Source organism: Streptomyces sp. NPDC041122, from assembly GCF_055592445.1.
Genome location: NZ_JBVIYQ010000010.1, coordinates 1 through 55,990, shown reverse-complemented (window position 1 = coordinate 55,990; position 55,990 = coordinate 1). Strand labels below are relative to the sequence as shown.

48 protein-coding genes and 2 pseudogenes (1 of these 50 cut by a window edge) are annotated in these 55,990 nt (G+C 73.3%); 24 read left to right on the top strand and 26 right to left on the bottom strand.

Annotation, left to right across the window (positions count from 1 at the left end):
- Positions 1–247, bottom strand: partial view of an AfsK-binding protein KbpA gene (kbpA, locus tag ACZ6B8_RS31410; RefSeq protein WP_471090825.1) — the 5' portion only. Its footprint begins 554 nt before the window's first position; the window shows 247 of its 801 coding nt (coding positions 1–247); the start codon lies at positions 245–247; its stop codon lies beyond the left edge, outside the window.
- A gap of 156 nt (positions 248–403) precedes the next feature.
- Here kbpA and ACZ6B8_RS31405 point away from each other — a divergent pair, with 156 nt between their 5' ends.
- Positions 404–1,051, top strand: coding sequence for a TetR/AcrR family transcriptional regulator (locus tag ACZ6B8_RS31405; RefSeq protein WP_471090823.1), 648 nt, complete (start codon positions 404–406; stop codon positions 1,049–1,051).
- A gap of 114 nt (positions 1,052–1,165) precedes the next feature.
- Here the strand turns inward: ACZ6B8_RS31405 and ACZ6B8_RS31400 are convergent.
- A pseudogene (locus ACZ6B8_RS31400) lies at positions 1,166–1,636 on the bottom strand (nitroreductase family deazaflavin-dependent oxidoreductase); the annotation flags it as partial.
- On the bottom strand, positions 1,636–2,964 hold the full coding sequence (locus tag ACZ6B8_RS31395; protein ID WP_471609401.1) for an acyl-CoA dehydrogenase family protein: 1,329 nt from the start codon (positions 2,962–2,964) through the stop codon (positions 1,636–1,638). The pseudogene ACZ6B8_RS31400 and the gene ACZ6B8_RS31395, both read right to left, overlap by 1 nt.
- 170 nt (positions 2,965–3,134) lie before the next feature.
- Between ACZ6B8_RS31395 and ACZ6B8_RS31390 the strand changes: the two genes are divergently transcribed.
- Together ACZ6B8_RS31390 and ACZ6B8_RS31385 are read left to right on the top strand one after the other, a co-directional pair.
- Complete coding sequence (locus ACZ6B8_RS31390) at positions 3,135–4,316, top strand: thiolase C-terminal domain-containing protein (RefSeq protein ID WP_471609400.1); 1,182 nt, start codon at positions 3,135–3,137, stop codon at positions 4,314–4,316.
- Between the two features lie 31 nt (positions 4,317–4,347).
- Positions 4,348–5,043, top strand: a complete 696-nt coding sequence (locus ACZ6B8_RS31385) for a pyridoxine/pyridoxamine 5'-phosphate oxidase (protein WP_471609399.1) — start codon at positions 4,348–4,350, stop codon at positions 5,041–5,043.
- Here ACZ6B8_RS31385 and ACZ6B8_RS31380 read toward each other — a convergent pair.
- Together ACZ6B8_RS31380 and ACZ6B8_RS31375 are read right to left on the bottom strand one after the other, a co-directional pair.
- Positions 5,021–5,689, bottom strand: a complete 669-nt coding sequence (locus ACZ6B8_RS31380) for a GNAT family N-acetyltransferase (RefSeq protein ID WP_471609398.1) — start codon at positions 5,687–5,689, stop codon at positions 5,021–5,023. The two genes, ACZ6B8_RS31385 and ACZ6B8_RS31380, sit on opposite strands and share 23 nt — an antisense overlap.
- A 321-nt stretch (positions 5,690–6,010) precedes the next feature.
- Positions 6,011–7,165 (bottom strand): flavin-containing monooxygenase, encoded by a 1,155-nt coding sequence (locus ACZ6B8_RS31375; RefSeq protein WP_471609397.1) that lies wholly within the window; start codon positions 7,163–7,165, stop codon positions 6,011–6,013.
- A 150-nt stretch (positions 7,166–7,315) separates the two neighbouring features.
- Here ACZ6B8_RS31375 and ACZ6B8_RS31370 point away from each other — a divergent pair, with 150 nt between their 5' ends.
- From ACZ6B8_RS31370 to ACZ6B8_RS31360, 3 genes are all read left to right on the top strand, one after another.
- Positions 7,316–7,741, top strand: a complete 426-nt coding sequence (locus ACZ6B8_RS31370) for a Zn-ribbon domain-containing OB-fold protein (protein WP_471609396.1) — start codon at positions 7,316–7,318, stop codon at positions 7,739–7,741.
- A gap of 465 nt (positions 7,742–8,206) precedes the next feature.
- The gene (locus ACZ6B8_RS31365; RefSeq protein ID WP_471087721.1) at positions 8,207–10,426 is read left to right on the top strand and encodes an acetate--CoA ligase family protein; all 2,220 of its coding nucleotides are present in this window, start codon (positions 8,207–8,209) and stop codon (positions 10,424–10,426) included.
- Between the two features lie 112 nt (positions 10,427–10,538).
- Positions 10,539–11,372: an enoyl-CoA hydratase/isomerase family protein gene (locus tag ACZ6B8_RS31360; RefSeq protein ID WP_471609395.1), complete on the top strand. Its 834-nt coding sequence runs from the start codon at positions 10,539–10,541 to the stop codon at positions 11,370–11,372.
- Between the two features lie 98 nt (positions 11,373–11,470).
- On the opposite strand, the gene ACZ6B8_RS31355 is transcribed toward ACZ6B8_RS31360, so the two are convergent.
- A complete protein-coding gene (locus ACZ6B8_RS31355) occupies positions 11,471–12,391 on the bottom strand; it encodes a hypothetical protein (protein ID WP_471609394.1) in 921 nt (306 codons plus the stop codon).
- Positions 12,392–12,474: 83 nt separating this feature from the next.
- Here ACZ6B8_RS31355 and ACZ6B8_RS31350 point away from each other — a divergent pair, with 83 nt between their 5' ends.
- A complete protein-coding gene (locus tag ACZ6B8_RS31350) occupies positions 12,475–13,137 on the top strand; it encodes a flavin reductase family protein (protein WP_471609393.1) in 663 nt (220 codons plus the stop codon).
- 57 nt (positions 13,138–13,194) lie between these two features.
- Here the strand turns inward: ACZ6B8_RS31350 and ACZ6B8_RS31345 are convergent, their stop codons facing one another.
- Positions 13,195–14,550 carry an MFS transporter gene (locus ACZ6B8_RS31345; protein WP_471609392.1) on the bottom strand — a complete coding sequence of 452 codons (1,356 nt, stop codon included), beginning with the start codon at positions 14,548–14,550 and terminating at the stop codon, positions 13,195–13,197.
- Positions 14,551–14,609: 59 nt separating this feature from the next.
- Between ACZ6B8_RS31345 and ACZ6B8_RS31340 the strand changes: the two genes are divergently transcribed.
- Positions 14,610–15,629, top strand: coding sequence for a GlxA family transcriptional regulator (locus tag ACZ6B8_RS31340; RefSeq protein ID WP_471609391.1), 1,020 nt, complete (start codon positions 14,610–14,612; stop codon positions 15,627–15,629).
- Here ACZ6B8_RS31340 and ACZ6B8_RS31335 read toward each other — a convergent pair.
- From ACZ6B8_RS31335 to ACZ6B8_RS31320, 4 genes are all read right to left on the bottom strand, one after another.
- Positions 15,561–16,793 carry an MFS transporter gene (locus tag ACZ6B8_RS31335; RefSeq protein ID WP_471609390.1) on the bottom strand — a complete coding sequence of 411 codons (1,233 nt, stop codon included), beginning with the start codon at positions 16,791–16,793 and terminating at the stop codon, positions 15,561–15,563. The two genes, ACZ6B8_RS31340 and ACZ6B8_RS31335, sit on opposite strands and share 69 nt — an antisense overlap.
- A gap of 302 nt (positions 16,794–17,095) precedes the next feature.
- Positions 17,096–18,145: a Zn-dependent alcohol dehydrogenase gene (locus tag ACZ6B8_RS31330; protein ID WP_471609389.1), complete on the bottom strand. Its 1,050-nt coding sequence runs from the start codon at positions 18,143–18,145 to the stop codon at positions 17,096–17,098.
- A 13-nt stretch (positions 18,146–18,158) separates the two neighbouring features.
- A complete protein-coding gene (locus tag ACZ6B8_RS31325; RefSeq protein ID WP_471609388.1) occupies positions 18,159–19,475 on the bottom strand; it encodes an acyl-CoA dehydrogenase family protein in 1,317 nt (438 codons plus the stop codon).
- Positions 19,476–19,512: 37 nt separating this feature from the next.
- The gene (locus ACZ6B8_RS31320; protein ID WP_471609387.1) at positions 19,513–20,424 is read right to left on the bottom strand and encodes an SDR family oxidoreductase; all 912 of its coding nucleotides are present in this window, start codon (positions 20,422–20,424) and stop codon (positions 19,513–19,515) included.
- 84 nt (positions 20,425–20,508) lie between these two features.
- On the opposite strand from ACZ6B8_RS31320, the gene ACZ6B8_RS31315 reads away from it, so the two are divergent.
- Positions 20,509–21,447 carry a cyclase family protein gene (locus ACZ6B8_RS31315; protein ID WP_471609386.1) on the top strand — a complete coding sequence of 313 codons (939 nt, stop codon included), beginning with the start codon at positions 20,509–20,511 and terminating at the stop codon, positions 21,445–21,447.
- Between the two features lie 775 nt (positions 21,448–22,222).
- Here the strand turns inward: ACZ6B8_RS31315 and ACZ6B8_RS31310 are convergent.
- The 3 genes and pseudogenes from ACZ6B8_RS31310 to ACZ6B8_RS31300 all read right to left on the bottom strand — a co-directional run.
- A pseudogene (locus ACZ6B8_RS31310) lies at positions 22,223–22,621 on the bottom strand (ATP-binding protein); the annotation flags it as partial.
- Between the two features lie 466 nt (positions 22,622–23,087).
- On the bottom strand, positions 23,088–23,927 hold the full coding sequence (locus tag ACZ6B8_RS31305; RefSeq protein WP_471087756.1) for an acyl-CoA dehydrogenase family protein: 840 nt from the start codon (positions 23,925–23,927) through the stop codon (positions 23,088–23,090).
- Between the two features lie 8 nt (positions 23,928–23,935).
- Entirely contained in the window at positions 23,936–25,078 is a 1,143-nt protein-coding gene (locus ACZ6B8_RS31300; RefSeq protein WP_471087760.1) for an acyl-CoA dehydrogenase family protein, read from the bottom strand.
- A 178-nt stretch (positions 25,079–25,256) separates the two neighbouring features.
- Here ACZ6B8_RS31300 and ACZ6B8_RS31295 point away from each other — a divergent pair, with 178 nt between their 5' ends.
- Positions 25,257–26,831 (top strand): class I adenylate-forming enzyme family protein, encoded by a 1,575-nt coding sequence (locus tag ACZ6B8_RS31295; RefSeq protein WP_471609385.1) that lies wholly within the window; start codon positions 25,257–25,259, stop codon positions 26,829–26,831.
- 45 nt (positions 26,832–26,876) lie between these two features.
- Here the strand turns inward: ACZ6B8_RS31295 and ACZ6B8_RS31290 are convergent, their stop codons facing one another.
- A complete protein-coding gene (locus ACZ6B8_RS31290; protein ID WP_471087766.1) occupies positions 26,877–27,389 on the bottom strand; it encodes an EF-hand domain-containing protein in 513 nt (170 codons plus the stop codon).
- Between the two features lie 173 nt (positions 27,390–27,562).
- Here ACZ6B8_RS31290 and ACZ6B8_RS31285 point away from each other — a divergent pair, with 173 nt between their 5' ends.
- Positions 27,563–28,027: a hypothetical protein gene (locus ACZ6B8_RS31285; RefSeq protein WP_471087769.1), complete on the top strand. Its 465-nt coding sequence runs from the start codon at positions 27,563–27,565 to the stop codon at positions 28,025–28,027.
- Between the two features lie 118 nt (positions 28,028–28,145).
- Entirely contained in the window at positions 28,146–28,520 is a 375-nt protein-coding gene (locus tag ACZ6B8_RS31280) for a VOC family protein (protein WP_471609384.1), read from the top strand.
- A 14-nt stretch (positions 28,521–28,534) separates the two neighbouring features.
- On the opposite strand, the gene ACZ6B8_RS31275 is transcribed toward ACZ6B8_RS31280, so the two are convergent.
- The gene (locus ACZ6B8_RS31275; RefSeq protein ID WP_358775049.1) at positions 28,535–28,909 is read right to left on the bottom strand and encodes an STAS domain-containing protein; all 375 of its coding nucleotides are present in this window, start codon (positions 28,907–28,909) and stop codon (positions 28,535–28,537) included.
- 294 nt (positions 28,910–29,203) lie between these two features.
- Here ACZ6B8_RS31275 and ACZ6B8_RS31270 point away from each other — a divergent pair, with 294 nt between their 5' ends.
- Positions 29,204–29,815, top strand: a complete 612-nt coding sequence (locus tag ACZ6B8_RS31270; protein ID WP_471087775.1) for an RNA polymerase sigma factor — start codon at positions 29,204–29,206, stop codon at positions 29,813–29,815.
- Complete coding sequence (locus ACZ6B8_RS31265; RefSeq protein WP_471609383.1) at positions 29,812–31,104, top strand: zf-HC2 domain-containing protein; 1,293 nt, start codon at positions 29,812–29,814, stop codon at positions 31,102–31,104. The genes ACZ6B8_RS31270 and ACZ6B8_RS31265 overlap by 4 nt, the downstream gene beginning before the upstream one ends.
- Before the next feature lie 24 nt (positions 31,105–31,128).
- Here ACZ6B8_RS31265 and purU read toward each other — a convergent pair whose 3' ends face one another.
- Entirely contained in the window at positions 31,129–32,007 is an 879-nt protein-coding gene (gene purU / locus ACZ6B8_RS31260; RefSeq protein WP_471609382.1) for a formyltetrahydrofolate deformylase, read from the bottom strand.
- Between the two features lie 57 nt (positions 32,008–32,064).
- The gene (locus ACZ6B8_RS31255) at positions 32,065–32,565 is read right to left on the bottom strand and encodes an SCO4402 family protein (protein WP_471087780.1); all 501 of its coding nucleotides are present in this window, start codon (positions 32,563–32,565) and stop codon (positions 32,065–32,067) included.
- A 118-nt stretch (positions 32,566–32,683) separates the two neighbouring features.
- On the opposite strand from ACZ6B8_RS31255, the gene ACZ6B8_RS31250 reads away from it, so the two are divergent.
- On the top strand, positions 32,684–33,958 hold the full coding sequence (locus tag ACZ6B8_RS31250; RefSeq protein WP_471087783.1) for an ABC transporter substrate-binding protein: 1,275 nt from the start codon (positions 32,684–32,686) through the stop codon (positions 33,956–33,958).
- Positions 33,959–33,970: 12 nt separating this feature from the next.
- Here ACZ6B8_RS31250 and ACZ6B8_RS31245 read toward each other — a convergent pair whose 3' ends face one another.
- Positions 33,971–36,061: a hypothetical protein gene (locus ACZ6B8_RS31245; protein ID WP_471609381.1), complete on the bottom strand. Its 2,091-nt coding sequence runs from the start codon at positions 36,059–36,061 to the stop codon at positions 33,971–33,973.
- A 159-nt stretch (positions 36,062–36,220) separates the two neighbouring features.
- On the bottom strand, positions 36,221–37,609 hold the full coding sequence (locus ACZ6B8_RS31240; protein ID WP_471087788.1) for a transcriptional regulator: 1,389 nt from the start codon (positions 37,607–37,609) through the stop codon (positions 36,221–36,223).
- A gap of 337 nt (positions 37,610–37,946) precedes the next feature.
- On the opposite strand from ACZ6B8_RS31240, the gene ACZ6B8_RS31235 reads away from it, so the two are divergent.
- The 4 genes from ACZ6B8_RS31235 (at position 37,947) to ACZ6B8_RS31220 (ending at position 42,957) form a co-directional block, all read left to right on the top strand.
- Complete coding sequence (locus tag ACZ6B8_RS31235; RefSeq protein ID WP_471087790.1) at positions 37,947–38,606, top strand: bifunctional DNA primase/polymerase; 660 nt, start codon at positions 37,947–37,949, stop codon at positions 38,604–38,606.
- A gap of 103 nt (positions 38,607–38,709) precedes the next feature.
- Positions 38,710–39,486, top strand: a complete 777-nt coding sequence (locus tag ACZ6B8_RS31230) for an ABC transporter ATP-binding protein (RefSeq protein ID WP_471087793.1) — start codon at positions 38,710–38,712, stop codon at positions 39,484–39,486.
- Positions 39,483–41,123, top strand: coding sequence for a transporter (locus tag ACZ6B8_RS31225; protein ID WP_471609380.1), 1,641 nt, complete (start codon positions 39,483–39,485; stop codon positions 41,121–41,123). Before ACZ6B8_RS31230 ends, ACZ6B8_RS31225 begins: the two co-directional genes overlap by 4 nt.
- A 457-nt stretch (positions 41,124–41,580) precedes the next feature.
- The gene (locus tag ACZ6B8_RS31220) at positions 41,581–42,957 is read left to right on the top strand and encodes a PAS domain-containing protein (RefSeq protein WP_471609379.1); all 1,377 of its coding nucleotides are present in this window, start codon (positions 41,581–41,583) and stop codon (positions 42,955–42,957) included.
- Between the two features lie 1,826 nt (positions 42,958–44,783).
- On the opposite strand, the gene ACZ6B8_RS31215 is transcribed toward ACZ6B8_RS31220, so the two are convergent.
- Genes ACZ6B8_RS31215 through ACZ6B8_RS31200 form a run of 4 tightly spaced genes read right to left on the bottom strand, consistent with a single transcriptional unit; the run spans position 44,784 to position 48,290 of the window.
- Positions 44,784–46,007, bottom strand: a complete 1,224-nt coding sequence (locus tag ACZ6B8_RS31215; protein ID WP_471609378.1) for an ABC transporter permease — start codon at positions 46,005–46,007, stop codon at positions 44,784–44,786.
- Positions 46,004–46,711, bottom strand: a complete 708-nt coding sequence (locus ACZ6B8_RS31210; RefSeq protein ID WP_471609377.1) for an ABC transporter ATP-binding protein — start codon at positions 46,709–46,711, stop codon at positions 46,004–46,006. Before ACZ6B8_RS31210 ends, ACZ6B8_RS31215 begins: the two co-directional genes overlap by 4 nt.
- Positions 46,708–47,778 carry an efflux RND transporter periplasmic adaptor subunit gene (locus ACZ6B8_RS31205; RefSeq protein WP_471609376.1) on the bottom strand — a complete coding sequence of 357 codons (1,071 nt, stop codon included), beginning with the start codon at positions 47,776–47,778 and terminating at the stop codon, positions 46,708–46,710. The genes ACZ6B8_RS31210 and ACZ6B8_RS31205 overlap by 4 nt, the downstream gene beginning before the upstream one ends.
- Positions 47,775–48,290 carry a hypothetical protein gene (locus tag ACZ6B8_RS31200; RefSeq protein WP_471609375.1) on the bottom strand — a complete coding sequence of 172 codons (516 nt, stop codon included), beginning with the start codon at positions 48,288–48,290 and terminating at the stop codon, positions 47,775–47,777. Before ACZ6B8_RS31200 ends, ACZ6B8_RS31205 begins: the two co-directional genes overlap by 4 nt.
- A 120-nt stretch (positions 48,291–48,410) precedes the next feature.
- Between ACZ6B8_RS31200 and ACZ6B8_RS31195 the strand changes: the two genes are divergently transcribed.
- Together ACZ6B8_RS31195 and ACZ6B8_RS31190 are read left to right on the top strand one after the other, a co-directional pair.
- On the top strand, positions 48,411–49,079 hold the full coding sequence (locus tag ACZ6B8_RS31195; protein ID WP_471087815.1) for a response regulator transcription factor: 669 nt from the start codon (positions 48,411–48,413) through the stop codon (positions 49,077–49,079).
- A gap of 29 nt (positions 49,080–49,108) precedes the next feature.
- A complete protein-coding gene (locus ACZ6B8_RS31190) occupies positions 49,109–50,332 on the top strand; it encodes a sensor histidine kinase (RefSeq protein WP_471609374.1) in 1,224 nt (407 codons plus the stop codon).
- Between the two features lie 20 nt (positions 50,333–50,352).
- On the opposite strand, the gene ACZ6B8_RS31185 is transcribed toward ACZ6B8_RS31190, so the two are convergent.
- Positions 50,353–51,117, bottom strand: coding sequence for an SIS domain-containing protein (locus ACZ6B8_RS31185; protein WP_471087821.1), 765 nt, complete (start codon positions 51,115–51,117; stop codon positions 50,353–50,355).
- Between the two features lie 160 nt (positions 51,118–51,277).
- Here ACZ6B8_RS31185 and ACZ6B8_RS31180 point away from each other — a divergent pair, with 160 nt between their 5' ends.
- Together ACZ6B8_RS31180 and ACZ6B8_RS31175 are read left to right on the top strand one after the other, a co-directional pair.
- Positions 51,278–51,970 carry a metal-dependent transcriptional regulator gene (locus ACZ6B8_RS31180; RefSeq protein ID WP_355807864.1) on the top strand — a complete coding sequence of 231 codons (693 nt, stop codon included), beginning with the start codon at positions 51,278–51,280 and terminating at the stop codon, positions 51,968–51,970.
- A gap of 691 nt (positions 51,971–52,661) precedes the next feature.
- Positions 52,662–53,525 (top strand): alpha/beta fold hydrolase, encoded by an 864-nt coding sequence (locus ACZ6B8_RS31175; RefSeq protein ID WP_355808050.1) that lies wholly within the window; start codon positions 52,662–52,664, stop codon positions 53,523–53,525.
- 91 nt (positions 53,526–53,616) lie between these two features.
- On the opposite strand, the gene pdxH is transcribed toward ACZ6B8_RS31175, so the two are convergent.
- On the bottom strand, positions 53,617–54,321 hold the full coding sequence (gene pdxH, locus ACZ6B8_RS31170; RefSeq protein ID WP_471087824.1) for a pyridoxamine 5'-phosphate oxidase: 705 nt from the start codon (positions 54,319–54,321) through the stop codon (positions 53,617–53,619).
- A 316-nt stretch (positions 54,322–54,637) separates the two neighbouring features.
- Between pdxH and ACZ6B8_RS31165 the strand changes: the two genes are divergently transcribed.
- Entirely contained in the window at positions 54,638–55,738 is a 1,101-nt protein-coding gene (locus tag ACZ6B8_RS31165) for a citrate synthase 2 (protein WP_471087826.1), read from the top strand.
- The last annotated feature ends 252 nt before the right edge of the window (positions 55,739–55,990 follow it).

Below are 55,990 nucleotides of genomic sequence, written 5' to 3'. Positions count from 1 at the left end.
CCAGGTACACCGTCCACACGGTGGGCATGCGGCCGTCGGCCTTGGGGGCGAGGGCGGCGACGGGGGCCCCGTCGGCGTACGCCTGGGCGTAGTGCCCGTACTCCGGCCCCGCGCCCTCGTCGAAGGTCCACCCGAAGAGCTCACCGTAGAACCGCTTGCCGCCCGCGACGTCGGGGAGCATCGCGTCGACCCAGCAGGGCACGCCCTCCGCGTAGCCGTCCGCCGTGTCCTGCTCTGCGTAGTCCATGCGGTCAAGCTAACGGCCCGCTCCCGGCTCCGCAGCGCGTAGATTCGAACACTTGGCCAATTCCGCGAGGGTGCGCCTCCGGCCGCGCTCACGCGTCCCAACCCCATTTGCACTCGGCCGAATCGCGCTCCGATCACCCCTCGGTAAGCTGACGGCATGACAGGACAGGTACGTACCGTCGACGGCCGCGTGGCCGGTCGGCGCGGTCAGGCGACGCGTCAGAAGCTGCTCGACTGCCTCAGCGAGATGCTCAGCTCCTCGCCCTACCGGGACGTCAAAGTCATCGACGTCGCCCGGAAGGCGGGGACTTCACCCGCGACCTTCTACCAGTACTTCCCGGACGTCGAGGGCGCCGTCCTGGAAATCGCGGAGCAAATGGCCGCGGAGGGCGCCGAGTTGACCCAGTTGCTCGACGGGCGCTCCTGGGTCGGCAAGGCGGGCTGGCAGACCTCGCAGGATCTGGTCGACGGTTTCCTCGACTTCTGGCGCAAGAACGACGCGATCCTCCGGGTCGTCGACCTCGGCGCGGCCGAGGGCGACAAGCGCTTCTACAAGATCCGGATGAAGATCCTCAACTCGGTCAACAACTCCCTTACGGACTCCGTCAAGGAGCTCCAGGACAAGGGCAAGGTCGACAAGGACGTCAGCCCGGCGGCCATGGCGGGCTCCCTGGTCGCGATGCTCGCGGCGGTCGCCTCCCACCAGCGCGGCTTCCAGACGTGGGGCGTCAAGCAGGCCGAACTGAAGCCGAACCTGGCGCTGTTGGTGCATTTGGGCGTTACCGGCAAGAAGCCGACGAAGTAGCCCTGACGGGCACACCCCTCACCTCTTCCCCCCTCTCCCCCAAGTCCTGTCAGCCCGACGGCGGATCACCCCCGGTGATCCGCCGCTCTGGTCTGTGGCGCGTGCCTCCCGAACGCGCCGCTCCAGCCGGAACAGCCGTATCTCCCGGTCGACACGGGCCTGGTACGCGGCGTACGGCGGCCAGAACGCCAGCGCCGCCGCCCAGACCGCCTCCCGTTCCGCCCCGGCGAGCAGCCGCGCCCGCACCGGGACGTCGGCGCCCCGCCAGCTGACCTCCGCGTCCGGGTGGGCGAGCAGATTGGCGGTCCACGCGGGGTGGCCGGGCCGCCCGAAGTTGGACCCGACGAGCACCCAGGTCCCCGTCTCCTCCTCGGGCATGCACGCCAACGGCGTACGCCGCGGCAGCCCGCTCCTCGCACCCCGCGCGGTCAGGACGACCCCGGGCAGCATCCGCGCGCTCAGCAGCACCTTGCCGCGGGTGAGCCGGTGCACGGTGCGGTCCATGGCGGGGATGAAGTGCGGGGCGATCCTGGCGAAGGCGCGGGTGGCGGACACCTTCTGCACGAGCCGCAGTCCGGGCGGCATCAGACGGCCTTCCCGAGGGAGGCGGGGTCGGGGTCCGGCTCGGGATCGAGGCCGACGCCGGAGGGTACGGGGCCCGCGCCCGCACTCCCCGCCATCCCCTCCCCCTCACCGGAGCCCGCGCCCTTCCCGCCCTCCGCGAACAGACCGGCCCGTTCCGCGGCCCGCGCCCGCAGCCGGTGCGCCGGCCCGAAGAGCAGCTCGTCGCTCGACGCCCGCTTGAAGTACAGGTGGGCCTCGTGCTCCCAGGTGAAGCCGATCCCGCCGTGCAGCTGCACCCCCTCCGACGCGGCCGTCCGCAGCGCGTCGAGGGCCTGCGCGAGCGCGAGCCCCCCGGCCCGTTCGGCGCCCTGCCCCCCGAACCCGGCGGCCTCCGCGCCCGCGGCCCACGCCGCGTAGTAGGCGGCGGACCGCGCCGCCTGCACCTGGACGTACACGTCGGCGAGCCGGTGCTTCACCGCCTGGAAGGAGCCGATCGCGCGCCCGAACTGCTCGCGCTGCTGCACGTAGGCGACGGTGCGCTCCAGCGCCCGCTCGGCGGCGCCGACGGCCTCGGCGGCGACGACCGTGGCCGCGACGTCCCCCGCGGCGGCGAGCGCGGCGGCCACGTCGGCGTCGTCGTCGCCCAGCAGCTCCGCGTCGACGTCGCGAAGTTCGATCCTCGCCTGGGTACGGGTCTCGTCCAGCGCGGTCTGCCGGGTGCGCGTCATGCCGCGCGCACCTTCCCGTACGAGGAAGAGGAGCGTGCGCGACCGGGCGAAGCCGCCCGCGTGCGCGGCGACCACGAGCAGTCCGGCGCTGTGCCCGTCGATGACCTGCTCGGCCTGCCCGTACAGCCGCCACGCCCCGTCCGCGGAGCGGCGTGCCTGCACGCCGCCCGCGCGACCGCCGCCCGCCCAGTCGCCGCGGTTGTCCCCGACGAGGCCGAGCGCCGTGGCGAGCCCGGTGCCGGGGACGGCGAGGGCGGCGGTCAGCTCACCGGCGGCGACGCGGGGCAGCAGCTCGGCGCGCTGCCCTTCGGTGCCGAGGGCGAGGACGAGCGGGGCGGCGAGGACGGCGGTGGCGAAGAGCGGCGTAGGGGCGAGCTCACGGCCCAACTCCTCGCATCCGAGGGCAAGTTCCGCAGTCGTGCAGCCGACGCCCCCGTACGCCTCGGGGATCGCCAGGCCGGGCAGACCGAGCTGGTCGGCGAGGGCGGTCCACAGCCCGGCGTCGTGACCGGCGGGGGTGCGGACGGCCGCCTTGACCTCGTCGGGGCCGCACCGTTTGGTGATCACTTCGCGCAGGGTGCGGCGGATCTCGCCCTGTTCCGCACTGAAGGCGGCGTCCATCGGCAGGCTCCTCCCCCGGGCGCGACGGCCCGGACCCAGATCTGACGGGCCGTCATGTTAGAACCGCGCACTCCATAAGCACAGACCGGGGACACCACCCGCACACCCCGGAACCGAAGCGCGTACGGACACCCACCCGCACCCACAGAACCTGATGTACCGTCAGATCCATGTCCCCAGACACCCGTTCCACACCCCGCAAGGTCGCCGTCGTCGGTGTCGCCCTCTCGGACTGCGGCCGGGTCGACGAGGCCACGCCGTACGCCCTGCACGCCCAGGCGGCCCGGCGCGCGCTGGCCGACTCCGGGCTCGGGCGCGACGTCATCGACGGCATCGCGTCGGCCGGCCTCGGCACCCTGGCCCCGGTCGAGGTCGCCGAGTACCTCGGCCTCGCCCCGCGCTGGGTGGACTCCACGTCGGTCGGCGGCGCCACCTGGGAGGTCATGGCGGCGCACGCGGCGGACGCGATAGCGGCCGGGCGGGCCAACGCCGTGCTGCTCGTCTACGGCTCGACCGCCCGCGCGGACATCAAGGCGGGACGCCGCACCTCGAACCTCTCCTTCGGCGCGCGGGGCCCCCTCCAGTTCGAGGTCCCCTACGGCCACTCCCTGATCGCCAAGTACGCGATGGCGGCGCGCCGCCACATGCACGAGTACGGCACGACGCTGGAACAGCTCGCCTCGGTGGCCGTGCAGGCGCGCGCGAACGCCGCCACCAATCCGGACGCGATGTTCCGCACCCCCCTCACGGTCGACGAGGTCCTCGACGGACCGATGATCGCGGACCCGTTCACCAAGCTGCACTGCTGCATCCGCTCCGACGGCGGCTGCGCGGTGCTGCTCGCGGCCGAGGAGTACGTACGGGACTGCGCGGCCGATCCGGTGTGGGTGCTCGGCACGGGCGAGCACGTCTCGCACACCACGATGTCGCAGTGGGAGGACTTCACGGTCTCCCCGGCGGCGGTCAGCGGCCGCCTCGCCTTCGAGCGCGCGGGGGTGCGGCCCGCGGACATCGACGTCGCGGAGATCTACGACGCCTTCACGTACATGACGCTGGTGACCCTGGAGGACCTGGGCTTCTGCGCGAAGGGCGAGGGCGGCGCGTTCGTGGAGAAGGGCCGCCTGCTGCGGACGGGCGACCTGCCGACGAACACGGACGGCGGCGGCCTCTCCGCCCAACACCCGGGCATGCGCGGCCTGTTCCTCCTGGTGGAGGCGGTCCGCCAGCTCCGCGGCCAGGCGGGCGAGGGCCAGGTGCGCCGCCCCGACGGCTCCCTCCCCGAACTGGCGGTGGCCTCCGGGACGGGCGGCTGGTTCTGCTCGTCGGGGACGGTGGTGCTCGGACGGGGGTGAGGGGACGGGCGCCACCGGCCACAATCGCCGTATGACGACACCCGCACCGCTCCCCGAGCCGTCCGCGTTCCAGAAGCTGCTGAGGGCCCAGCGGGTCTGGGACGTGGAGCTGCCCGCCTTCGACCCGGCGGCGGCACCCGCGGCCCCGCTCCCCCTCTTCCACACCTGGTTCGCGGAGGCGGTGGCCGCCGGGCAGCCCGAACCGCACACCATGGGCCTGGCGACGGTGACGGAGGACGGCGGCCCCGACGTGCGGACCGTGATGCTGCACGACGCGGACGACCGCGGCTGGCACTTCGCCTCGCACGCGACCAGCGCGAAGGGCCGCCAGCTCGCCGCCCGCCCGGAGGCCGCCCTGCACTTCTACTGGCCGGCGCAGGGCCGCCAGATCCGGGTCAGGGGCCGGGTCACCACCGCCCCGCACCCCGAGAGCCTCGCCGACCTGCACGCGAGGTCGACCGGAGCGCTGGCGGCGGCGCTGGTCGGCCACCAGAGCGACGTACTGTCCGGCCAATGCGAGTTGGACGAGGCGTCGTCGGCGGCCTGGGCCCGCGCCCAGGCCGAGCCGGACGCCGACGCCCCCACCTGGACGCTGTACGTCCTGGACCCGGTCGAGGCGGAGTTCTTCCAGGGCGACGCACGCCGCCGCCATGTACGCCTGCGCTACCGCAAGGGCGACGGGCCCTCGTCCACCGCCGCCTGGGTCAGGGAGCTGCTGTGGCCGTGACGGCCGTGTCCCCACCGCGGAAGTCGTACTGCGCGAAGTCCTCCACGGGCCGGTACCCGATGCGCTGGTAGAGGCGGTTGCTCGTGGGGTTGGCCAGATCCGTGAAGAGCAGGACCTCGGCCACCCCCGCGTCGAGCGCGGCCCGGGTCACCGCGGCGGTCACCGCTCCGCCGTAGCCACGCCCCCGCAGCTCCGCCGGGGTGTACACGGGCGCCACCCGGACCTGCCCCGCGACCCGGGGAGTGACACCGGCCATGGCGACGGGGACGCCGTCGGGGGTCTCCCACAGGGTGACGCCCCCGTAAGCGAGCCGGGTGTCCGCCCAGACACCGGGATCCATGGCGGAACGCTCCCCAACGGCCTCCCCGAACTCGCCGTGCCAGCGCGCCAGGAGCGACCGGTCCGCTGCCGTGGCGACACGGGCTCGCCCCGCCGGCGCGGGGTCGGGCGGCGTGAGGGTGCCGAGCCGGTACAGGCGCTGACGGACGTCGGTCGAGACGGTGGCTCCGGTGTGCCTCCGCCAGGCCCGCGCGAACGACTCGGCGGCGGCGTGATGGGCGGCGACCCCGGGCACCTCCGGGCCGACGTCGGCGAACCGCCGGGCCAGCGCGTCGGCAGCCTCGGGGCCGACAGGACTGAGGGCCACCCGATGAGGCGGCGTCCACACGAACGCTCCCGTCACCGCACCGTCAGCACCGGCATACGTCCCAAAACGAGGCACCCCGCTCCCGTACGCATGAGGCCCCCGCGCCCGAAGGACCTCGGTGACGCTCAACAGGGCGGTGTGCAGAGCGGGTTCGGAGCGCAGGAACTCCTGGGCCCGCTCGAGAAACCCACCGAGATCAGAGGTCACCTCCCACCCGGGTCCCGTGGGCTGCTGCTGCGCATGCGCGTCCGCGGACGCGAAGATCTCTGAGGACATGACCCATTGTTCCCCCGAGGCACCACTCGCCGCCTCCGAATTACGTCACCGCCCGGCAATCGCCTTGGCGATCTTCTCGGCGTCGCGCGCGAGCTCGCGCAGCATGCCGCTGACGGGATTCGTGAAGCCGGTGAAATAGAGCCCGGGAACCCCCCGTGCCGTACGGCGGCCGTGCGGAACCGGCCGCCCGCGGGAGTCCAGCACCCCGAGGCCACCGACGAGGCCTTCGAGGGCGCGCCGGTACCCGGTGGCCGCGATGACGACGTCGGGCCCGATCCGGCTGCCGTCGGCGAGGACCACCTTGCCCTCCTCGAAGGACTCCACGGCGGCGACCGGCTCGACCCGCCCCTTCCGCACGGCGTCGATCAGACCGACGTCCTGCACCGGAATGGCGCCCTGCCGGGCCCGCGAGAACAAGCCGGTGTCGGGACGCGGCAGCCCCATGGCCGACAGATCCGGCACGCCCGCGCGGGTGACCGGCCGCGCAAGCCGGTCGGCGAGAGCGACGGGCAGCCGGCGGCAGAGGATCCCGGACATCTGCGCGGGCCACCCGGCCGTGGAGCGCCGGACGATGTGAGGCGCGGTGCGCACGGCGAGCCGCACCCGCCCGGCACCCCCCTCGGCGAGATCGACGGCGATCTCGGCACCGGTGTTCCCGACCCCCACGACCAGCACATCCCGGTCCGCGTAAGGACGAGGATTCCGGTACCCACCCGCGTGCAGAAGCTCACCGGTGTAGGTGCCGGCCCCGGGCCAGTCCGGCAGATACGGGGTGTGGTTGTACCCGGTGGCGACCACCACCGCGCTCCCCCTCAGCTCCCGCCCCCCGGTGGCCCGCAACAGCCAGCCGCTCCCGTCGGGTTCGAGCCCGGTCACCTCGACCCCGGTGACGATGTCGAGCTGGTGGTACTCGGCGTACTTCTCCAGATACCGCACGACGTCGTCGCGCGAGACCCACCGCCCGAACGCCCGCGGGATGGCGAGCCCCGGCAGCCCGGAGAGCCGGCGTGTGGTGTGCAGATGCAGCCGGTCGTAATGCGTCCGCCAGGAGGCCCCGAGGCGTTCGGCCTTCTCCAGGACGACGGCCCGGACGCCCCGTGCCCGCAGGGCCGCCGCGACGGCGAGACCGCCGGGACCACCGCCGATGACGTACACGGGACGGTCCTGCGGAAGCGAAAGCGGAGCGGTCGAGTCGGCCATGACTGGAGAGTAACCGCGCGACTACTTGATGGGTGACGGTCAAGTTCCAAAACCGATTGCGATCCCATCACGGGACCTTCCCCTTGCGCGCCCCGGGCGACTGCGCTGAACTGACGCCCCATCAGCTCCGACGTCACGATCGGACACACCATGAGCCCGAACCACCCCCCGGCACCACGCTTCGACGTGCCCGAGACCGACCCGTTCACACGCCCCTACTGGGAGGCCGCCGCCGAGGGCCGCTTACTGATCCGCCGCTGCGGAGCATGCGGGACGGCACACCACTACCCGCGCGAATTCTGCCCGCACTGCTGGAGCGAGAACGTCACCTGGGAACAGGCCGGCGGCCGGGCCACCCTCTACACCTGGTCGGTCATCCACAGAAACGACCTGCCCCCCTTCACCACCCGCACCCCCTACACAGCGGCAGTGGTCGACCTGGCCGAGGGCCCCCGCATGATGACGGAGCTGATCGACTGCCCCGAGAGCGACCTGCGCATCGGCATGCGGCTCGAGGCGACATTCCGAGCCGCGACAGAGGCGACCCCGGCCATCGCGGTGTTCCGCCCGGCCTGACCGACGGCCGAAAACGGCCGGGAGGGGACGTGGGGGTATGTGCGAACGGAGCACCGAGCCCACACTGGCACCGTTGTCCGTGCGGCGCGGCGCAGGGATGGCGAGTACGCACATACCCCCACGGCCCCGCCACCCCCACACCCCTGCCGTCCAGAACCGCCACCCGCCACACAACACCAGCCCACCCCCCCCTCCCTTCACCGCGCACACCCCAAAACGCACCCCACCCCGAAGCGCAGCCGCCCACGCCACGGCACGCCCACCCAAAGCGCCCCCACCCCAAGCGCAGCCGCCCACGCGAAGGCTGATTCGCGACCTTGGCAACCCCCCGGACCCTACGATTCCGTAGACCCCGCACCACCCCCACCGCCAGGCTTTGCGTGCAGCCCCATTCCTGACACAGCGTCAATTAAGTAATCTGACTGTGCGTCAGGTAAGTGCTGTCACACAGGAGCGGGCGGACCGATGCTTGGATCGACTCACGGCACCTTCACCACCGACCCCCGCCGCGCGCATGTTGTGGCCTGCGGCGAACTCCCCCCCAACACCGTCCACGGCAGAGCCCCGGACGACCTGGACGTCAGCGGCCGACCGCTGTACGCCGACGTACCCGACCTGGACCGCTTCTTCCGCCCCGCCTCCGTCGCCGTCATCGGCGCCTCGGACGCCGAGGGCCGCCCCAACACCGGCATCACCCGCCAACTCCTCACCTGGGCCACCCGCGTCGGCGCCCGCATCCACCCCGTACACCCCACCCGCCGAACCGTCTTCGGCCTCCCCTGCCACCCCTCCGTCGCGGACCTCCCGGAACAGGTCGACCTCGCCGTACTCCTCGTCGCCGACCCGCTCCCCGTCATCGAGCAACTCGCCGAGGAGAAGGTCAGGTTCGCCGTCGCCTTCGCCTCCGGATTCGCCGAGACCGGCGAGGAGGGCGCCGCCGCCCAGGCCCGCCTCACCGCCGCCGTCCAGCGCTCCGGCCTCCGGCTCCTCGGCCCGAACACCAACCTCAACGCCTTCGAGGAGTTCCGCGACGACCTCGAAGGCCCCGCCATCGCACTCATCACCCAGTCCGGCCACCAGGGCCGCCCCGTCTTCACGATGCAGGAGCTCGGCGTACGCCTCTCCCACTGGGCGCCCACCGGCAACGAGGCCGACCTGGAGACCTCCGACTTCATCTCCTACTTCGCCGAACGCCCCGAGGTCGGCGCCATCGCCTGTTACGTCGAGGGCCTCAAGGACGGCCGCGCCTTCCTGCTCGCCGCCGACCGGGCGGCCCGCCGCGGCGTCCCCGTGGTCGCCGTGAAGGTCGGCCGCACCGAGACCGGCGCCCGCATGGCGGCGTCACACACCGGCAAACTGACCGGCGCGGACACGGTGGTCGACGCGGCGATGCGGCAGTTCGGCGTGATCCGCGTCGACGGGCTGGACGAACTCCAGGACACGGCCGCCCTGTTGGCGCGGGCGCGCACACCACGCGCCGACGGCGTCGCCGTCTATTCGATCTCGGGCGGCACGGGCGCGCACTTCTCGGACCTCGCGACCGAGGCCGGCCTGCGCCTGCCCACGCTCTCCGAGGCCAAGCAGGCGGAGCTGCACGAGTGGATACCCGGCTATCTGAACGTCGCGAACCCCATCGACAACGGCGGGCACCCCGTCGGCGACTGGCGGGGCCCCAAGATCATCGACGCGATCCTGGACGACCCTGAGGTGGGCGTGCTGATCTGTCCGATCACCGGCCCCTTCCCGCCGATGAGCGACAAGCTGGCGCAGGACCTGGTGGACGCGGCGGAGCGCACGGACAAGCTGGTGTGCGTGGTGTGGGGCTCGCCGGTGGGCACGGAGGACGCGTACCGCAAGACGCTGCTCGGCTCCTCGCGGGTCGCGACCTTCCGCACCTTCGCCAACTGCATCACGGCGGTGCGCGCCTATCTGGACCACCACCGCTTCACCACGAACTATCGCTCGCCCTTCGACGAGGCGCCGCGCACCCCGTCCCCGTCCTTCCGCAAGGCGCAGGCGCTCATGCGGCCGGGCCAGCAGCTCAGCGAGCACGCGGCGAAGCAGCTGCTGCGCGCGTACGGCATCAGGGTGCCGCGGGAACAGCTGGTGACGAGCGCGGCGGCGGCCGTGCGGGCGGCCGGCCTGGTCGGCTACCCGGTCGTCATGAAGGCGTCGGGCCCGCAGCTCGCGCACAAGACCGAACTGGGCCTGGTGAAGATCGGGCTGACCTCGGCGAGCCAGGTGCGCGACGCCTATCGGGAGCTCACGGACATCGCCCGCTACGAGGGTGTCGCCCTGGACGGCATCCTGGTCTGCCAGATGGTCGAGCGGGGCGTCGAGATGGTCGTCGGCGTCGCGCACGACCCGCTCTTCGGGCCGACGGTGACGGTCGGGCTCGGCGGTGTGCTCGTCGAGGTCCTGCGGGACGCGGCCGTGCGGGTGCCGCCCTTCGGCGAGGACCAGGCGAAGGCGATGCTCCGCGAACTGCGGGGGCGGGCCCTGTTCGACGGGGTGCGGGGCGCGGCTCCCTCGGACGTCGACGCGCTGGTCGAGGTGGTGCTCCGGGTGCAGCGGATGGCGCTCGAACTCGGCGACGACCTCGCGGAGCTGGACATCAACCCGCTGATGGTGCTGCCGCGCGGGCAGGGGGCGGTGGCGCTCGACGCGTTCGCGGTCTGCCACTAGGCCCCCTTGGCGCCGCGTCTCACGTACCCGCACCCGTGCGCGGACCCGTACCCGCACTCGTGCGCGCACCTGCATCGCCATCCGCCTCCACGCGAAACGGAGCCACTCCCCCATGACCGCCTCCCCTGAGCCTCACGACGCCCTCGACTCATTGATACGGCACACCACTGACAACGGCGTCTCGTGGATCACGCTCAACCGCCCCGACGCCATGAACGCCCTCACCTGGGACCAGCGCGAACGCGTCATCGCGTTGCTCGACGCGGCGTCCGGCGACCCCGCGGTGCGGGCCGTCGTCATCACCGCGACCGGCAAGGGATTCTGCGCGGGCGCGGACCTGCGCGGAGCACCGGCGTCCGGGGCGCCGTCGGGCGGGGAGCGGGTGCCCGGCGATGTGGCCCGCACCATCCGGCAGGGCGCCCAGCGGCTGATCGCGGCGGTCCTCGACTGCGAGAAGCCGGTGATCGCCGCGGTGAACGGCACCGCGGCCGGCATCGGCGCCCATCTGGCGTTCGCCTGCGACCTGGTCATCGCGGCCGAACCCGCGCGGTTCATCGAGGTGTTCGTCCGCCGCGGCCTCGTACCGGACGGCGGCGGCGCCTATCTGCTGCCCCGCCTGATCGGGCCGCAGCGCGCCAAGGAGCTGATGTTCCTCGGCGACGCGGTGTCGGCGGCGGACGCGGAACGGCTGGGCCTGGTCAACCGCGTCGTACCGGCCGACGAACTGGAGAAGACGGCACGGACGTGGGCGGACCGCCTGGCCACCGGCCCGACCCGCGCCCTGGCCCTGACCAAGCAGCTGGTCAACGCCTCCCTGGACACGGACCGGGCGAGCGCGTTCGCGGCGGAAGCGGCGGCACAGGAGATCAACATGACGACGACGGACGCGAACGAGGGCGTCAAGGCCTTCGTGGAACGCCGCACCCCGATGTATCGCGGCCGCTGAGGCCCGGACGCATCCGACACGCCCCGCCCCGGGCCCGCCCGCACCCCCGCCGCCCTCCGTCGGCGTCTCCGTCTCCGCCGATTGTCCCCGGCGCCGCCTCACCGTTCCCGATGCAGCGTCTCTATGTCCGGTGCGTCCATGTCACCCACGTTCACGAACAGTTCGGGTTCGTCCTCCGTGCCGCCCACGGTCCAGGTCTGCGGGCCCTCACACCCCTCGGCGTCAGCGTCAGCCTCCGCGTCCGCGTCGAGCGACCTCGCCGTGTCCACCTCCAGGGCCGGGCGGCGGTCCAGGAGCTCGTCGTCGCCGGTCAACCTCCACGTACCGGGGGCGTCGCCGCACGAAGGGAGTTCCGCGCGGCCGTCCTCGCGCAGGCGGAAGCGGAGCTCGCCGTCATCGTCCCGCCACGCGCCCGCCACCTGCCCCGGTGCCAGGCGTGGCGGCTCGTACTCCTTGATCAGGCCGGTCTCCGTGGCGACGACCGCCGCGCCGAGCACGGTCGCGCACAGGGCGAGCGAGACGAGGCCCGACAGGATCCAGACCTTGCGCAGCGGCCGGCCGAGGCGTTCCTCGCGTCGCCTGCAGTACGCGACGTTCAGCGCGGGCACGACGCCACTCACCGTGATCCACCACGCGAGCCCCGCGAAAGGCGCGCCCAGCGCGGCGAAGAACCCCGCCCACGCGAGGCCGACCGGCACCAGACAGCCCACCGACCACGCCCACTCCGGGCCCCGCTCCCGGCCCCGCCCGCACACCGCGGCCGCCCGTCGCCCCAGCCAGACGGCCGGCAGCGTGAGCACCCCCGAGTGCGCCATGCCGAGGACCGGCAGCAGCAGCGGCGCGAAGAGGATCGCGCAGGCCAGCCCGAAGGCGGGGCCGCCCCCGGCCCCGTGGTCGTCCTGGCCGAGCGTCAGGACGAACGACACGAGCCCGGCCACCGGAAACTGTGCCGCGCTCGCCGCCCCCGCGGCCCGTATCTCGACGTCGCCCCAGCTCCGACGCGGTTTCCCCCACTTCATGGGGCTGAAGATACTCGTGGGTCCGGAGCGTTTCGGCCACGCCCTTCACATCTGACGCCCCGTCAGCTTCAATGGTCGATGTGATGGGACACGCAGGGATGGCGGCCACCGCCGTCCGATACCTCAGGTCGGTCGGGGCCCGTACCGCTACCGCCCCCGTCGACGCACTGCCACGCCCCCGGCTGCGCGCGGTCCGCGACGACGAGCGGGCGCCGCTCGACCGGGGCGAATTCCGCCGGGTGCTGGGAAACTTCGCGACGGGCGTCACCGTGATCACGGCCCCGGCCGAGACCCCCGGGAGCGCACCGGTAGGCACCGCCGGCCCCACAGACCCCGTCGGCCCCGTCGGCCCCGCCGGCTTCGCCTGCCAGTCCTTCTCCTCGCTCTCCCTGGACCCGCCCCTGGTCTCCTTCATGGTGGCGCGTACGTCGACGACATGGCCGCGCATCGCGCGCGCGGGCGTCTTCTGCGTGAACATCCTCGGCGCCGACCAGGGCGCCCTGTGCCGCGCGTTCGCGGTGAGCGGCGGCGACAAGTTCGCCGGGGTGAGCTACGACGCGGCGCCGGTCTCCGGCTCCCCGCGGCTGACCGGCGCCCCGGCCTGGGTCGACTGCACGGTCCAGGCCGTCCACACCGGCGGCGACCACCTCATCGTGGTGGGCCGGGTGGACGCCCTCGGCACGGCGGAGACCGAAGGGGACCCGCTCCTCTTCCACCGGGGCGGGTTCGGCCGCTTCACTCCCTGAAGCGGCGCGCACCCCGCGTACCCCACATACCTCTCGCACCCCGCCACCCCTCACCCCTCAGACCGCACCCGCACCCGCACCCGCGACCACCGCCACACGCCCCGGCCCCCTCCGCCGTATCACCAGCACCATCAGCGCCGCCGCCGCGCACAGCGCGCCCGAGGCGTACCAGACGACGTCGTACGAGCCGAAGGTGTCCCGCGCCACGCCGCCGAGGAACGCCACCAGGGCCGCGCCCACCTGGTGCGAGGCGAGCACCCAGCCGAAGACGATCGCGCTGTCGTCGCCGTACTGCTCGCGGCACAGGGCCAGGGTGGGCGGGACGGTGGCCACCCAGTCCAGGCCGTAGAAGACGATGAAGAAGATCATCGGCGGGTGGACGTTCGGGGCGAGCAGCATCGGCAGGAAGAGCAGGGAGACGCCGCGCAGCGCGTAGTAGACGGCGAGCAGCCGCCGCGCGTCGAAGCGGTCGGTGAACCAGCCCGACGCGATGGTCCCGACGATGTCGAAGATCCCGATGACGGCGAGCAGGGAGGCGGCCGCCCGGACGCCCATGCCGTGGTCGTGCGCGGCGGGCACGAAGTGGGTCTGGATGAGTCCGTTCGTCGAGGCGCCGCAGATCGCGAAGCTGCCCGCGAGGAGCCAGAAGGGGCCGGTGCGGGCGGCCTTGGCGAGCACCCTGACCGCGCGCCGTCCCGCGCCCGTGACGGGCGGCGGCTTGGGCACGAACTCCTCGGCGCCGTAGGGCTTCAGGCCGACGTCGGCCGGGTGGTCGCGCAGCAGCAGCCAGACAAAGGGGACGACGACGAGGGCGGCGAGCGCGACCGTCACGGCGGCGGGCCGCCACTTGTACGTCTCGACGATCCAGGCGAGCAGCGGCAGGAAGATGAGCTGCCCGGACGCGGAGGCCGCGGTGAGGATCCCGCTGACGAGCCCGCGCCGCTCGGTGAACCAGCGGTTGGTGACGGTGGCGGCGAAGGCGAGCGCCATCGAGCCCGAGCCGAGGCCGACGAGGAGCCCCCAGCACAGCAGCAGCTGCCAGGCGGACTGCATCCACACGGTCAGGCCGGAGCCGGCGGCGATCACGACGAGCGCGACCGCGACGACCTTGCGGATGCCGTAGCGGTCCATGAGCGCGGCGGCGAACGGCGCGGTCAGCCCGTACAGCGTGAGGTTGATGGAGACCGCGAGCCCGACGGTGCCGCGTGACCAGCCGAAGTCCTCCTTCAGCGGGTCGAAGAGCAGACCGGGCAGCGAGCGGAACGCGGCGGCGCCGATGATCGTGACGAAGGTGACGGCGGCGACGAACCACGCGCGGTGGATACGGGGACGGGGCGTGCGACGGGCGGTCGCGTGCGGCGGGGAGGCGTTCCGCTCGGGCGTCTCGGTTGTCTGGTTCACGTCACCCAGCATCGGGAAACGGTCCGTACCGGACGAGTGGCCCGAGAGACAGCATTCGCTAGGATCGGGCCATGACCTCCCGCGACCGCGCGACCCGGACCGACGCGAGCCGACCCGACCGGCACCGTGTCGTCGTCCTCGCCCTGGACGGCGTGATCCCCTTCGAACTGGGCATCCCGCAGCGCATCTTCAACGGCGCGCGCACCCCCGAGCGGCACCCCTTCTACGAGGTCGTGACCTGCTCGGTCCGCCCGCCGGGGCCGGTCCGCACGGACGCCGACTTCGCGATCCTCGTCGAGCACGGCCCCGAGGCGCTGGCCACCGCGGACACGGTCGTCGTCCCGGCCTCGTACGAGCTGGGGCCGGTGCACGAGGAGGGTCGTCTCACCCCCGAGCTGGCCGCGGCGCTCGCCCAAATCAGGCCGGGGACGCGGCTCGTCGCCATCTGCACGGGCGGGTACGTGCTGGCCGCCGCCGGCCTCCTCGACGGCCGCCCGGCGACCACGCACTGGTCGTCGGCCGAACACTTCCAGGGGCTCTTCCCGCGGGTACGGGTGGACGCGGACGTGCTGTTCATCGACGACGGCGACATCCTGACGTCGGCGGGGGTTGCCGCGGGCATCGACCTCTGCATCCATGTCGTACGACGGGACCACGGCACCGCGGTCGCCAACGACGTGGCCCGCCGTACGGTGGTGCCGCCGCATCGCGACGGGGGCCAGGCGCAGTACATCCGACGCCCGGTGCCGGAGCCCCAGGTGGCGACGACGCGCTCGGCACGGGCGTGGGCGCTTGACCGCCTCGAACAGCCGCTGCAGCTGCGGGACATGGCCGAGCAGGAGGCGATGTCGGTGCGCACGTTCACCCGCAGGTTCCGCGAGGAGGTGGGCGTCAGCCCCGGCCAGTGGCTCACCCAGCAGCGCGTGGAGCGGGCGCGGCACCTGCTGGAGTCCACCGACCTGTCCGTGGACCAGGTGGCGCGGGACGCGGGCTTCGGCACGGCGCAGTCGATGCGGCAGCATCTACAGGCCGCGCTGGGGGTCACCCCCACCACCTACCGCCGCACGTTCCGCGACGTCACCGCCGCCTGACCGCTCCGGCACGGGCCGCACCTCGCCCAGCATGGCGACGACGGTCAGGAGGACGCCGAGCGCCACCCCGGCCAGGATGGCCGTGGACGGCGGGACGACGTTCAGGAGCCCGCCGGCCAGCGAGCCGCTCGCCGCGTAACCGGCGCCCACGGACGCGTACATCACCGAATAACCGGCGGCGAGGGCGCTGGGCGGCAGCACCTCGCGCAGCGAGAGGTTACGGGTGAGCATGGCCCCCGCCTGCAGCACCCCGGCGACACCGAGCACAGCGAACAGCCACGCGACGCCCGGCACCACCGAGACCAGCGCGAGACAGCCGCAGACGCCGGACATCAGCACCACGCTCTGCGTCCGCAGCCGTCCCGGCCACGTGCGCAGCCCGTAGACGAACGATCCGACGGCGGACCCCACGGCGAGGCCCGCGAGCAGGGGGCCCGCCCAGCCCACGTCGATCCCGCGCTGCTCCAGGAGCGCGGGGAGCAGGAGTTCGGCGAGGGCGAGCATCGACAGGCCGGCCGCGCCCGTCACGAAGACCGGCCAGGCGCGCACCAGGATCCGCGCCATGGACTCGCCGCCGCGGTCGTCGGCGTCCGACTCCCACCCGGCGGGCAGCATCCACAGTCCCGCCACGGAGGCGCCCATCAACAGCCCCACCGCGGTCAGCGGCAGGGCGGCGGACACCCCGAGCGCCAGGCCGGTGACGGCGGCCGGGGCGACGGCCCAGATGACGAACGTCAGCATCGACTCGACGGCAAGGGCCTGCGCGACGGCCCCCGCAGGCACGACGCTCGTCAACAGCGCGCGCAGGCTGCCCGGCGCGGCGGCCGGTGCGGCGCCGGCGAGGAAGGCGAGGGCGCCGAGCGTCACGGGGGACGCGTCCGGCAGCGCGCCGAGCGCGGTGAAGGCGGCGGCGCCCACGGCGAGGCCGACGGCCAGGTGCGGGCGGGCCCGCTCGGCGCGCATCCGCATCCCGAGCAGAGGGGCGCCGACGATCTCCCCCACCACGTACGCGGCGGCGAGCACCGCGCCCAGCGCGTAGCCGCCGGGGCGCTCGCGGACGAGGAACACGAGAGCGAGGGGCGTGGCCGCGACGGGAAGCCGCGCGGCCACGGAGACGACGCACCAGCGGGCGACGGCGGGGCTGACGATGGCGCGGTAACTCATACGGCGACGCTAATCGCCACCACCCCCACCGTCGCGCGGTTTTCCGCACCGCACCGCGTGGCCGTCCCGGTGGCGCGGCAGCGTTGGCTCCCACCGGCCGGCAGGCGCGTACGAGACAGGAGGGGACGTGGGGGTATGTGCGCACGGAGCACCGAGCGTGCTCTAGCAACATTGTCCGCGAGGCAGCGCCGCAGGGATGGCGAGTACGCACATACCCCCACGGCCCCGCACCCACAGACGAACCCAAGGCGCAAACCCCAGCCCAAAGCACACCCGCACCCGCACCTCAAAACGTCAGAACGTCAGAACGTCAAAACCCCCCGCGCCACCCTCCCCGCCCCCGCGTCCTCCACCGCCTTGCCGAAGTCCTCCACCGGATACGTCGCCGTCACCAGCTCGTCCAGCAACAGGCGCCCGCTCCGGTACAGCTCCGCGTACAGCGCGAAATCCCGCTGCGGCCGCGAACTCCCGTACCGGCAGCCCAGGATCGACTTGTCCAGGAACATCGACGCCACCACGAACGACGCCTCCGCCTTCGCCCCCGGCATCCCGAGCAGCACCGCCTGCCCCCGCCGGTCCAGCAGGTCCACCGCCTCCCGCACCAGCTCCACCCGCCCCACACACTCGAACACGTGGTCCGCCCCGTGCGGCAGCACACCCCGCACCGCCTCCGTCGCCCCGAAAAAGTGCGTCGCCCCGAACTGCCGCGCCACCCCCTCCTTCGCCACGTTCGCGTCGACCGCCACGATCGTCCCGGCGCCCGCGATCCGCGCCCCCTGCAGCACGTTGAGCCCGATCCCACCCGTACCGATCACCACCACGGAGTCCCCGAGCCCCACCTCCGCCCGGTTCAGCGCGGCCCCCACCCCGGTCACCACGGCGCACCCGATCAGCGCCGCCGACGTGAACGGAATGTCGTCCGCGATCTTCACGGCCTGCACCGCCCGCACGATCGTCCGTTCCGCGAACGCGGAGTTCGCCGCGAACTGGTACACCGGCTTGCCGCCCCGCGAGAACGGCTGGTCCGGCGCCCCGATCGCCTTCCGGCACATCGTCGGCCGCCCCCGCCCGCAGTCCGCGCACGCCCCACAACTGGCGATCGTGGACAGCGCCACGTGGTCCCCGGGCACCACATGCGTGACCCCGGCCCCCACCGCCTCCACGACCCCCGCCCCCTCGTGCCCCAGCACCACCGGCGGCGGAAACGGAATCGTCCCGTCGATCACCGAGAGGTCACTGTGGCAGAGCCCCGCCGCGGCGACCGCGACCAGCACCTCCCCCGGCCCCGGCTCCCGTATCTCCAGGTCGTCGACCACCTCGGCCCGCGTACCGTCGAAGACGACACCCCGCATCACGCACACCCCTTCACCGAGGCCCCCTGGCCTCTCTCGGCAGACCGAGCACACGCTCGGCGATGATGTTCCGCTGCACCTCGTCCGAGCCGCCGTAGATGGTGTCGGCACGGCTGAAGAGGAAGAGCCTTTGCAGGGCGTCGAGTTCGTAGGGGGATTCGGCCTCCCAGTCCCCCGGCCCCACCGCCGCGGACGCGCCCCGCACGGTCATGGCCAGCTCCCCGAGCCGCTGATGCCACCGCCCCCACAACAACTTGGCGACACTGGGAGCCCCGGCGTCAGCAACCGCACCCACACCCGCCCCCGAACCCGAACCTGAACCCGAACCGGAGCCCTCGCCCCCGCCCCCGCTCCCGCTCCCGCCCCCCAACGTCCGCAACGCGTTCCACCGCATGACCCGCAACTCGGCCCACTGCCGCACCAGCCGCTCCCGCACCACGGGATCCCCCGCCGCCCCCGACGCGACCGCCTCCCGCAGCACGACCCCCAGCTCCTCCGCGAAGCCGATCTGCTGGACCAGCGTGGAGACCCCCCGCTCGAACCCGAGCAGCCCCATGGCGACCCGCCACCCGTTGCCGACGCCGCCCACCACATGCGCGGCACGCGCGCGTGCGCCGTCGAAGAAGACCTCGTTGAACTCACTGGTCCCGGTCAACTGCCGGATGGGCCGCACCTCCACGCACCCGGGCTGGTCCATCGGCACCAGCACCAGGGACAACCCTTCATGCGGCCGCCCCGCCCCCTCCCCCGCGCCGGCACCCGCACCCGCACCCGTACCAACCCCCGTACGCGCCAGCACGAAGCACCAGTCCGCCTCCCGCGCCAGCGACGTCCACACCTTCTGCCCGGTGACCCGGAAGCAGTCCGGCCCGTCCCGTACCGCCCGCGTCCGCACCCCGGCCAGGTCCGACCCGGCGCCCGGCTCGCTGTACCCCTGGCACCACAGCGCCTCGCCGCGCGCGATCGGCGGCAGGAACTCGTCCCGCTGCTCCTGACTGCCGTAGGCGAGCAGCGTCGGCGCGAGCAGGTTCTCGCCGATGTGCCCGTACCGGCCGGGCGCCCCGGCCCGCGCGTACTCCTCGGCCCAGACGACCTGCTGGGTCAGCGAGGCGCGCCGGTTGCCGAAGCGTTCCGTGTCCCAGCCGAGCCCGATCCACCCGCCGCGCCCCAACTCCCGCTCCCAGGCACGCCGGACGGCGCCGCCCTCGTGCTCGCTGCCCGGCCCGCCCGTCCCCACCGCCGCCGTGAACTCACCGGTGAGGTGCTCACCGAGCCAGGCCCGCGCCTCGGCACGGAACGCCTCGTCCTCGGCCCCGAACCCGAAATCCACCGCCCGCCCCTCCCCTGTCCCCGACCCCGTCCGCGGACTACGCGTTGGGCCGCTCGCCGTCCGCCGCCGCCTTCGCCATCGCCTCCAGCTGCGCCAGCAGCGGCATCGGGTCCGTCCCCACCGTCCCCGGCAGGAAGTCCGCGATCTTCTCGGGTGTCCAGGCCCCGTCCGCGTAACCGGCGCGCAGTTCGCGCGGCTGGGCCCAGACCGCGATCTTGGGGCCGGCGATCGTGTAGACCTGCCCGGTGATCTTCTCCGCGCGGGCCCGGTCGCTCAGCAGATACGTGACGAGCGCGGCGACGTCCTCCGGCTCGCCGATCTCCTTCAGCTCCATCGGCACGTTGGCGGACATGCGCGTACGGGCGACGGGCGCCACCGCGTTGGCGGTCACCCCGTACTTCGCGAGGCCCAGCGCGGCACTCCGCACCAGCGAGATGATCCCGCCCTTCGCCGCGCTGTAGTTGGCCTGCGCCACGGAGCCCTGGTGGTTGCCGCTGGTGAAGCCGATCAGCGTGCCCGTGCCCTGTTTGCGCATCACCGCGGAGGCCGCGCGGAAGACGGTGAAGGTGCCCTTCAGGTGGGTGGCGACGACCGGGTCCCACTCCTCCTCGGACATGTTGAACAGCATCCGTTCGCGCAGGATCCCGGCGACGCACACGACCCCGTCGACACGTCCGTACTCGGCGAGCGCGACGTCGACGATCCGCCGGCCGCCCTCCATGGTGGAGACGTCGTCGGCGACGGCGACGGCCTCACCGCCCGCGGCCTGGATCTCCTTGACCACCGCCTCGGCTATCTCGCTCGTCGGTTCGGAGCCCGCCATGGAGACGCCGTAGTCGTTGATGACGACCTTCGCCCCCTCCGCCGCCGCGGCGAGCGCGACGGCCCTGCCGATGCCGCGCCCGGCGCCGGTCACGGCGACCACCTTGCCTGCCAAGAAGTTCCCCACGTCCGGCCCCTTCCCGCGGTTTCTGACGGACCGTTAGATTCTATGACCCGTCAGATACCGAAAGACAAGCCCCGCGGAGGACTCATGTCACGTCCGGACGCTCTGCCTGCGGAGTTCCACGACATCGCCAAACGCGTGAACAACTGGGGGCGTTGGGGAAACGACGACGAGATCGGCACGCTCAACCTCGTCACCGACGAGGTGGTCCGCGCGGCGGCGGGCGAGGTCCGCGCGGGGCGCCGCGTGCCGCTCGCGCTGCCGCTCGAGGAGGACGGCGTCCAGACGGGCATGATCCCCGGCCGGGTGAACCCGCTGCACACCATGGTGCAGATCAACCAGGAGCTGTTCGGCCCCGGCACCGTCGCCACCAGCGACGACGCGGTGACGATGGGGCTGCAGACGGCCACCCACTGGGACGCCCTCACCCATGTGTCGCACTCGGGGAAGATCTACAACGGACGCCCGGCGGACACCATCACGGCCCACGCCGGCGCGCGGTTCAGCGGCATCGACAAGGCGCCGCACATCGTCTCGCGCGGTGTCCTGCTCGACGTCGCGCGCGCCAAGGGGCTCGACCGGCTGCCCGGCGACCACGCCGTCACCCCCGAAGACCTGGACGAGGCGGCGGAGTTCGGCGGGGTCACCGTCCGCGCCGGCGACATCGTGCTCGTCCGCACGGGGCAGATCCAGGTCTACCTCGGCGGCGACAAGCACGCGTACGCCCACCCCTCGCCGGGCCTCTCGCTGCGGACGCCCGAGTGGTTCCACGCCCGGGACGTGGCCGCCGTCGCCGACGACACCCTCACCTTCGAGATCTTCCCGCCGGAGGTCGAGAACCTGTGGCTGCCCGTGCACGCCCTCGATCTCGTCGAGATGGGGATGCTCCAGGGCCAGAACTGGAATCTGGAGAAGTTGTCCACAGCCTGTGCAGAACTTTCCCGGTACGCGTTCCTGCTCTCCGCGATGCCGGAGCCCTTCGTCGGCGGCACGGGCACCCCGGTGGCACCGGTCGCCGTCCTCTGACCCCGCCGGACGGCGGCGCCTCGGCGTCCGCCCCGAGCGCGCCGCCGCACACGCCACCGTCCGGCTCCGGCGCCGGTCCCCGTCCGTGCGGCCACGAAGGGACCCGCGCCGAAATCGCGACCCACACCTCGTCAAGGACCTGGAGCTCCGTCACCGAGGAAGCCGGAGCTCCGTCACCGAGCGCCCTCGACGTCCCCTCGCGGCGGATCGCTGTCACCCAAGCGTGATCAAGCAGCCACGGTACGTCAACACCCACTCGGGGATTCATGAGCTATGCCCGGTTCACCCCACCCGCGCATGCCTGCGCGCACCGTGGCACACGACGGCGCATGCGGGGCGCCGGGCGGGCGCCGGGACGGCTTGGACCACTCGGGCCGCCCGGGCGTCCGGGCCCGCCCGGAATCCAAGCCCGCCGGAACGCTCAGACCGCTCAGATCGCTCAGACGGCTTCGTAGGCGACGTCCAGGTCGCCGTAGGCCGTCCGGCTGTAGGCCGCCCTGGCCGCCCTGGCCGCGCGCTGGGAGGCCGCCCCCACCGGGGCCACCCCTCCGTAGGCCGCGCCGTCGCACGCCGTGATGCCGCGGGGGGTCGCCTCACAGACCGTCGCCTCGTAGACCGCGGCCCCGTGGACCGGCTCGCCGTAGGCGGACTCCCCGCAGGCCTGCCCCTCGTGGCCGGACGCCTCGTAGGCCGCGACGTCGTAGGCCACGACGTCGCAGGCCGAGCCGTCGTGGGTGGTGCCCTCGAAGGTCGCCGCCGCGACACCGGCGTCGCACCGGTCGACCTCGCACCAGATGCTCTTGCCCGAGCCCTCGGGCTGCCAGCCCCAGCGGTCGGCGAGGCCGTCGACGAGCTCCAGGCCGCGGCCGTTGGTGTCGTCGCCGTCCGCGTGCCGCTGGGCGGGCGGGCGGGCGCTGCTGTCGGCCACCTCGACCCGGACCGTCCCCGGCACGTCCGCGGGGACGCCGGGCAGCAGCATGCGCAGCACGGCCGGGCAGCCGGTGTGCACGACCGCGTTGGTCACGAGCTCGGAGATCAACAGGATCAGCGTCTCGGCGACCGGCTCGTCGGCCTCTATGCCCGAGCCCGCGAGTCGTGAGCGGGCCCACCGCCTGGCCCGGCCCACCTCGGCGGGGTCAGCCCCGACCTCCAGCTGAACTTGAAGCACCTGCACCGCTCACACCATCCGAACCGGCGGACACATCGCCTCGCGACTCCACAGGGTCACCGAACGTGATCCCCTTGGGAGACAGCATGATTGACGTTCAGTCACCCCAACAAGCGCTTCGGGCATATTCCAGCGCGAAGGAGTACGCGTGCTGCATACTGTGCGACGCACACTGCGGGGGGTCGAACAGGCGGGGGCGAAACCCCGCCCTGCGCTGCGAGCGGCGCGCATTGCCGGGTCCGGCGCCGCCACCTGGGCAACACCGGCATGGCTCCACCTCTGAACCACTCGCATCCCACACAAGGTACCCGAGCCGGGCGCCGACTCCATGCCGTGACGAGTCACGCGTAGGACACAACCCGATATCGACGCTCAGTAGCCTTCGTCCAGAGGCATTTCGATCCACGAAACAACGGACAAAGCGCACGATATCGGGCAGACCAATTTTTGGGAACCCCCTTTTCTCCCGCCTTCAGAGCGCCGCCGCGAGCGCCTCCTCGGCGTCCCGCGCCGTGCATCCCAGCTCGGCCCGCACCCAGGCCCGCTTCAGATGCAGATGCACGTCGGACTCCCAGGTGAACCCCATGCCGCCGTGCACCTGGAGGCAGTCACGGGCGTTGCGCACGGCCGCGTCGTCGGCCAGCAGCTTGGCCGCGCGGGCGTCGAGGACGTCGCCGGTCACGGCCGCCGCGTAGACCGCGGCCCGGGCGAGCTCGGCCCGTACCAGCATCTGCGCGCAGAGGTGCTTGACCGCCTGGAACGCCCCGATCGGACGGCCGAACTGCTCGCGCCGACGGGCGTGTTGGACGGCCGACTCGCAGGTGCGCGCGGCGCTGCCGAGCTGTTCCGCCGCGTAGAGCAGGGCGCCCCGCGCGAGGGGCCCGGCGTCGGGCACCCGGTGCAGCGGCGTCAGCGGGTCGACGGACCGCAGCGGCACCGCGCCGGTCACGTCCCCCTGGACCACGTCCGCCTCGTCCAGCCACGGCACCAGCGCGCCGTCGACCGCGGTCACCACCGTCTCCCCCGTCGCGGCGCCCGGCACCACCCCCGCCGCCAGGAACGACGCCACCGCCGGCCCCGGCAGCAGCGCCCGCCCCGCCTCCTCGAAGATCAACACGGCCTCCGGGAGCCCGAGTCCGACGCCGCCCTCGGCCTCGGGCAGCGCGAGCGAGAAGAACCCCGCGCCGCCCAGTTCGCGCCAGAGCGCGCGGTCGACCCGGTCCGTCGCGTCACGCAGCGTGAACCGGCCCTCCAGGAGCCGCCGCATCCCGGACCGCAACGCTGTGTGATCTTCGGTCAGTTGGAAGTCCATCCGGATCCTCACCGGCCCTTCGGGAGGCCGAGGATCCGCTCGGCCACGATGTTCCGCTGGATCTGCGAGGTCCCCGCGGCGATCGTGTACGAGAGCGAGGAGAGGCGGTCGAGGACCCACTCCTGGTCGAGGTCGAGCGCGCCCGCGCCGAGGACCTCCGCGGCGGCCTCGTACAGCTCCTGGCGGGCGTGGGAGTACCGCAGCTTGAAGACCGAGCCGCCCACCCCCGGCACCCCGCCGGTGCGCTGCGCCTCGCTCACGTTCCACTGCGTGAGCCGCCACAGCGCGGCGAACTCCGCGCTCAGCCGCCCCAGCCTGCGGCGCAGCGCCGGATCGCCCCAGCGGCCGTTCCCGCGGGCCTCGCGGGCCAGCTCGCCGAGGACCCGCCGGCAGGCCACCACCTCCCCCACGAAGGCGGTGCCCCGCTCGTAGGAGAGCGTCACCATCGTCACGCGCCAGCCGTCGTTCTCCTCGCCGACGCGGTGCGCCACCGGGATCCGCACGTCGTCGAGGAACATCTCCGCGAACTCCGTGGACCCGGCGAGGGTGCGCAGCGGCCGCACGGTGATGCCGGGGGCGTCCATCGGCATCGCGAGCCAGGTGATCCCACGGTGCTTGGGCACGGCCTCACTGACCGGTGTCGTGCGCACCAGGAGCTCGCACCAGTCGGCGACCTCCGCGTGCGAGGTCCAGATCTTGGAGCCGCTCACCACGTAGTGGTCGCCGTCGCGCCGCGCGCGCGTGCGCAGCGACGCCAGGTCGGATCCGGCCTCGGGCTCGCTGAAGCCCTGACACCACACCTCGTCGCCGCGCAGGACGGGCGGCAGCCAGCGCTCGCGCTGCTCCGCGGTGCCCTCGGAGGCGATGGTCGGGCCCGCGTGCAGCAGGCCCACGAAGTTGGCCCCCACATAGGGGGCGCCCGCCTTCTCGGTCTCCTCCAGGAAGATCAGCCGCTGGGTCGGGGAGGCGTCCCAGTGGACCTCCCCGTACCCGGCGTCGTACAGCAGGCGCTGCCACGCCGTGTCGTAGGCGCGGCGCCCCGGCCAGTCCTGGGGGGACGGCTTGGCGGGGAGCTTCGGCAGCACCGCCGCGAGCCAGTCGCGCAGCCCGGCCCGGAAGGCTTCCTCCTCGTCGGTGTACGTGAGGTCCATGCGGCTCCTACGTGAGTGTCCGCGTACGTATCTGACGCGCCGTCAGAGAGCAGCCTAGCCCCGCACCCCTGGACCGACAAGGCGCCGGGGCTTACGCTCACGGACACCATCTGACTGACCGTCAGTTCTTGTCGTGGCAACGGTCATGGGAACGGTCGTGGGAACGGGAGGGGATCTCATGAGGCCCGCGCGCAACGAGACCGCGTACGCACTGGGTGAGTCCCGCACGCTCTGGGAGCTGATCGCGCGCCGCGCCGATCTCACCCCCGACCGCCCCGTCCTCCTCCAGGCCGCCGACGACCCCGCCGACGACCGCACGCTCACCTTCGGCGGCCTCCGGGACCGCGCCGAGCGCGTCGCCGGCGGCCTGTACGACATGGGCGTGCGTCCCGGCACCGTCGTCGCCTGGCAGCTGCCCACCCGCATCGAGACCGCGCTGCTCTCCTTCGCGCTCGCCCGCATCGGCGCCGTCCAGTCGCCGCTCATCCCCTTCCATCGCGACCGCGAAGTCGGCTTCGCCCTACGGGAGTCGAAGGCGGAGTTCTTCGCGGTGCCCGGCAGCCGGCGCGGCTTCGACCACACGGAGATGGCCCGCCGGCTCGGCGGGGGCACCGCGTTCCGCGTCTTCGAGGCGTACGACGCGCTGCCCGACGGCGACCCGGCCGTCCTGCCCCCGCCGCCCTCCGACGGGACAGCGGTGCGCTGGATCTACTGGACGTCGGGCACCACGTCCGACCCCAAGGGCGTGCTGCACACGGACCGTTCACTGATCGCGGGCGGCTCCTGCCTGGCGCACGCCCTGCACCTGACGGCGGCGGACGTCGGCTCGATGGCGTTCCCCTTCGCGCACATCGCGGGCCCCGACTACACCGTGATGCTGCTGCTCTACGGCTTCCCCGCGGTCATGTTCGAGCACTTCGCGCTGCCCGCCGCGCTCGACGGCTACCGGCGGCACGGCGTGACGGTGGCGGGCGGGTCGACGGCTTTCTACTCGATGTTCCTCGCCGAACAGCGCAAGCTGCCGGACGGGGAGAAGGTCATCCCGACGCTGCGGCTGCTCGCGGGCGGCGGCGCGCCCAAGCCGCCCGAGGTCTACCACGCGGTGGTGCGCGAGATGGGCTGCCAACTCACCCATGGATACGGCATGACCGAGGTGCCGATGATCACCATGGGCGCCCCGGACGACACCGCCGAGAACCTCGCGACCACCGAGGGCCTGCCCCCCGAGGGCATGGAGATCCGGATCACCGACGCCGGGGGCAAGCCGCTCCCGCCCGGCACCGACGGCGAGGTGCGGCTGCGCGGCGAGGCCGTCTGCCGGGGCTACCTGGACCCGGCGCAGAGCGCGGACGTCTTCGACGCCGACGGATTCCTGGTCACCGGGGACCTCGGGCACCTGCGGGAGAGCGGCCATCTGGTCCTCACCGGGCGGGCGAAGGACATCATCATCCGCAAGGGCGAGAACATCTCCGCCAAGGAGATCGAGGACCTGCTCCACCGGCACCCGGCCGTGGACGAGGCGGCCGTCGTCGGCCTGCCCGACCCCGAGCGCGGGGAGCGGGTCTGCGCGGTGGTGGAACAGCGCGCGGACACCGGCGAGTTGACGCTGGAGTCGCTCACCTCGTACCTGCGCGCGGAAGGCCTCGCCACCTACAAGCTGCCCGAGCAACTGGAGGTGGTCGAGGCCCTTCCGCGCAACGAGACGCTGCGCAAGGTCCTCAAGTACAAGCTGCGCGAGCGCTTCTCCGGCTGACGCGCCGGTACGGCCGTCTCCGGCCGGCGCGCCGGCGGGCCCGCCCTACTCGGGGACCGTGAAGTACTGCGCGAAGGCGGTCACGATCTCGTCCTCGGCGACCCGGCCGTCGCCGTCCGCGTCCAGCGCGGCGGAGGCACCCGACGCGACGTCCTCGGGCACGCCCAGCGCCCGGAGCGCACGCCCGGCCTCCTCGGGGGTGGCGGCGCCGTCCCCGTCGCCGTCGGCGACCGCGATCACCGCGTGCAGGAACGGCCGGGCGATCTCCGCGAACCGCTCGGGGTTGTCCCGCAGCCGCTTGACCGCGCCGCCCACGAACTCGTCCCGGGTGATCCGCTGGTCACCGTCGCGGTCCGCGATCCCGGCCATGCCCTGCCAGAACGCCTCGGCCCCGATGTAGAGGGCCTGCCCCTGCTCGGACCGCGCCGTCGCGCCGAACTCGGAGCACAGGGCAGCCGCCGCCGTACTGAAGTCCTCACGGGAGATGTAGCCGTTGCCGTCCTGGTCGAAGGTGGCGAACCGGGCCGCGATCCTACGCTCGTACTCGGCACTGTCCATGATCTTCGGGCCGCCTCACTTCCGCGGTTGGGTGCTTGCCCGGGGAGTCTTTCCCCGGCTGTGAGCGTACGACGTGACGAGTGCCCGGAGACGGGAAAGCGATGCTTGTGTCAAGACCGCGGGAATTCCGGGACAAGGGTGTGCCACGGCGGTGATGTGCTGCACTGTCCCGCGTGGAAGCGGTCGCGGCGAGTGTCATAGCGGTGTTGGGGACCCTGCTGGGCGCGGGGCTCACCCACTCCTTCCAGCGGAGGGCGATCGAGCGGACGGAGCGGTTCACCCGGGGCGAGCGGCTGCGGCAGGAGCGGATCGACGCGTACAGCGCCTACGCGGGCGCGCTGGTCAACTACCACCGGGTCGTCGTCGACCGCTGGTTCCGGCGGTCGGAGGGCCGTCACGAGGAGAGCGAGGAGTCGCGCTTCCGGTCCTACGAGAAGCGCTCCGAGGCCCAGGAGGCGCTGTTCCGGGTGCAGTTGCTCACCCACGACGACGAGCTGATCCGGCTCGCGTGGGAGGTCCTGGACCAGATCGGCGAGGTCCACAGGACCGACGACCGCGAGGAGATGGCCGCGCGGCGGCGCACCTCGCGCGCGGCCATCAACTCCTTCGTGCGGGTGGCCAAACGGCACGTCGAGTGAGCCGCCGCGGGGCCGCTGGCCACTGATCGGCGGGCAGATGCGTGAGTGGACGTGAGTGGATGTGGGGACGATGTGTGGGCGGATGCGTGAGCGCGACGATCGAGGGCACAGGGACCTCATGACGACCACGCTCGGTGCCTTCGTCCTCGGCACCCCCGACCCACCGGCGCTGGCCGACTTCTACCGCGCCCTGCTGGGCTGGGAGGAGGCCGAGCGCGATCCGGAGTGGGTCCGGCTGCGCGCCCCGGGGCAGGACCGCCCCTGCCTCAGCTTCCAGTTGGAGAGCGACCACACGCCCCCGGTGTGGCCCCAGGGCCCGGGCACCCAGCAGATGCAGGCCCACCTGGACCTGGAGGTCGACGACCTGGCGGCGGAGACCGAGCGGGCCCGCGCCCTGGGCGCGACGGTGGAGGAACACCAGCCGCAGCAGGCCGTGCGCGTGCTGCGCGACCCGCACGGCCACCCCTTCTGCCTCTTCCTGCCGGGCGCGTGAGCGCCGGACGGACGCTAGGCGGAGAGCGGGGTCGCCTCGTCGTCCAGCGCCGCCGGCACATCGGGGAAGACCTCGAAGAGCCTGCGCACGCCGAGCGCCGCGAGGACGCGGTTGACGTGTGAGCCGTCCTCGGCTCCCTTGGCGGGCAGTATGAGCCGCAGCCGGCCCTGGAACGAGCGGATCAGCCGGCGCGTGGCGATCAGCACGCCGACCCCGCTGGAGTCGCAGAACAGCACTTCGGAGAGGTCGAGCACGATGCGCCTGCGGCCGTCGGCCACGGCGTCGTGCACGCGCTGGCGCACCACGGGCGACGTCAGCAGGTCCATCTCGCCGGACACGCACAGCACGGCCCAGCCTGCCTGCTCACCCACCGTCACCTTGAGCGTCACGCGTCACGCCTCTCGCTCGCCCTGCTGTCCGTCTCAGCCGTCCGTCGGTTCCGGAGCGATCCGGAAGCAGTCCCTACGTTTCGTTCTGCTTCGGCTGCCCCACCCGTACCCCATGAAACACCAGGGGACCCGCGTCAATATCATCCGGTCTCCGGCAAGCAGTGGCCTTTGCCGCAAACCGAAGTGCGTTGTCAGTGGCCCCGACTAGATTCGAGGGGGCGTCAGGAACACGAACCGCCGTACGCGAAGTACCGTCGGAGAAGGCAGAACAGGGCAAGCGCACGAGGGGGCCGCATGCCGAAGGACGCGCCGCGGCGCTGGGACCGCCGGATGCAGCAACGCCTCGCGCACGGGGAAGCGGCCGCGCTCGGAGAGCTCTACGACACGTTCGCCTCGCTCGTGCACAACCTCGCCCACCGCGTCCTCGGCGACGAACCGGCCGCCGACCGCGTCACCCGCGAGGTCTTCACCCACGTCTGGGAGAACCCCGACGCCTACGACCCCCGGCAGGGCCCGCTGCGCTCCTGGATCGCCACGCTCACCCACCGGCAGGCCGTCCGCAGGCTGCGCCAGACCGAGTCCGCCGCCCTCGCCCGCGGCGGCCACGGCACCAGGGAGGACCTGGAGCGCAAGGTCCGCCGCGCCTCCGCCGCCGCCCGCGCGGACTACATCGTCACGGCCATGCCGACCCCGCTGCGGGCCGCCCTGGAGCTCGCGTACTTCCAGCGCCGCGACTACCGCCAGACCGCCGCCGACCTCGGCGTCACCGAGGACGAGGCCCGCCGCAGGCTCCGCCTCGGCCTGCAGCTGCTCTCCACCGCCAACGACCTCGCGGCCGACCCCTCCGCCGACCTGCGCCGGGGCACCCGCCCGGGCGCCTCGCCCGGCCCCGGGACCGCGCTGTGACCGGCGCCGACCGCCCCGAGCCGCGCGACGAGCCGGACCGCGGGGCCGGGCCGCGCATACCGCTGCCGCGCGCCTCCGTCGAGGACACCGGCCTGCCCGTCCCCGACCCGCCCCCGGAGACCGCGCCCGCCGCCCCGCCGCTCGATCTCGGCCACCCCGTCCTGAAGTCCCTCCTCGGCGCGTGGGCGCTCTCCGCCTGCTCCGCGCGGGAGGCCCTCGCCGTCGAGGAACACCTCGGCGACTGCGGGCCCTGCGCCGAGGAGGCGCTGCGGCTGCGCGACGCCGTCGGCCTGCTGCACCCCGAGGAGAGCCTCGACCTCGACCCGGGCCTGCGCACCCGCGTCCTGGAGAGCTGCCTCGGCCGCCGCCCGCCCCGCATCCCGGTGCCCGAGTGGGCCGTTCCGTACGACGCGGAGACCGCCCGCCTCGACGCCCTCCTGAAGGACATCGGCGACGCGGAGTGGCACGCCCCGGTGCGGCTGCGCTGGTTCGACGACGACGGCCCGGTCAGCAGGAAGACCACCGTCGCCGGGGTCATCGCGCATCTCCTCGCCGTCGACGGCATGGTCGGGCTCGCCCTCGGCCTCGAGGACCCGCTCGGCGCCGAGGTCCGGGTCCCGCGCGACCCCGCCCACCGCACCGAGGCGTACTGGCGCGCCTCGTACTTCCCGCCCACCCGCGCGGTGCGCACCCCCTGGCGCGAGCAGACGCACGAACTGATCCGCACCGTGTCGTTCGCCGGCGACGGCTCGGGCCGCCTCCCGGTGCCGTACGGGCCGGTGCCCGCCCCCGGGGACGGCGCGGGGCCCGAGGCGCGGGCGGTCGAACTGCCGCTGCGCGACGCGATGACGGACCGCGCCTTCGAGTGCTGGATCCACGCGAGCGACATCGCCGACGCCGTCGACTACCCGTACGCGCCGCCCGCGCCCCGGCACCTCCACCACATGATCGGCCTCGCCGCGGCCCTGCTGCCGGAAACGCTCGCCGGGCGGCGCCGCTCCGGGCTCGCCACCCCCTCGCGCGAGCTGGTCGCGGCGGGCGCGCCGGGCCGCAGCCTGCGTCTGGAGATCGAGGGCCTCGGCGGCGGCGAGTGGCTGATCCCGCTCGACTCGCCCGCGGCGACCGCGTCCCGGGACCACGAGGTGGCCCATGTGGCGCTGGACGGCGTCGAGTTCTGCCGGCTCGCCGCGGGCCACGTCTCCCCGGAGGAGGCCGCCGCCGGGCAGGACGGCGACCGCGAGGCCATCCGCGACGTGCTGTTCTCGGCGGCCTCGCTCAGCCGGATGTGAGAAGGGCCGGGCCTTCGGCGGCCCTCAGGCGAAGACGACCGTGCGGCGGCCGTTCAGCAGGATCCGGCGCTCCGCGTGCCACTTCACGGCCCGCGCCAGCGCCTGGCACTCCACGTCACGGCCGATCGCCACCAGCTGGTCGGGGGTGACGCCGTGGCCCACCCGCTCGACCTCCTGCTCGATGATCGGCCCCTCGTCGAGGTCGGCCGTCACGTAGTGCGCGGTCGCGCCGATCAGCTTCACGCCGCGCGCGTGCGCCTGGTGGTAGGGCTTGGCGCCCTTGAAGCTCGGCAGGAACGAGTGGTGGATGTTGATGATCCGCCCGCTGAGCGCCTTGCACAGATCGTCCGAGAGCACCTGCATGTAGCGGGCGAGGACGACCAGCTCCACGTCCTCCTTGCGCACGATCTCCAGGAGCCTCGCCTCGGCCTCCGGCTTGTTCTCCCGGTTCACCGGGATGTGGTGGAAGGGGATGTCGTACGAGGCGACGAGCTCGGCGAAGTCCGTGTGGTTGGAGACGACCGCGGCGATCTCCACCGGCAGCGCGCCGATCCGGGAGCGGAACAGCAGGTCGTTCAGGCAGTGCCCGAACTTGGACACCAGCAGCACCACCCGCATCCTGTCCTCGGCGCGGTGGATCTGCCAGTCCATGTGGAAGGAGTCGCCGATCGCGGCGAAGCTCGCCCGCAGCTTCTCGACGGTCACCGGGGACTCGGCCGAGAAGTGGACACGCATGAAGAACAGTCCGGTGTCGTGGTCGCCGAACTGCTGACTGTCCTCGATGTTGCAGCCGGTCATGAAGAGGTAGCTCGACACGGCGTGCACGATGCCCTGCTTGTCGGGGCAGGAGAGGGTGAGGACGTACTGCTCAGCGGGGGCGGCGGCGGTGGACTGCTCGTTCATGGAGCCAAGGTTCCCACACGTGGGAGCCGCCGTGCGCGGACGTTCCGCGCGGCGGACTCACGCGGAGCGGGTCAGGATGCGCAGCACTTCCAGGGTCTTCGGCGGCACGTCCGGGTCGTCCCCGTCGCCCGCGGCGAGGCGTACGTGCGCGTCGCGCGCGGCGCGGACCGCCTCGGGCCACCCCGGGTGCTCCAGATAGACCGAGACCAGCGCGTCGGGCCCCACCTCGTGCATGATCCGCAGGACCCGCAGCACGGCCGTGTCGACGAGGGCCGCCTCCTGGGGGTCGCGGAAGATGGTCCCCACGTACTTCTCCGCGGACCAGTTGTCGAGCCACGTGTCCTCGACGAGCCGGTACACGGCGTCGGTCACGTCCCCGTACTCCTCGCGCCCCGCGAGCCAGCACTCCCGCTGGAACCCGGGGTCGGAGAGCATGTGCAGCGCCGAGCGCACGTTGCTGCGCCAGCGCCACCACGGCATGTCGTTGGTCGGCATGCCACCCATGGTGCTGGAGCGACGGCCGCGACGGGAAGTGTTCTCCGAACCTTGCACGGTCATGGATCGTACGTTCCCCTCCCGGGCCGGCGAACCGGACCCCGCCCGTTCACTTTCATGTCACTGTCCGTTGAGGGCGAGTCACTCCACGGTTGGCCGCGCGACGGCATCGTGCAGGGACATGACCGGCCGGCGACGCACCTTCCTCCCCCGCCCCACCCGTACCGCTCTGCTCTCCGCGGCCGCCGTGGCGGCGTGTACGTCCCTGATATCCGGTTGCGGGGTCATCCCTGGCACCACGGGGGGTTCCAGGGACGACCCCATCACCGTCATGACCTGGGCGCCCGAGAAGACCAAGGCCACCAACAAGCCCGGCATGCCCGCCATGGCGCAGGCCTACGCCCGCTGGGTCAACGCGCACGGCGGCCTCGACGGCCACGAGCTGAAGGTCCTCACCTGCAACGACCACAACGACACGGTGGGCGCCGCCGCCTGCGCGCGGGAGGCGGTCGACAACGACGTGGCGGCGGTCGTCGGCGCGTACAGCCAGCACGGCAGCTCCTTCCTCGCCCCGCTGGAAGGCGCCGGCATCCCCTACATCGGCGGCTACGGCATCACCGACGACGAGTTCAGCAGCCCGCTCTCCTACCCCGTCAACGGCGGCGAGCCCGCCCTCCTCGCGGGCAACGGCCGCCAGCTCGCCGCCCGCTGCGACCGCGTCTCCCTGGTCCGCCCCGACACCCTCGCCGGCGACGAGCTGCCCAAGCTCCTCAACCAGGGCCTCGCCGACGGCCACCACCGGCCCGTCGCCGACATCCGGGCCCCCGAGGACGGCACCGACCTCACCCCGCAGGCCGAGCAGGCGCTGAAGTCCGCGGGCACCCCGAAGGGCTGTGTCACGGCGGCGCTCGGCGCGCGCACGGACACCTTCTACGACTCCTTCCGCCGCACCAGGGACGACTATCCGCCGGTCCGCATCTCCTCGGTGCTCGGCAGCGTCGACCAGTCCCTCGTCGACCGCACCGGCGGCGCGAGCGGCCCCTACGAGGGCGCGTACGTCACCGGCTGGTACCCCGCGACGAGCGACGCCCGGTGGGACCGGATGCGCGACGTCGTCCGCGAGCACGCCTTCGGCGACAACCGGGTCGACCCGGCCGACGCGGGCGTGCAGACGACGTGGATCGCGTACACCGTCCTGAAGCAGGTCGTGGAGTCGCTCGACGGCGGCGAGGTGTCCTCGCGCACCCTGCGCCGCGCCCTGGACGGCGGCCTGCGGGTCGGCACGGGCGGCCTCACGCCCCCGCTGAGCTGGCGCTTCGAGGACCTGCTCGCCGCCAGCGAGTACCCGCGCCTGATCAACTCGGCCGTCACGTTCCAGGTGGTGCGCGACGGCCGCCTCGTCCCGGCCCGCAAGGGATTCGTGAACGTGGAGAAGACGCTGGAGCAGACGGTCTAGCCGCCGCTCGCCTCAGAGCTGGGTCTTGCTCCGCTCGGTCAGGTGGTACTTGCGGGCGATCGCGTTCCAGTGCCCCGCGGCCTGCCCCTTGGAGATCGTCGCCACGTTGCTCTGGTGGTTGCCCGCCGCGGCCTGCGGGGTGTTGCGGGCCCGGCCCTTGTGGCAGCCCTTCTTGCCCGCCACCTGGTCCGCCCAGGCCGCGTAGTGGTTGTCGGCCGCGGCCGAGGCCTTCCACGCCTTGTTGAGGGCGGCGGTCAGCTGGTCGTTGGCCGGGAGCTTGTCGACCTTCAGCGCGGCGAGCCGGGTGACCAGGCCGTTGCGCTGCTTGGCCGCGCCGCGCAGGTCCTTCGCGGACTGGCCGAGGTTCTGGCACCTGCCCACGTTGCGTACGGAGGCGATGACCGTGTCACGGCTGTTGTTGCTGTCGGCCAGGAGCCGGTCGAGGGCGACGGCCTGCTCCTTGACCGGGTCGGCGGCGGGCGAGGGCCGCTCGTCGGGGTCCGCGGAGGCGGAGACCGCCTTGTCGTCGCCCTTCGCCTCGTCGTCGTCACCGCCGCCCGCGCTGAGCAGCGCGCCCGCGCCGATGCCGAGCACCGCGATGCCCACGCCGGCCGCGGCGATCAGCGGCACCTTGGAGCCGGTGCGGGCCCCGCGGCCACCGCGCCGGGGTCCCCCGGGGCCGCCGCCCGCGGGCTCGGGGGCGGGCACGCCGCCCGGCGCCTGGACGCGGGGCATCTGCTGCGTGGAGGCGGGGCCTTCGGCCTCCGGCTCGGTACGGAAGAGACTGTCGAACTCGGCGGGCGGCTGCCGGTCGCCGGGCGCGCCCGGGCGGATCCCGTACGGGGTGCCGGACGGCCCGGGCGGCGCGCCGTGGCCCGCGGGGGCGGTGCCGCCGGGGACGGGCGCGATGAACTGGGTGGGCTCGTTGTCGGACGCGGCGCCGGGCATGGCACCCGGCAGCGGGCCGGAGGCGGGGCCTGACGTGGGGCCTGACGCGGGGGTGCGGCCCAGGAACTGCGTGGCGTCGGCGGCCTGAGCGGGGGCGGTGGGAGCCTCGGGCGGCAGGGCGCCGGGTCCCACCGGGGGTATGTACTGCGTGGCCCCCTCGTCGTCGCCCGGGCTCGCGGGCACGGGGGCGATGTACTGGGTGGCCTCGCTGTCGGGCGACGCGCCCGGCGCGGCGACGGGCGGCAGCGGCATGCTCGCCGGGGGCGTGGCCGCGGGCAGCTGTGCCTGGCGCCCCGAGGCCGCGGGGGGCAGGGGCTGGGCGCCCCGGCCGCCGGGCAGCGGCTGCCCGGCCGGTGGCGCGGCGTGCGCGCCCGGTCTCGCGGGCGGCGCGGCGTGGGCGCCGTGGCCCTGCTGCGGCGCAGCGTGGGAGCCGTGCGCCTGGTGCGCCCCGTGCGCGCCCTCACCCTGCGGGGTGCGGTCGCTCCGCGGGGTTCCGTAGGGGTCGGTGCCGCCCGGCCGGTGCGGGGCGGCGTGGGCGCCGCGCGAACCGGTGGGCTGCGCCCCGTAGGAGGGGTCGTTCTGGCCCGGGTACGAGGACGGGTCCTGCTGCCCGTGGCGCCCGGTGGGTGCGGGTCGGCCGGGGTAGGCCTGCGGGTCCGACGGGCCCGGGTAGCCCGGGTGCGTCTGCTGGCCCGGCTGGGCGGCCTGGGCCGCGTATCCCGGTGGGGCCTGCTCGCCGTACTGGCTCGGCTGGCCCTGCTGAACCCCGTATCCGTAACTCTGCGGGTCCTGGGCGCCGTACCCGTACCCCTGGCCCCCGTAGCTCTCGCCGCTGTAACCCTGCTGCGTGCCGTACGGGCCGGACCCGTACGGGCCGGCAGGCGGGGTCGTGCCCTCCGGAGGGAGGGGCTGGGCCGTGGGCTGGTGGGGCGGCGTGCCCCACTGGTGGCCCTCGCCGGGCGGCGGGCCCGCCGTCTCGGGCCCCCAGGGCTGACCCCACGGGTCACCGCCCGCCGGGGCGCTGTGCCGGCCCGCGGTGCCGGGGAAGAGCGGCTCACTGCCGTCCGCGGGCAGCACGACGCCCTCGTGGGCGGGCCGGGCCGCGGGCTGCTGCGGATCGGAGGAAGCAGCGCCCTGACCGCTCTGCTGCGTCACCGGGACTCCTACATATGGGGGACCTACGGAACCGTCGGGTCACGCTACCGGGTCGCCACATCCCTCTGCCACGCAGCTCAGATCGCCGCCCTCCGCCGACGGGCGGAAGTAACAAAACCTCCCGCCCGGACGCTGTTCCGGGGTACGTTCACGCGCTCCTCACGCCGCCTGGACGTCGACGCGCGCCCCGAACTCCCGTACCACCGGCTCGTCCCGGTACGGCTCCAGGCGGTCCTGGAGGTCCTCCAGGTACTCCGCGCCGCGGTTGGAGCGCAGCGTGCCGAGCAGCTCGACGGCCTTCATGCCCGTGTGGCAGGCCTGTTCGACCTCGCGCCGCTGCACCTGCGCCGTGGCCAGCAGGACCAGGCCGATCGCCCGGCGCCGCGCCCGCGTCTCGGGGTGCCCGTCGAGGGACTCCTGGGCGCTGCGCGCCGCCGCCTCGGCCTGCCCCAAGTCACGGTGACAATGCGCCATTTCATCGGCCAGATACGCGTGGTCGAAGTGCCGGATCCACACCGGGTCGTCACCGGAGCCGGCCTCGCCGGACGCCCGGTCCATCGCCTCGACCGCGCGGCCCGCCACGACCTGCGTGGCCCGCGCGTCACCGAGCAGCGCGTGCCCGCGTGCCTCGGCCGCGTAGAACATCGCCTGCGCGCGGGGCGTGACCCGGCCGCGGGTGCCCTCCTGCGCCGCCCGCGCCAACTGCGCGATCTCGCGCGGGTTCCCGAGCTGCGCCGCGAGGTGGCTCATCGACGCGGCGAGCACGTACCCGCCGTATCCGCGGTCGCCCGCCGCCTGGGCCAGCCGGAGCGCCTGGATGTAGTAGCGCTGGGCGAGGCCCGGCTGCCCCGTGTCGACCGCCATGTACCCGGCGAGCTCCGTCAACCGCGCGACGGCGGCGAAGAGTTCACGCCCGACCGCCTCCCGGTAGGAGCCCGCGAGCAGCCCGGAGACCACGGAGTTGAGGTAGTGCACGACGACCGGCCGCACATGGCCGCTGCCGAACTGGTGGTCCAGCTTGGTCAGCGCCTCCGTCATCGCCTTGACCGCCTCCACGTCCGACATCCCGACGCGCGGCCCCGCGGTCCTGCCGACCTGCGAGTCCGGCGAGGAGATCAGCCAGTCGCGGCTCGGCTCCACCAGCGCGGAGGCCGCCACGGACGAGCCGGAGAGGAAGTCCCGCCGCCCCACGTCGCTGCGCCACAGCTCGCAGACCTGCTCGATGGCGCCGAGCACGGTCGGCGAGAACTGCAGGCCCACGCCGGAGGCGAGGTTCTTGCCGTTCGCCATGCCGATCTCGTCGATCGTGACGGTGCGGCCCAGCTTGCGGCCGAGCGCCTCCGCGATGATGCCGGGCGCCCGCCCGCGCGGCTGCTGCCCGCGCAGCCAGCGGGCCACCGACGTCTTGTCGTAGCGCAGATCGAGACCGTGCTCCGCGCCGCACATGTTGACCCTGCGGGCCAGTCCGGCGTTGGAACAGCCGGCTTCCTGGATGAGCGCCTGCAGCCTTTCGTTGGGCTGTCGCGCGACGAGTGGCCTGGCGGCCATGGCGTAACCCCCTGAGTGCACCGTGGACCATCGACACGGGCCGTCCAGTGGACCGCCCACGATGATCAATGCCCTTGAGGCAAGGCGAAGATGCGCCACAGAAGAAGCAAAAGAAGCCATGAAGTACTACAAGTACCGATCTGTACGGACCTGTCGGTCCCCGGGCTTCCTCCGAGGCGTCCTCTGATTGCCCGTGACCTGGCTACCCGCGCCCGGCAGCCATTCCCCCTGCGCGCCCCCACCCATGCACCCATGCGCCCCGAGCGCAGGATCGATGCTCCTCCCCCGCCCACGCGTGCGCCCGTAACCCGAGGTGGCACCGGGAGTTGAGAACTGCGTGGAAGAGACCATCGGAGTCACGTCAGCCGCGCAGATCCCGAAGCAGCGCGGAGAAGGCTTGCTGGACACGGCCGTCCGGTACGCGGAGGAGCGGCACTGGGACGTGTTCCCCGGGACCTGGCTGGAGTCGGTCGACGGCGTCGAGCGGTGCTCGTGCGGGGACACCGCGTGCGACGCGCCCGGCGCACACGCCGCCAGGGAGGACTGGGCGACCCAGGCCACCGGCAGCGCGACCGTGGCCCGCAGGCTCTGGCAGAAGCAGCCGATCGCCTCGATCCTGCTCCCGACGGGACGCACCTTCGACGCCATCGACGTGCCCGAGACGGCCGGCTTCCTCGCCCTCGCCCGCATGGAGCGCATGGAGCTCACGCTCGGCCCCGTGACGTGCACCCCCGACCGCCGCATGCAGTTCTTCGTGCTCCCCGGCGCCGCCGCCAAGGTGCCCGACCTCGTCCGCACCCTGGGCTGGCCGCCGGCCGCCATCGACCTGGTCTGCCACGGCGAGGGCACCTACGTCGCCGGGCCCCCCACCCGCTACGGCGCCAGGGGCGCCGTCCAGTGGGCCTGTCGCCCCACCGCCGCCAACCGCTGGCTGCCGGACGCCGAGGAGATCATCTCGCCGCTGGCGTACGCGTGCGGCAGGGAAGCGCGCCGCTGACCCGCCGGCCCACCGGCCCACCGGCCCTGACCGCGGCCCGGCCCGGCCCAGCCCGCCGCCGACGTATCGTGCGACAACGGCGGAAGCGGCGAAGGGCGGCACGGTGACCGAAGCGACGGCGGTACGGATCCAGGGGCTCTGGAAGCGGTTCGGCGAACAGATCGCGGTGGCGGGCATCGATCTGACCCTGCCCGCGGGCCAGTTCATCGGCCTCGTCGGGCCCAACGGCGCCGGCAAGACCACCACGCTCTCCATGGTCACCGGTCTGCTCAGGCCGGACCAGGGCACCGTCGAGGTGGTCGGGCACGACGTGTGGCGCGACCCCGTCGAGGTCAAGGCCCGCATCGGCGTCCTCCCCGAGGGCCTGCGCCTCTTCGAACGGCTCTCCGGCCGCGAACTCCTCGCGTACACCGGACGGCTGCGCGGCCTGCCCGGCGCCGAGGTCGACAAACGCGCCACCCAGCTCCTCGACGTACTCGACCTCGCGGGCGCCCAGCACAAACTCGTCGTCGACTACTCGACCGGCATGCGCAAGAAGATCGGCCTCGCCGCGGCGCTGCTGCACAACCCCGAAGTCCTCTTCCTCGACGAGCCGTTCGAGGGCGTCGACCCCGTCTCCGCGCAGACCATCCGCGGCGTCCTGGAGCGCTACACCGCCTCCGGCGCCACCGTCGTCTTCTCCTCCCACGTCATGGAACTCGTCGAGTCGCTCTGCGACTGGGTCGCCGTCATGGCCGCGGGCCGCATCCGCGCCCACGGCACCCTCGCCGAGGTGCGCGGCGCGGCGCCCTCGCTGCAACAGGCGTTCCTCGAACTCGTCGGGGCCGGCGGCCGCGACACGGGCTCCGACCTCGACTGGCTGGGCGGCGGCAGCCGATGACCACGCCCCGCACCACCACCACCGCCGCCGACGCCCACGCCCGCGCCGCCCACCCGGCGCTCACCCCCGTCTTCGTCCGCCTCAAGCTGTCCCTGCTGCGCAACGGCCTGCGCCAGTCCGCCGGCCGCCGCGCCGCCTACATCGCGTCCGTCGTCGCCGCGCTCCTCGTCGCCGCGCTCCAGCTCCTCGGCCTCGTCGCGCTGCGCGGCGACCCCCACGCCGCCACCGTCTGCGTCCTGCTCACCGCGGTGCTCGCGCTCGGCTGGGCCGTCATGCCGCTGTTCTTCGCGAGCGGCGACGAGACCCTCGACCCGACGCGCCTGGTGATGCTGCCGCTGCGGCCCCGCCCCCTCGTACGGTCGCTGCTCGTCGCCTCCCTCGTCGGCATCGGTCCGCTGTTCACCCTCTGCCTCGCCGTCGGCGCGGCGATCGCGCTGGCCCACGGGGCCGCGGCGGCCGTCACCGGCGTCGTCGCGGTCGCCCTCACCCTCCTGATCTGCGTGGCGCTGGCCCGCGCGGTCGCCGCCGCCAACACCCGCCTCCTCACCAGCCGCAAGGGGCGCGACCTCGCCGTCCTGAGCGGGCTCGTCATCGCGGTCGGCGCGCAGGTCGTCAACTTCGGGGCGCAGCGGCTCGGTTCGTCCGGCCTGTCCACGCTCGACCCGGCGGCGGACGTCGTCCGCTGGATCCCGCCGGCCGCGGCGCTCGGCGCGGTGGACTCGGTGAGCGACGGCGCGTACGCCACCGGCGCGGCGCAGCTCGCCCTCGGCGCGGCGGCGCTGGCGGCGCTCCTCGCCCTCTGGCAGCGCAGCCTGGCCCGCCTGATGACGACGCCGGACGGCTCCACGCTCGCGGCGGCGGAACCGGACAAGGGCACCTCCCGCGCCTCGGGCGCCCTCGGCGGCCTGCTCCCCGCGGGCCGCACCGGCACCGTCATGGAGCGCAGCCTGCGCTACGTCTGGCGCGACCCGAAGACCAAGGCGGCCTGGGTGACGTCCCTGGCCATCGGCCTGATCGTGCCGCTCTTCAACGCCCTCCAGGGCACCGGGTCCGGCTACTTCGCCTGCTTCGCGGCGGGCATGCTCGGGATCCTCATGTACAACCAGTTCGGCCAGGACACCTCGGCGTTCTGGATGGTGGCGACGACGATCTCCGCGCCGCGCGACGCGTACGTGGAGCTGCGCGGCCGAGCCCTGGCGCTGCTGCTCATCACCGTCCCGTACGCGGCGCTTGTGACCGTCGTGACGGTGGCGGTGCTCGGCGAGTGGCCGACCCTGCCGGAGGTCCTGGGCCTCTCCTTCGCGCTGCTCGGCGCGATGCTGGCCACGGGCGCGTGGTCCTCGACGCGCTTCCCGTACTCGATCCCGCAGGAGGGCCACAAGAACGTGGCCCCCGGTCAGGCCGGGCTCGCCTGGATCTCCGTCTTCGGCGGGATGGTCGCGGCGGCCCTGCTGTGCGCCCCGGTCCTCGCCCTCACGATCTGGCTGCACGCGTCGGGGGCGTCCGCGTGGAGCTGGCTCCTGCTGCCGGTGGGCACGGTGTACGGGGCGGTGGTCACGGAGCTGGGCCTCCGCCTGGCGGCCCCGCGGCTGGCGGGCCGGCTGCCGGAGATCCTCGCGGCGGTGAGCAGGGGCTGACAGCCCCTGAACACTGAGAGCCCCTGAACACTGCGCGCCCCTGAACGCTGAGACCCCCTGAACGCAGACGACCCGCGAGCCGTGGTTCCTGCCGCACCGTATGCATCCGGGCGGAGGAAGCCGGCCGGACGTACCGGCGGCTCGCGGGTCGGGTGACTGCTGGGGAATAGGGCCGGCTGCACGCACAACGCACGCGCTGGTCCGGCGCCGAATTCGAGTTGCGACGACGGGCCGCTAGCCCGCAGTCACCTCACGCGTCCGGTTTCCATACATCGGCCGAACCACCTCCCTTCTCGTGTGCACACCACCCTAGGAACCGCCCCACGCGCCGCACAACCGAATTTCGCGCACAACGATTTCTCACCGACTTCCGGGAACTACCTGTGGGGTGGGTCACGTTCCAGTTGAATGATCTGACGTGCGATACAGGGAGATCGCGCAGCGTAGGGGGTTCCAGGTGAGTGCTTCGCGGCAGAGCGGAACTACTGACGAACTGGGTCCTGAAGAACCCGAGCCCGGCGGTGCCGAGTTGCTCGCGGCGCTGCTGGACGGGATGGACGCCGCGTTGTGCGCGTTCGACGCCGACGGCGTGGTGACGCACTGGAACCGCGAGGCGGAGCGGATCCTCGGGTGGTCGACGGCGGAGGCCGTCGGACGGCGGGGGTTCACCGGGTGGGCGGTGCGAGCCGCGGACGCCGGGGACGTCGAGGGGCGGCTGATGGCCGCGATGGACGCGCCGGGGCGGCAGGTGCACGAGTTCGCGCTGGTGACCAAGGACGGCGGGCGGGTGCTCGTACGGATGCAGTCGGCGGCCGTGCGGGGCGGTGACGGCAAGACCGCGGGGATGTACTGCGCCTTCAGCGAGGTCCACGCGCAGATCGATCTGGAGCGGTCCATCGCCCTGAGCGAGGCGCTCTTCGAGAACGCCTCGTGGGGCGTGGTGCTGGTCGACGCGGACCTGCGCCCCGCCGTCGTCAACGAACACGCCGCCCGCGCCTTCGGCATCGGCCGCACCGCCGTCCTCGGACGCCCGCTCGCCGACCTGCTCGGGCAGGGCGTCGAGGAGCTGGAGAGCGCGCTGACCCACGTACTGGCCGAGGGCACGCCGCCGGCGCCGGCCGAGCTGTGGGTGTCGGTACGGGCCGGGGCGGGCCAGGAGGAGGGGGCGGAGCGGCGCTGCTGGCGCAGCGGGTTCCTGCGGCTCGCCTCGCCGCTCGCGGAGGAGCCGGTGCCGTTGGGGGTGGGCTGGCTCTTCGTGGACGTGACGGAGGCGAAGCAGACCGAGCAGGTGGCCTCGCAGCTGCGCTTCCGCTCCCAGCAGCTGCACCGGGCGGCGCGGGCCACCGCGGAGTGCGAGGACCCCATGGAGGCGGCCACCGTCCAGCTGGACTTCGCGCTCGCCGGCTTCGCCGACCACGCGCTGGTGGACGTCCTCGCGGGCGAGAGCCCGGTGCGGCTGGTGCGGGTCGCCGCGACGCCCGCGGGGCCGCCGGGGCCCTGCCTGCCGGTCGCGATGGCGGGCATTCCGGTGCGGTATCCCGAGGGACATCCCGCGCCCCAGTGCGTGGAGCGGACGGGGTCGGTGCGGGCCAGCGCGGGGGTGGCGGCTGCACCGGAGCGGGTACGGGAGTGGGCCGCGGCCCGGCAGTGGCCGGAGGACTCGGTGCACGCGCTGTGTGTGGTGCTGCGCAGTCGGGGGCGGACGCTGGGCGTCGTGACGTTCTTGCGGGGGGCCGGGCGGGGGCAGTTCGACGGGGGTGACGCGGCGTACGCGGAGAGCGTGGCGGCGCGGGTCGCCTCGTCCCTGGACCTCGCCCAGGTGGTGGGGCCCTGAGGGGCTCGGTCCTGCTCTGCGCCTTCGGTGGGCCGGTGCCTTTGTCGGTGACCGGGGCCGCCCGGGTGTTTGCGGAGTGTGGCGCCTCCGGGCCGGGAGTAAAGGGCGCTCCTTCGTCGCGTCGGCTTCGCCGATTGCGCTGCGCTCCACCCTTGACTCCCGTCCCTCCACCGCAGCGAAACGTCCGACCCGGACGGCCAGGGGTGAGGCGGCGGACCTAGCCGGTCGGGTCATCAGCTTTCGCTGCCGGGTGCGGTCCGGCCCATCGTGGACGGACGCCCCGGTGCGAGCTCGGCCCACGGCCCGTCTGGTCGGGTCATCGGCCTTCGCGGCCGGGTGCGGTCCGGCTCATCGTGGGCGGCGGCCACGGTGCGAGCTCGGCCAGCCGCGCGGCCACGCCTCTCGGGCCATCCGCTTTCCTCGCCGAGTGCGCTCCGGCCCATCGTCGGCGGACGTCACCCTCGATGTCCCGATGTCCCGCCGGGGGTCTGGCACCTACTTCGGGAAAGTTGCGAATCAGGAAGCCGCGCGCCCCCCTGCCACAACCCAAGCGCCCCCGGAACCAGCCAACCCGCTGGCGGCGATGGGACGGACAGGTCCTCTGCGGGACACGGAAATCCTGGGACGGGCGGAATCTCGTGACGCATGAGGCCTGCGAGACAGAGGAGTTGAGTGGGACTGCTGGGCTCGCATAGGGGGTGGGATCCTGCGACCGCCCCACCCGCCCGGCGGCGCACAAGGCACGGAGGGGGGCGCGCGGGGAACTGCTTCGCAACTTTCCCCAAGTAGGTGCCCGAGAGGGAAGGAACGGGGCGGGGACGGGCCTGAGGTCAGAGGGCGGAGTCACGTCCCCGGGGGCGCATTCACCGTGATGGCAGGGGGCGCGCGGCGTCCTCATTCGCAACTTTCCCGAAGTAGGTGCCTGACGCCGAGAGTCCGGCCCGCGCACCCGACCCCGCTTCGACCGGGACGGCGGAGCGATGGGCCGGTCGGCGCCCGGCAGCCAGGGCTGATGGCGCGGGAAGGGGGCGCGCGGGGAACTGCTACGCAACTTTCCCAAAGTAGGTCCCCAACCCCGATAGCCCGGCCCGCACACCCCGCCCCCCCGACCGGGACGGCGGGGCGCGATGGGCCGGTCTGCACCCGGCAGCGAGGGGGGATGGCCCGAGTGGCATGGCCGCGTAGTTGGCCGAGCCCGGATCCTGACATTGGCCGACGATGGGCCGGACCGCACCCGGCAACGGAGGCTGATGGCCCCAGCGGCATGGCCGCGCGGCGGACCGAGCCCGCACCGAGACGTCCGCTCACGATGAGACGGGCCGCACCGGTAGCGAAGGCCGGTGGCCCGGGCGAGGAGGCCGGGCGGCTGGCCGAGCCTCGACCCTGACGCCCGCCCACTATGGGCCGGTCCGCACCCGGCAGCGAAGGCCCATGACCCGACCAGACCGGCCGTGGGCCGAGCCCCGACCGTAGCGTCGGCCCACGATGGGCCGGACCGCGCCCGGCGACGCGAGGTGATGACCCGAGCGGCGATGCCGCGCGGCTGGCCGAGCTCGCACCGGGGCATCCGCTCACGATGGGCCGGACCGCACCCGGCAGCGAAAGCTGATGACCCGACCGGCTAGGTCCGCCGCCATCCCCTGGCCGGCCGGGTCGGACGTTTCGCTGCGGTGGAGGGACGGGAGTCAAGGGTGGAGCGCAGCGGAATCGGCGAAGCCGACGCCCGAAGGGCGCCCTTTACTGCCGGCCCGGAGGCGCCACACTCCGCAACAACCCGGGCGGCCCCGGCACCCATCGAAGACACCGGCCCACCGAAGACTCCCCCCTCACACCGCGTGCAGCGCCAACGTAGGAGACAAACGCGCCGCCCGCACCGCCGGGTACAGACCCGCCACCGTACCGATCGCCAGCGTCGCGCCGAAGCCGCCCGCCATCGCCCACGGCGGGACCACCCACGGCAGGCCGCCCGAGACCGCGTACGCCGCCGTCGCCGCCGCGCCCAGCGCCACGCCCGCCATGCCGCCGAGGCCCGACAGCATCAGCGACTCCGTCACGAACTGGATGCGGATCTGGCCCCGCGTCGCCCCCAGCGACCTGCGCAGGCCGATCTCGTAGCGCCGCTCCAAGACCGAGATGATCATGGTATTGGCCACTCCGACCCCGCCCACCAGCAGCGCGATCCCGCCCAGACCGAGCAGCAGCGTGGAGAACGCGCCCTCCGTCGCCGCCTTCGCCTGGAGCGCCGACGACGGGTCGGTGACCTGGACGTTGCGCGGGTTCTCCGGGTCGATGGAGGGGGCCAGGAGCCGCCGCACGTCGCCCACGGTCGCGTCGGTGGAGCGTTCGTACACCGACGTCGGGTGGCCGTCGAAGCCGAGCAGCTTGCGCGACGCGTCCCAGCCGGTCAGCGCCGAGCGTTCGATGTCGGACGCCAGCGGCAGCGGGCCGAGGACGCCGATCACGGTGAAGTACCGGTCGTCGATCCACACCTGCTGTCCCGGCGACGTGATGCCGAGCCGCTGCGCCGCGACGTGGCCGAGGACCACCGACGGATAGCGGCTGTTCGCCGCGTTGAACCAGCTGCCGTGCGCCACCTTCCCGCGCAACACCTTCAGCAGCCCCTCCGTGGCGGCCTTCACGGAGATCCCGCCGGTCTCGTCCTCGGGGATCTTCTCGCTGCGCCGCACGGAGCGTTCGAGATCACCGGTGGCCCCGACATCCTCGACCCCGTCGACCCGTCCGGCCCGCCCCGCCGCGTCCTTCGGCAGGGTCACCTTCTCGCCGGAGAACATCGCCTCGCCCGGCGAGGCGATGAGCATGTTCGTGCCCAACGAGTCCAGTTCCCGCATCAGTTGGGCCTTGCTGGAGGACGAGATGCCCACCACCGCGACCATCGTCGCGATGCCGATGGCGATGCCGAGCGCGGAGAGCACGACCCGTACGGGCCGGCTGCGCAGCCCTGCGGAGCCGACGTGCAGGACGTCGCGCGGGCTCAGCCGCGCCGCCCTGAGGGCCCCGCGGCGCGCCGTCGTACGGTTGCGGGCCCTCACGCCGCGACCTCCGCGCCCCGCGTGTCCGCGACGACCTGCCCGTCCCTGATCCGCACCTGCCGCGGCAGCCGGGCGGCGATCTCCGTGTCGTGGGTGATGACGGCGATGGTGGCGCCCTCCGCGTTGAGGTCGTGCAACAGGGCCATGACGGCTTCGCCGGACGCGGAGTCCAGCGCGCCGGTGGGCTCGTCGGCGAGGAGCAGGTCGGGTTCGCCGACGACCGCGCGGGCGATGGCGACGCGCTGTTTCTGGCCGCCGGACAGTTCGTGCGGGCGGTGCCGCATGCGGTCGGCGAGGCCGACGCGCTCCAGGGCGTGCGCGGCGCGGCGGCGCCGTTCCGCGCGGGAGAGACCGGAGTAGAGCAGGCCCTCGGCGACGTTGTCGCGGGCGCTGATGCCGGGGACGAGGTGGAACGCCTGGAACACGAAGCCGATGTGCCGGGCGCGCAGCGCGGACAGACGGCGGTCGGTGAGCGCGGCGACGTCGTGCCCGGCGATGGCGACGGAGCCCGCGGTGGGCCGGTCGAGGGTGCCGACGATGTGCAGCAGGGTGGACTTGCCGGAGCCGGACGGGCCGACGATGGCGAGGAGTTCGCCGGCGCCGACGGTCAGGTCGACGCCGCGCAGGGCGGCGACGCCGCCGGGGTACTCCTTGGTGACGCCCGCCAGCTCCACGACGGCGGGGACGTCCTGGTGGCCGTTCATACCTTCGGCACCCCCACCTTCATGCCGGCCCGCAGCCCACCGCCGCTCACCTCGACCCTGCCCTGCCCGAACATGCCGAGCTCGACCTCGACGTCCCGGGTGCGGCCGCCCTCGACCAGCTGGACGCCGAACCCGCCGCCGGGCAGCGCGAGGAGCGCGTTGACGGGGACGGAGAGGACGTCCTCGCGGGTCTCGCCGGTGAGGTTGACGGTGACCGGCGACTGGTCGAAGCCGTCGACCTCGCCGGGGTCGTCGAAGGTGACGGTCACCGGGATCTTGGGGGTCTTGTCGTTGGGGTCGTCGCCCGGTTCGGCGGTCCTGCCGACGGCGGCGACCTTGCCCTTGACCGTGCTGCCGTCCGGCAGGGACACCGTGACCTTCGTGCCCTTCTTCGCCGAGTCGCCCTCCGCCACGTCGAGTTCGACGCGTACGACCCGTTCGGAGCCGGTCGTGGAGAGCACCGGCCTGCCGGGCGCGACCTGGTCGCCGACGGCCGAACCGGCGGACTTCACGCGGAGCGCGGACGGCTGGAAGGAGATCTGCTCGGGCCCGACGCGGCCGGTCTGCTTGCGGTCGTGGGCCTTCTGCCAGCGCTTGACGGCGGCCGCCGTGCCCTCGGTGTACGTGTCGTCGACGGCGAGCCCGGATCCGTAGCCGAGGGCCACCAGGTTCCGCTCCAGCTGGCGCACGTCGTTGCCCTTGTCGCCGCTCTTCAGGGTGCGGTACATGGGCTCGGTGCCGTACATCAGGCGGACCGGCGCGCCGTTCACCTCGTACAGCCGCCCGTCCCGTCCGACCGTGGAGCCGGTGTCGGCACGCCACGTCAGGGTGCCGGTGGTACCCGCGTTGACCTTGCGTTCCTTGGCGTAGCCGAGGGTGCCGTCGACCTGGGTGCCGCTGCTGAGGTCGCCCTTCTCGACGGCCGCGGTGGCGGGCGGCAGGCCGGCCGCGCGGTGGCCCGAGTGCTCCGTGCCGCCGCCGTCGGCGAGTGCGGTGACGGCCACGCCGCCGCCGGTGACGGCGAGGAAGGTGACGACGGTGGCGACGACCGCGGTGCGGCGCCTCATCCGACGATGCCCTTGCACGCGTCCGCGGCCTTCTCCATCTTCTTGGCCTCGGCGCCCTTGGGCATGGGCTGGGCCTGCATCCCGGGGCCGTCGAACTTCGGGTCGGGCATGTGGAAGCCGTTCTTGCGCATGCACCGGGCGTACTCGAGCATCTTGTCCTTGTCGGCCTGCGAGATGCCGCCGCCCTTGGAGCCGCCGCCCATGCCGCAGTCCTTCATGGCCTTCTGCATCTTCTCCTTGCCCATGTCGCCGCCGATGGTGATGCCGCGGGCGTCCTCGCCGGACTTGGGCTCGGCGACCTTCAGACCGTGCTTGCGCAGGCACTCGCGCTCCTTGAACGCCTTGTCGGCGTCGGCGCCCTTGCCGTCGGCGCTGTCGGACGAGCCCTTGCCGGAGCCGGAGCCGGAGTCGTTGGAGCAGGCCCCGGCGAACAGGGCGAGTGCGGCGAAGGCTGACGCGACGGCCACCGAGCGGGTACGGGGGCGGGTGCGGGTCGTACGGGCGGTCCTCATGCGGCTTCCCCTTACATGTGGCGTGACTGACGCGCACAGGCTGGCGGGGAGCGGGGTTTCGTTTCTCTCAACGGGGACGCTTACACCGGCGAAAGGTCACTCTCAGGTACACAGAGCCCCATGCGCGTACTGCTGGTGGAGGACGAGGAATTCCTGGCCGAGATGATCGCCGACGGGCTGCGCCGCGACGCGCTCGCCGTCGACGTCGCGGCCGACGGGCTGACCGCGCTGCGGAAACTGCAGCTCGGCGAGTACGACGTGCTGATCCTCGACCGCGATCTGCCGGGCGTGCACGGCGACGAGGTGTGCCGCCGCGTCGTGGAGCAGCGGCTGCTGACCCGGGTCCTGATGCTGACGGCGTCGGGCACGGTGCGTGACCGGGTGGCCGGTCTGGGGCTCGGCGCGGACGACTACCTCACCAAGCCGTTCGCGTACGACGAGCTGCTCGCCCGCGTCCTGGCGCTCGGCCGCCGCGCGCGCCCGGCGCTGCCGCCGGTGCTGGAACGGGCGGGTCTGGTCCTGGACACCGCGCGCCGGCAGGCCAGCCGGGACGGGCGCCACCTGTCGCTGTCGCGCAAGGAGTTCGCGGTCCTGGAGGCGCTGCTGCGGGCGGACGGCGCGGTGGTCAGCGGCGAGGACCTGATCGAGCAGGTGTGGGAGGAGGACACCAGTTACCGCACCAACGCGGTCCGGGTCACCCTCTCCAAGCTCCGCGCGAAGCTGGGTGAACCGGCGGTGGTGGAGACGGTGCCGGGCGCCGGGTACCGGATCGCGGGGCGCTCGCTGTGAGGGCCCGCCGGCCGCTCGTACGGGCGCGGATGAGCAACGAGCGGTCCCGGCTGACGGCGCTGTACGGGGGGCTGCTCGTGCTGGCCGGGGCGCTGCTGACCGGCCTGGTCTATCTGCTGGTGCAGCAGGGCCTGTACACGTCGATCAGTACGGCGGTGACGACGGCCGTGCCGCGGGGGCCGGTGCCGCCGTGGAACCCCGTGCCGATGCCGGTGACCTCGGCGGTGCCCGCCCAGCGGGTCGAGGGGAGGCCGGTCGACGCCGACAAGGGCCTCGCCGTCACGCGCATCAGCGACCTCGCCGGAGAGGCGGCGCTCAACCGTCTCCTGACGGTCTCGGTGATCGTCCTCACCGTGTACGCGGTCCTGTCGATCGCGCTGGCCTGGTGGATGGCGGGCCGGGTGCTCCGGCCGGTGTCGGTGATCGCCGGGACCGCGCGGCGGCTCTCGGCGGCCAATCTGCACGAGCGGATCGCGCTGGACGCGCCGCCGGGCGAGCTGAAGCACCTCGCCGACACCTTCGACGAGATGCTGGACCGGATAGAGCGCCTGGTCGGGGCGCAGCAGCGGTTCGCGGCCAACGCGGCGCACGAGCTGCGCACCCCGCTGGCGGTGCAGCGGGCGGCGGCGGAGATCGGTCTCGCCGGGGAGCCGGACGCGGAGCGGGTGGCGAGGATCCGTACGAAGCTCATCGCGGTCGCCGACGACAGCGAGCACCTCATCGAGGGGCTGTTGCTGCTCGCCGCCTCGGAGCAGGGGCTGGAGCGGCGTGAGCCGGTCGCGGTGGACGTGCTCGCGCACGCCGTGGCGGACGGGCTCGGCGAGGAGGCGGCCGCGCGGGACGTCACGGTGTCCGTACGCGCGGACCCGCTGACCGTGGAGGGCGACGGCGTCCTGCTGGACCGGCTCGTCCACAACCTGGTGGCGAACGCGGTGCGGTACAACGTCCCCGAGGGCCGGGTGGGCGTCGTGGTCGGCGGAGGTGCTGACGGCGGCGGCTACGGCGACGGCGTGCTGGAGGTGGTCAATACGGGGCCCGGGGTGCCGCCGGACACCGTCCCGCACCTCTTCGAGCCCTTCCGGCGGCTGCACGAACGCACGCACGCGCCCGGGGAGGGCGCCGGGCTCGGCCTGTCCATCGTGGCGGCGATCGCGCGGGCCCACGACGCGGAGGTCACGGCAGAGGCGAACGGGGCGGGCGGCGGGCTGACCGTACGGGTGCGGTTCGCGCCCCGGACTGAGCAGAGCCGGTGAGGTCGGTGCCGGCGGCGGATTCAGTGCCGGTAGAAGATCCGGTCGCCGTACTCCTGGAGGACCCGCCCGTTCCAGTCGTGTCCGCCGTCCACGTTCCCCGAACGCAGCAGCGGCGGCTGGATGCCGCGCGCGGCGAGCCGCTCGACGGCGGAGGCGATCATGGCCTGCATCAGCGCGTTGGTGACGACGCTGGAGGCGGGGCCGAAGGGCGCGTCGACGCCGTCGAGGGTGAGCTCGGCGTCGCCGACCGAGATCTTGGAGTCGATCACCACGTCGCAGTGGTCCTTCAGGAAGGTGCCGGAGACGTGCCGGGACCGGGTCTCGGTCGCGTACGCCACCGAGGTCACGCCGATGACCTTCAGGCCCAGGGCGCGGGCGTTCATGGCCATCTCCACGGGCAGGGAGTTGCGCCCGGAGAGCGAGATGATCACGAGGACGTCGCCGGGGCGGGCCGGCGAGGAGTCCAGGACGGCGCCCGCGAGGCCGTCGACCCGCTCCAGGGCGGAGCCCAGCGTGGCGGGCATGACGTCGATGCCGACCACTCCGGGGACGGCGAGGAGGTTGACCACGGCGAGCCCGCCCGCGCGGTAGACGACATCCTGCGCGGCGAGGGAGGAGTGCCCGGCGCCGAAGGCGAAGAGCCGGCCGCCGGCCTCGACCGCGTCGGCGAGCAGCGTGCCCGCCTCCGCGACGGTCCCGGACTCCTCGTCGCGGACCCGCCGCAGCAGGTCGATCGCGGCGTCGAAATACTGACCTGCCATCTTGCCCTCGCTCTTCGAGCTCATTCGCATCACGTTGCGGTCTGGACCAGCACCGTGTCAACACCGTCGGAGGCCGGTCCTGCCCGGTCACGGGCGGGAATTCCACCGGCGCGGCACGGTTGTCGGTGGTATGCGTCAGAATTGAGGGCAGGGCCAGCGCACGAGCGAATTCTGAGGGGCACCCATGTCGGGGCTGATTGACACCACTGAGATGTATTTGCGCACCATCCTCGAGCTCGAGGAGGAAGGTGTGGTCCCCATGCGCGCCCGGATCGCCGAGCGGCTCGACCAGAGCGGGCCGACGGTGAGCCAGACCGTGGCGCGCATGGAGCGCGACGGTCTGGTGGCGGTCGCCAGCGACCGGCACCTGGAGCTCACCGAGGAGGGCCGCCGTCTCGCGACCCGCGTGATGCGCAAGCACCGCCTCGCGGAGTGCCTGCTCGTCGACGTGATCGGGCTCGAATGGGAGCAGGTGCACGCCGAGGCGTGCCGCTGGGAGCACGTGATGAGCGAGGCGGTGGAGCGCCGCGTCCTGGAGCTGCTGCGTCACCCCACCGAGTCTCCGTACGGCAACCCGATCCCGGGCCTGGAGGAGCTGGGCGAGAAGGACGGCGCGGACCCGTTCCTGGACGAGGGCATGGTCTCCCTGACGGAGCTCGACCCGGGCTCCGAGGGCAAGACGGTCGTGGTGCGCCGGATCGGCGAGCCGATCCAGACGGACGCCCAGCTGATGTACACGCTGCGGCGGGCCGGCGTGCAGCCGGGCTCCGTGGTGAGCGTGACGGAGTCGGCGGGCGGCGTCCTGGTGGGCAGCAGCGGCGAGGCCGCGGAGCTCACCGCGGAGGTCGCCTCGCACGTCTTCGTCGCCAAGCGCTGACGCCGCGCTCCGGCGGTCCGCCGGGGCGTGCGGGTTCCGCGGGCGGGTTCACCGGAGGTTTCGCCGAGGGGTCACCGGAGGTTTCACCGAGGGGCCACCGGAGGTTTCGCCGGAGGGCCGGGGTCAACTCCCGTTGCCGGAGGGGTGGTTGACATTGCTCCACGATCTCCACGAGATCCTGCGGAGTCCAAGATTCAGTGTGCGGAATCGCAGCGCCCGAGCGTTTTGCGTGCGAGGCTGTCGCGAGAGGCATATGACCTGAGGGCTCTTGACCGTGTCGGCGCCGGGTCTGGCCGCACGGCCGGAGAGGGGGCTGTAGATGTGCCCGTCTGGTGAGCGCGAACGCCCGCCCACCGAACGCCCGCCCGGCGAGCGCCTGCGCGCGCCCCGCCGGTGGCGAGGACAAGGCGAGGGCCCCGGCGCCCTGAAGCGCCGGGGCCTGCCCTCCCCTGTACTGACCCGGAGCCCCGAGCTCTCAGGGTCATTCCCCTCGGACCGGTTTCCCCGAGCGGTCCGCCTCCCGTTGAAGATCTCCCCTCGGCCGCGCCGGTCAATCCTTGAGTGCGGTCACTCGAACGAGGGGTGTTATCGGCGAAGCGGCCGCTTTCGAACGAGGGTTCGATAGCGTGCGGGGGCGTGGAGCAGGGCCAGGCGTGGATCCCGAGCGAAACCCAGGGGGGTGCCAGCAATCATGGTGCGGCGCATCGACGTGACGGGCACGGACGGCGTACGCCTCGCCGCCTGGGAGTACGCCGATCCTCCCAAGCTGCGGGAGGCCGAGGCGGCGCCGGGCGGGGTGCTGTTGCTGCACGGCCTGATGGGCCGTGCCTCGCACTGGGCGGGCACCGCCCGCTGGCTGGCCGAGCGGCACCGCGCCGTCGCCCTCGACCAGCGCGGCCACGGCAGGAGCGAGAAGCCCGCCGCGGGCCCCTTCAGCCGGGACGCCTACGTGGACGACGCCGAGGCCGCCCTGGTCCAGCTCGGCCTCGCGCCCGCCGTCCTCATCGGCCACTCCATGGGCGCCCTCACCGCCTGGCAGCTCGCCGCCCGCCGCCCGGACCTCGTCCGGGGCCTGATCATCTGCGACATGCGGGCCTCCGCGCTCGGGGCGGCCTCGCAGCGCGAGTGGGAGGACTGGTTCAAGTCCTGGCCGGTGCCGTTCGCGACGCTCGCCGACGTCCGCAAGTGGTTCGGCGAGGACGACCCCTGGGTGGAGCGGCCCAACCCGGCGCGCGGCGAGTTCTTCGCCGAGGTGATGCGGGAGGGCACGGACGGCTGGCGGCCCGTCTTCGACCGCGCCCAGATGCTGGAGTCCCGCGAGACGTGGGTGCACGACGCGCACTGGGAGGAACTGATCCAGGTCCGCTGCCCCGCACTGGTCGTACGCGGCCAGGACGGCGAGCTCGGCCGGGCGGAGTCCCAGGAGATGGTCCGCGTCCTGCCGCGCGGGGAGTACGCGGAGGTGGCCGACGCGGGGCACCTCGTCCACTACGACCAGCCGGCGGCCTGGCGGGCCGCGATCGAACCGTTTCTGGACGGGGTCCTCACGGGGTGAGCGGTGGCCCCGCGAACCGCGGGGCGCCGTTCGTCGCGGCCTTCGGCCTACTCGTCCTCAAACACCGGACGGGCCGAATCCGCCACCGGCCTCACGGGCTCAGGCGCTCCACGCGCCACGGGCTCCCCGCCTCCGGGCGTACGTACCGCAGGCGGTCGTGCAGGCGGTCCGCCCTGCCCTGCCAGAACTCCACCGTCACCGGGCGCACCCGGAAGCCGCCCCAGTCAGGGGGGACCGGGACCTGTTCGCCCTCGGGGTAGCGGGCCGCCAAGTCGGCGTAGGCGCGGTCCAGTTCCGCGCGCGAGGCGAGCACGGAGGACTGGGCGCTGGCCCAGGCGCCGAGCTGGGAGCCGTGCGGGCGGGTGCGGAAGTACGCCACCGTCTCCTCGCGCCCGACGCGCTCCGCGACACCGGAGACGATCACCTGGCGGGCCACCGCGTGCCAGGGGAACAGCAGCGAGACGTACGGGGTGGCGGCGAGCTCGCGGGCCTTCCGGGAGCCGTAGTTGGTGAAGAAGACGAAGCCGCGCTCGTCGAAGCCCTTCAGGAGCACCGTGCGGGAGCTGGGGCGGCCCGCGGCGTCGGCCGTGGAGACGACCATGGCGTTCGGCTCGTGGATCGCGTTCCGGTCGGCCGCCGCCTCCTTGAACCAGAGCGCGAACTGGTCCATCGGGTCCGCGGGCAGCTCGGCCTCGGCGAGGCCCCGGGTGACGTACTGCTCCCGCATGTCGGCCGGCTCGGGCAGGGGTTCGGAGAAGGCGGCGCTGGCGTCGGTCACACAGTCATCCTGCCGCATCCCGCGGGGGCCGGGTGGGCCGGGCGGGGGCCGGGGGAACCTTGAGGGTGACGTGTGGCACTGAGTGCCGCACGGCATCGCGAAAGGTGGCACCAAGGGATATCGTCCTGCTGCCGGATCGGTGGGGTGACGGCCTGCCCCACTGGGCATCACCGGGAGGAACGTTCCGGACCGCGAGTCGACGAATTCGCCACAGTTGGGCGGATTGGACCGCGTAACCGGGCCGTGTTCGCCCACTTTTGACCGATGGTCATGAGCTGATCGCCTTGCCGCACTCGAAAACCATCATGTCGAACCCATCACGAGGAGCCGCCTGATGTCCGACTTCGTACCTGGTCTCGAAGGAGTCGTCGCGTTCGAGACGGAGATCGCCGAACCGGACAAGGAAGGTGGCGCGCTGCGCTACCGCGGCGTCGACATCGAGGACCTGGTCGGCCACGTCTCCTTCGGGAACGTGTGGGGCCTGCTCGTCGACGGCGCCTTCGACCCCGGTCTGCCGCCCGCCGAGCCCTTCCCCATCCCGGTGCACTCCGGCGACATCCGCGTCGACGTGCAGTCCGCGCTGGCCATGCTCGCGCCCGTCTGGGGCCTGCGGCCGCTGCTCGACATCACCGAGGAGCGGGCCCGCGAGGACCTGGCGCGCGCCGCCGTCATGGCCCTCTCCTACGTCGCCCAGTCGGCGCGCGGGCAGGGCCTGCCGATGGTGCCGCAGCGGGAGATCGACACGGCCGAGACGGTCGTCGAGCGGTTCATGAAGCGGTGGCGCGGGGAGCCCGACCCCAAGCACGTCCAGGCCGTCGACGCGTACTGGACGTCGGCCGCCGAGCACGGCATGAACGCCTCCACCTTCACGGCGCGGGTCATCGCCTCCACCGGCGCGGACGTGGCGGCGGCGCTGAGCGGCGCCGTGGGCGCGATGTCCGGTCCGCTGCACGGCGGCGCCCCGTCCCGGGTCCTCGGCATGATCGAGGAGATCGAGCGGACGGGCGACGCGGTCGCGTACGTGAAGCGGGCGCTGGACAAGGGCGAGCGTCTGATGGGCTTCGGGCACCGGGTCTACCGGGCCGAGGACCCCCGCGCGCGGGTGCTGCGGCGCACCGCGCGTGAGCTGGGCGCGCCCCGCTTCGAGGTCGCGGAGGCGCTGGAGAAGGCGGCCCTCGACGAGCTGCACGCCCGCCGCCCGGACCGGGTGCTCGCCACGAACGTGGAGTTCTGGGCGGCGATCGTCCTGGACTTCGCGGAGGTGCCGGCCCACATGTTCACGTCGATGTTCACGTGTGCCCGTACGGCCGGTTGGTCGGCGCACATCCTGGAGCAGAAGCGGACGGGGCGGCTGGTCCGCCCCTCGGCGCGGTACGTGGGCCCTCCGAGCCGCTCTCCGCAGGAGATCAGCGGATACGGGGAGCTCGCGGGCTGAGAGTCTCTCGGGGGGCGGGGACTTCGGCGGACGGGGCGCCGGGTTCCTGCCCCGCACTGTGCCGGGGGCTTCGGTGGGCCGGTGCCTTTGTCGGTGACCGGGGGGCGCGTCTTCGGTGGCCCGGCGCCTTCGATGCGTACCGGGGCCGCCCGGGTTGTTGCGGAGTGTGGCGCCTCCGGGCCGGCAGTAAAGGGCGCTCCGCTGCGCTACGCGTCGGCTTCGCCGATTCCGCTGCGCTCCACCCTTGACTCC

What these genes read in the sequence shown, in the direction of transcription:
- ACZ6B8_RS31405 (WP_471090823.1), top strand. Translation starts at nt 404, where the DNA reads ATGACAGGACAGGTACGTACCGTCGACGGCCGCGTGGCCGGTCGGCGC.
- ACZ6B8_RS31395 (WP_471609401.1), bottom strand. Translation starts at nt 2,964, where the DNA reads ATGGACGCCGCCTTCAGTGCGGAACAGGGCGAGATCCGCCGCACCCTG.
- ACZ6B8_RS31390 (WP_471609400.1), top strand. Translation starts at nt 3,135, where the DNA reads ATGTCCCCAGACACCCGTTCCACACCCCGCAAGGTCGCCGTCGTCGGT.
- ACZ6B8_RS31385 (WP_471609399.1), top strand. Translation starts at nt 4,348, where the DNA reads ATGACGACACCCGCACCGCTCCCCGAGCCGTCCGCGTTCCAGAAGCTG.
- ACZ6B8_RS31375 (WP_471609397.1), bottom strand. Translation starts at nt 7,165, where the DNA reads ATGGCCGACTCGACCGCTCCGCTTTCGCTTCCGCAGGACCGTCCCGTG.
- ACZ6B8_RS31370 (WP_471609396.1), top strand. Translation starts at nt 7,316, where the DNA reads ATGAGCCCGAACCACCCCCCGGCACCACGCTTCGACGTGCCCGAGACC.
- ACZ6B8_RS31365 (WP_471087721.1), top strand. Translation starts at nt 8,207, where the DNA reads ATGCTTGGATCGACTCACGGCACCTTCACCACCGACCCCCGCCGCGCG.
- ACZ6B8_RS31360 (WP_471609395.1), top strand. Translation starts at nt 10,539, where the DNA reads ATGACCGCCTCCCCTGAGCCTCACGACGCCCTCGACTCATTGATACGG.
- ACZ6B8_RS31355 (WP_471609394.1), bottom strand. Translation starts at nt 12,391, where the DNA reads ATGAAGTGGGGGAAACCGCGTCGGAGCTGGGGCGACGTCGAGATACGG.
- ACZ6B8_RS31350 (WP_471609393.1), top strand. Translation starts at nt 12,475, where the DNA reads ATGGGACACGCAGGGATGGCGGCCACCGCCGTCCGATACCTCAGGTCG.
- ACZ6B8_RS31345 (WP_471609392.1), bottom strand. Translation starts at nt 14,550, where the DNA reads ATGCTGGGTGACGTGAACCAGACAACCGAGACGCCCGAGCGGAACGCC.
- ACZ6B8_RS31340 (WP_471609391.1), top strand. Translation starts at nt 14,610, where the DNA reads ATGACCTCCCGCGACCGCGCGACCCGGACCGACGCGAGCCGACCCGAC.
- ACZ6B8_RS31335 (WP_471609390.1), bottom strand. Translation starts at nt 16,793, where the DNA reads ATGAGTTACCGCGCCATCGTCAGCCCCGCCGTCGCCCGCTGGTGCGTC.
- ACZ6B8_RS31330 (WP_471609389.1), bottom strand. Translation starts at nt 18,145, where the DNA reads ATGCGGGGTGTCGTCTTCGACGGTACGCGGGCCGAGGTGGTCGACGAC.
- ACZ6B8_RS31315 (WP_471609386.1), top strand. Translation starts at nt 20,509, where the DNA reads ATGTCACGTCCGGACGCTCTGCCTGCGGAGTTCCACGACATCGCCAAA.
- ACZ6B8_RS31305 (WP_471087756.1), bottom strand. Translation starts at nt 23,927, where the DNA reads ATGGACTTCCAACTGACCGAAGATCACACAGCGTTGCGGTCCGGGATG.
- ACZ6B8_RS31300 (WP_471087760.1), bottom strand. Translation starts at nt 25,078, where the DNA reads ATGGACCTCACGTACACCGACGAGGAGGAAGCCTTCCGGGCCGGGCTG.
- ACZ6B8_RS31295 (WP_471609385.1), top strand. Translation starts at nt 25,257, where the DNA reads ATGAGGCCCGCGCGCAACGAGACCGCGTACGCACTGGGTGAGTCCCGC.
- ACZ6B8_RS31290 (WP_471087766.1), bottom strand. Translation starts at nt 27,389, where the DNA reads ATGGACAGTGCCGAGTACGAGCGTAGGATCGCGGCCCGGTTCGCCACC.
- ACZ6B8_RS31280 (WP_471609384.1), top strand. Translation starts at nt 28,146, where the DNA reads ATGACGACCACGCTCGGTGCCTTCGTCCTCGGCACCCCCGACCCACCG.
- ACZ6B8_RS31270 (WP_471087775.1), top strand. Translation starts at nt 29,204, where the DNA reads ATGCCGAAGGACGCGCCGCGGCGCTGGGACCGCCGGATGCAGCAACGC.
- purU (WP_471609382.1), bottom strand. Translation starts at nt 32,007, where the DNA reads ATGAACGAGCAGTCCACCGCCGCCGCCCCCGCTGAGCAGTACGTCCTC.
- ACZ6B8_RS31255 (WP_471087780.1), bottom strand. Translation starts at nt 32,565, where the DNA reads ATGACCGTGCAAGGTTCGGAGAACACTTCCCGTCGCGGCCGTCGCTCC.
- ACZ6B8_RS31250 (WP_471087783.1), top strand. Translation starts at nt 32,684, where the DNA reads ATGACCGGCCGGCGACGCACCTTCCTCCCCCGCCCCACCCGTACCGCT.
- ACZ6B8_RS31240 (WP_471087788.1), bottom strand. Translation starts at nt 37,609, where the DNA reads ATGGCCGCCAGGCCACTCGTCGCGCGACAGCCCAACGAAAGGCTGCAG.
- ACZ6B8_RS31225 (WP_471609380.1), top strand. Translation starts at nt 39,483, where the DNA reads ATGACCACGCCCCGCACCACCACCACCGCCGCCGACGCCCACGCCCGC.
- ACZ6B8_RS31210 (WP_471609377.1), bottom strand. Translation starts at nt 46,711, where the DNA reads ATGAACGGCCACCAGGACGTCCCCGCCGTCGTGGAGCTGGCGGGCGTC.
- ACZ6B8_RS31205 (WP_471609376.1), bottom strand. Translation starts at nt 47,778, where the DNA reads ATGAGGCGCCGCACCGCGGTCGTCGCCACCGTCGTCACCTTCCTCGCC.
- ACZ6B8_RS31200 (WP_471609375.1), bottom strand. Translation starts at nt 48,290, where the DNA reads ATGAGGACCGCCCGTACGACCCGCACCCGCCCCCGTACCCGCTCGGTG.
- ACZ6B8_RS31195 (WP_471087815.1), top strand. Translation starts at nt 48,411, where the DNA reads ATGCGCGTACTGCTGGTGGAGGACGAGGAATTCCTGGCCGAGATGATC.
- ACZ6B8_RS31190 (WP_471609374.1), top strand. Translation starts at nt 49,109, where the DNA reads ATGAGCAACGAGCGGTCCCGGCTGACGGCGCTGTACGGGGGGCTGCTC.
- ACZ6B8_RS31185 (WP_471087821.1), bottom strand. Translation starts at nt 51,117, where the DNA reads ATGAGCTCGAAGAGCGAGGGCAAGATGGCAGGTCAGTATTTCGACGCC.
- ACZ6B8_RS31180 (WP_355807864.1), top strand. Translation starts at nt 51,278, where the DNA reads ATGTCGGGGCTGATTGACACCACTGAGATGTATTTGCGCACCATCCTC.
- ACZ6B8_RS31175 (WP_355808050.1), top strand. Translation starts at nt 52,662, where the DNA reads ATGGTGCGGCGCATCGACGTGACGGGCACGGACGGCGTACGCCTCGCC.
- pdxH (WP_471087824.1), bottom strand. Translation starts at nt 54,321, where the DNA reads ATGCGGCAGGATGACTGTGTGACCGACGCCAGCGCCGCCTTCTCCGAA.
- ACZ6B8_RS31165 (WP_471087826.1), top strand. Translation starts at nt 54,638, where the DNA reads ATGTCCGACTTCGTACCTGGTCTCGAAGGAGTCGTCGCGTTCGAGACG.